This window comes from Rhodobium gokarnense (genome assembly GCF_025961475.1).
Classification (GTDB): Bacteria; Pseudomonadota; Alphaproteobacteria; order Rhizobiales; family Rhodobiaceae; genus Rhodobium; species Rhodobium gokarnense.
In genome coordinates this window covers 230687-286397 of record NZ_JAOQNS010000006.1, presented here as the reverse complement: position 1 = coordinate 286397, position 55711 = coordinate 230687, and the positions used below count along the sequence as shown (strand labels likewise).

General features: G+C 67.0%; 54 protein-coding genes and 1 riboswitch (2 of these 55 cut by a window edge). Of the genes, 14 read left to right on the top strand and 40 right to left on the bottom strand.

Features of this window, described 5'->3' with window-relative positions:
- The 3 genes from M2319_RS12875 to M2319_RS12865 all read right to left on the bottom strand — a co-directional run.
- On the bottom strand, positions 1-2044 hold the 5' portion of the coding sequence (locus M2319_RS12875) for an NADP-dependent malic enzyme (protein ID WP_264601859.1). Its footprint begins 275 nt before the window's first position; 2044 of the gene's 2319 nt are visible here — the first part of the coding sequence; it begins with the start codon at positions 2042-2044; its stop codon lies off the left edge, out of view.
- A gap of 140 nt (positions 2045-2184) precedes the next feature.
- Positions 2185-2838, bottom strand: a complete 654-nt coding sequence (locus tag M2319_RS12870) for a ceramidase (RefSeq protein WP_264601858.1) — start codon at positions 2836-2838, stop codon at positions 2185-2187.
- Between the two features lie 505 nt (positions 2839-3343).
- Positions 3344-4270: a sulfotransferase family protein gene (locus M2319_RS12865; RefSeq protein ID WP_264601857.1), complete on the bottom strand. Its 927-nt coding sequence runs from the start codon at positions 4268-4270 to the stop codon at positions 3344-3346.
- A gap of 207 nt (positions 4271-4477) precedes the next feature.
- Between M2319_RS12865 and moaB the strand changes: the two genes are divergently transcribed.
- Positions 4478-5050 (top strand): molybdenum cofactor biosynthesis protein B, encoded by a 573-nt coding sequence (moaB, locus tag M2319_RS12860; protein ID WP_264601856.1) that lies wholly within the window; start codon positions 4478-4480, stop codon positions 5048-5050.
- A gap of 7 nt (positions 5051-5057) precedes the next feature.
- On the opposite strand, the gene M2319_RS12855 is transcribed toward moaB, so the two are convergent.
- The 3 genes from M2319_RS12855 to M2319_RS12845 all read right to left on the bottom strand — a co-directional run bounded on the left by M2319_RS12855 (position 5058) and on the right by M2319_RS12845 (position 7299).
- A complete protein-coding gene (locus M2319_RS12855; protein ID WP_264601855.1) occupies positions 5058-5735 on the bottom strand; it encodes a GNAT family N-acetyltransferase in 678 nt (225 codons plus the stop codon).
- Positions 5722-6228 (bottom strand): MarR family winged helix-turn-helix transcriptional regulator, encoded by a 507-nt coding sequence (locus M2319_RS12850; protein ID WP_264601854.1) that lies wholly within the window; start codon positions 6226-6228, stop codon positions 5722-5724. The genes M2319_RS12855 and M2319_RS12850 overlap by 14 nt, the downstream gene beginning before the upstream one ends.
- 378 nt (positions 6229-6606) lie before the next feature.
- Complete coding sequence (locus tag M2319_RS12845) at positions 6607-7299, bottom strand: glycosyltransferase (protein WP_264601853.1); 693 nt, start codon at positions 7297-7299, stop codon at positions 6607-6609.
- 307 nt (positions 7300-7606) lie between these two features.
- Here M2319_RS12845 and M2319_RS12840 point away from each other — a divergent pair, with 307 nt between their 5' ends.
- Both M2319_RS12840 and M2319_RS12835 read left to right on the top strand, forming a co-directional pair.
- A complete protein-coding gene (locus tag M2319_RS12840) occupies positions 7607-8752 on the top strand; it encodes a PA0069 family radical SAM protein (protein ID WP_406682115.1) in 1146 nt (381 codons plus the stop codon).
- 49 nt (positions 8753-8801) lie between these two features.
- On the top strand, positions 8802-9455 hold the full coding sequence (locus tag M2319_RS12835) for a ribonuclease HII (RefSeq protein ID WP_264601852.1): 654 nt from the start codon (positions 8802-8804) through the stop codon (positions 9453-9455).
- A gap of 102 nt (positions 9456-9557) precedes the next feature.
- Here M2319_RS12835 and M2319_RS12830 read toward each other — a convergent pair whose 3' ends face one another.
- From M2319_RS12830 to M2319_RS12795, 8 genes are all read right to left on the bottom strand, one after another.
- Positions 9558-10037: a F0F1 ATP synthase subunit B family protein gene (locus M2319_RS12830; RefSeq protein ID WP_264601851.1), complete on the bottom strand. Its 480-nt coding sequence runs from the start codon at positions 10035-10037 to the stop codon at positions 9558-9560.
- Positions 10038-10053: 16 nt separating this feature from the next.
- A complete protein-coding gene (locus tag M2319_RS12825; protein ID WP_264601850.1) occupies positions 10054-10623 on the bottom strand; it encodes a F0F1 ATP synthase subunit B in 570 nt (189 codons plus the stop codon).
- A gap of 76 nt (positions 10624-10699) precedes the next feature.
- The gene (locus M2319_RS12820; protein WP_111436408.1) at positions 10700-10924 is read right to left on the bottom strand and encodes a F0F1 ATP synthase subunit C; all 225 of its coding nucleotides are present in this window, start codon (positions 10922-10924) and stop codon (positions 10700-10702) included.
- 79 nt (positions 10925-11003) lie between these two features.
- Entirely contained in the window at positions 11004-11753 is a 750-nt protein-coding gene (locus M2319_RS12815; protein WP_264601849.1) for a F0F1 ATP synthase subunit A, read from the bottom strand.
- Between the two features lie 23 nt (positions 11754-11776).
- On the bottom strand, positions 11777-12184 hold the full coding sequence (locus M2319_RS12810) for an AtpZ/AtpI family protein (protein WP_264601848.1): 408 nt from the start codon (positions 12182-12184) through the stop codon (positions 11777-11779).
- Positions 12185-12399: 215 nt separating this feature from the next.
- Positions 12400-15855 carry a chromosome segregation protein SMC gene (gene smc / locus M2319_RS12805; protein WP_264601847.1) on the bottom strand — a complete coding sequence of 1152 codons (3456 nt, stop codon included), beginning with the start codon at positions 15853-15855 and terminating at the stop codon, positions 12400-12402.
- A 96-nt stretch (positions 15856-15951) separates the two neighbouring features.
- The gene (locus tag M2319_RS12800) at positions 15952-16617 is read right to left on the bottom strand and encodes a DsbA family protein (protein WP_264601846.1); all 666 of its coding nucleotides are present in this window, start codon (positions 16615-16617) and stop codon (positions 15952-15954) included.
- A gap of 142 nt (positions 16618-16759) precedes the next feature.
- Positions 16760-17266, bottom strand: coding sequence for a DUF721 domain-containing protein (locus M2319_RS12795; protein WP_264601845.1), 507 nt, complete (start codon positions 17264-17266; stop codon positions 16760-16762).
- A gap of 167 nt (positions 17267-17433) precedes the next feature.
- Between M2319_RS12795 and mutY the strand changes: the two genes are divergently transcribed.
- On the top strand, positions 17434-18525 hold the full coding sequence (mutY, locus tag M2319_RS12790; RefSeq protein WP_264601844.1) for an A/G-specific adenine glycosylase: 1092 nt from the start codon (positions 17434-17436) through the stop codon (positions 18523-18525).
- Positions 18526-18534: 9 nt separating this feature from the next.
- On the opposite strand, the gene M2319_RS12785 is transcribed toward mutY, so the two are convergent.
- Positions 18535-19665 carry a site-specific DNA-methyltransferase gene (locus tag M2319_RS12785; protein WP_264601843.1) on the bottom strand — a complete coding sequence of 377 codons (1131 nt, stop codon included), beginning with the start codon at positions 19663-19665 and terminating at the stop codon, positions 18535-18537.
- Positions 19666-19889: 224 nt separating this feature from the next.
- On the opposite strand from M2319_RS12785, the gene M2319_RS12780 reads away from it, so the two are divergent.
- Together M2319_RS12780 and M2319_RS12775 are read left to right on the top strand one after the other, a co-directional pair.
- Positions 19890-21374, top strand: coding sequence for an AMP nucleosidase (locus tag M2319_RS12780; RefSeq protein WP_264601842.1), 1485 nt, complete (start codon positions 19890-19892; stop codon positions 21372-21374).
- Between the two features lie 116 nt (positions 21375-21490).
- Positions 21491-22699: an MFS transporter gene (locus tag M2319_RS12775; protein WP_264601841.1), complete on the top strand. Its 1209-nt coding sequence runs from the start codon at positions 21491-21493 to the stop codon at positions 22697-22699.
- Between the two features lie 3 nt (positions 22700-22702).
- On the opposite strand, the gene M2319_RS12770 is transcribed toward M2319_RS12775, so the two are convergent.
- The 3 genes from M2319_RS12770 to M2319_RS12760 all read right to left on the bottom strand — a co-directional run bounded on the left by M2319_RS12770 (position 22703) and on the right by M2319_RS12760 (position 24383).
- On the bottom strand, positions 22703-22969 hold the full coding sequence (locus M2319_RS12770) for a DUF2312 domain-containing protein (RefSeq protein ID WP_264601840.1): 267 nt from the start codon (positions 22967-22969) through the stop codon (positions 22703-22705).
- 123 nt (positions 22970-23092) lie between these two features.
- Positions 23093-23431 (bottom strand): DUF1244 domain-containing protein, encoded by a 339-nt coding sequence (locus M2319_RS12765; protein ID WP_264601839.1) that lies wholly within the window; start codon positions 23429-23431, stop codon positions 23093-23095.
- A 124-nt stretch (positions 23432-23555) separates the two neighbouring features.
- The gene (locus M2319_RS12760; protein ID WP_264601838.1) at positions 23556-24383 is read right to left on the bottom strand and encodes an N-formylglutamate amidohydrolase; all 828 of its coding nucleotides are present in this window, start codon (positions 24381-24383) and stop codon (positions 23556-23558) included.
- 85 nt (positions 24384-24468) lie between these two features.
- On the opposite strand from M2319_RS12760, the gene M2319_RS12755 reads away from it, so the two are divergent.
- The 3 genes from M2319_RS12755 (at position 24469) to pyk (ending at position 27518) form a co-directional block, all read left to right on the top strand.
- Positions 24469-25392: a DMT family transporter gene (locus M2319_RS12755; RefSeq protein WP_264601837.1), complete on the top strand. Its 924-nt coding sequence runs from the start codon at positions 24469-24471 to the stop codon at positions 25390-25392.
- A 237-nt stretch (positions 25393-25629) separates the two neighbouring features.
- Positions 25630-26085: a DUF1036 domain-containing protein gene (locus M2319_RS12750; protein ID WP_264601836.1), complete on the top strand. Its 456-nt coding sequence runs from the start codon at positions 25630-25632 to the stop codon at positions 26083-26085.
- The gene (gene pyk / locus M2319_RS12745) at positions 26082-27518 is read left to right on the top strand and encodes a pyruvate kinase (RefSeq protein WP_264601835.1); all 1437 of its coding nucleotides are present in this window, start codon (positions 26082-26084) and stop codon (positions 27516-27518) included. Before M2319_RS12750 ends, pyk begins: the two co-directional genes overlap by 4 nt.
- A gap of 157 nt (positions 27519-27675) precedes the next feature.
- Here the strand turns inward: pyk and M2319_RS12740 are convergent, their stop codons facing one another.
- From M2319_RS12740 to M2319_RS12695, 10 genes are all read right to left on the bottom strand, one after another.
- Positions 27676-28659, bottom strand: a complete 984-nt coding sequence (locus tag M2319_RS12740; protein ID WP_264601834.1) for an alpha/beta fold hydrolase — start codon at positions 28657-28659, stop codon at positions 27676-27678.
- On the bottom strand, positions 28656-29396 hold the full coding sequence (locus tag M2319_RS12735; protein WP_264601833.1) for a tetratricopeptide repeat protein: 741 nt from the start codon (positions 29394-29396) through the stop codon (positions 28656-28658). The genes M2319_RS12740 and M2319_RS12735 overlap by 4 nt, the downstream gene beginning before the upstream one ends.
- A 226-nt stretch (positions 29397-29622) precedes the next feature.
- On the bottom strand, positions 29623-29748 hold the full coding sequence (gene ykgO / locus M2319_RS12730; protein ID WP_111436743.1) for a type B 50S ribosomal protein L36: 126 nt from the start codon (positions 29746-29748) through the stop codon (positions 29623-29625).
- 150 nt (positions 29749-29898) lie between these two features.
- On the bottom strand, positions 29899-31206 hold the full coding sequence (locus tag M2319_RS12725; protein WP_264601832.1) for an HlyD family type I secretion periplasmic adaptor subunit: 1308 nt from the start codon (positions 31204-31206) through the stop codon (positions 29899-29901).
- A gap of 5 nt (positions 31207-31211) precedes the next feature.
- Positions 31212-32957, bottom strand: coding sequence for a type I secretion system permease/ATPase (locus M2319_RS12720; RefSeq protein WP_264601831.1), 1746 nt, complete (start codon positions 32955-32957; stop codon positions 31212-31214).
- A gap of 184 nt (positions 32958-33141) precedes the next feature.
- Positions 33142-34722, bottom strand: a complete 1581-nt coding sequence (gene gcvPB / locus M2319_RS12715; RefSeq protein ID WP_264601830.1) for an aminomethyl-transferring glycine dehydrogenase subunit GcvPB — start codon at positions 34720-34722, stop codon at positions 33142-33144.
- Positions 34719-36065 carry an aminomethyl-transferring glycine dehydrogenase subunit GcvPA gene (gcvPA, locus tag M2319_RS12710; protein WP_264601829.1) on the bottom strand — a complete coding sequence of 449 codons (1347 nt, stop codon included), beginning with the start codon at positions 36063-36065 and terminating at the stop codon, positions 34719-34721. The genes gcvPB and gcvPA overlap by 4 nt, the downstream gene beginning before the upstream one ends.
- A gap of 144 nt (positions 36066-36209) precedes the next feature.
- Complete coding sequence (gene gcvH / locus M2319_RS12705; RefSeq protein ID WP_264601828.1) at positions 36210-36581, bottom strand: glycine cleavage system protein GcvH; 372 nt, start codon at positions 36579-36581, stop codon at positions 36210-36212.
- A 46-nt stretch (positions 36582-36627) separates the two neighbouring features.
- Positions 36628-37770: a glycine cleavage system aminomethyltransferase GcvT gene (gcvT, locus tag M2319_RS12700; RefSeq protein ID WP_264601827.1), complete on the bottom strand. Its 1143-nt coding sequence runs from the start codon at positions 37768-37770 to the stop codon at positions 36628-36630.
- A gap of 152 nt (positions 37771-37922) precedes the next feature.
- Positions 37923-38024: riboswitch (glycine riboswitch) on the bottom strand.
- Between the two features lie 132 nt (positions 38025-38156).
- A complete protein-coding gene (locus M2319_RS12695) occupies positions 38157-38750 on the bottom strand; it encodes a hypothetical protein (protein WP_264601826.1) in 594 nt (197 codons plus the stop codon).
- 263 nt (positions 38751-39013) lie between these two features.
- Here M2319_RS12695 and ispH point away from each other — a divergent pair, with 263 nt between their 5' ends.
- The 3 genes from ispH to M2319_RS12680 all read left to right on the top strand — a co-directional run bounded on the left by ispH (position 39014) and on the right by M2319_RS12680 (position 41574).
- Entirely contained in the window at positions 39014-39985 is a 972-nt protein-coding gene (gene ispH, locus M2319_RS12690; RefSeq protein WP_264601825.1) for a 4-hydroxy-3-methylbut-2-enyl diphosphate reductase, read from the top strand.
- 169 nt (positions 39986-40154) lie between these two features.
- Positions 40155-40655 carry a ribonuclease HI gene (rnhA, locus tag M2319_RS12685; RefSeq protein WP_264601824.1) on the top strand — a complete coding sequence of 167 codons (501 nt, stop codon included), beginning with the start codon at positions 40155-40157 and terminating at the stop codon, positions 40653-40655.
- Positions 40645-41574 carry a diacylglycerol/lipid kinase family protein gene (locus M2319_RS12680; RefSeq protein ID WP_264601823.1) on the top strand — a complete coding sequence of 310 codons (930 nt, stop codon included), beginning with the start codon at positions 40645-40647 and terminating at the stop codon, positions 41572-41574. Before rnhA ends, M2319_RS12680 begins: the two co-directional genes overlap by 11 nt.
- A gap of 273 nt (positions 41575-41847) precedes the next feature.
- On the opposite strand, the gene M2319_RS12675 is transcribed toward M2319_RS12680, so the two are convergent.
- From M2319_RS12675 to M2319_RS12655, 5 genes are all read right to left on the bottom strand, one after another.
- Positions 41848-44658, bottom strand: a complete 2811-nt coding sequence (locus M2319_RS12675) for an EAL domain-containing protein (RefSeq protein ID WP_264601901.1) — start codon at positions 44656-44658, stop codon at positions 41848-41850.
- A 158-nt stretch (positions 44659-44816) separates the two neighbouring features.
- Complete coding sequence (locus M2319_RS12670) at positions 44817-45437, bottom strand: GNAT family N-acetyltransferase (protein ID WP_264601822.1); 621 nt, start codon at positions 45435-45437, stop codon at positions 44817-44819.
- Positions 45438-45449: 12 nt separating this feature from the next.
- Positions 45450-46736, bottom strand: coding sequence for a M16 family metallopeptidase (locus tag M2319_RS12665; RefSeq protein ID WP_264601821.1), 1287 nt, complete (start codon positions 46734-46736; stop codon positions 45450-45452).
- Between the two features lie 3 nt (positions 46737-46739).
- A complete protein-coding gene (gene thrC, locus M2319_RS12660) occupies positions 46740-48146 on the bottom strand; it encodes a threonine synthase (RefSeq protein ID WP_264601820.1) in 1407 nt (468 codons plus the stop codon).
- Positions 48147-48300: 154 nt separating this feature from the next.
- Entirely contained in the window at positions 48301-48903 is a 603-nt protein-coding gene (locus tag M2319_RS12655) for a YqgE/AlgH family protein (RefSeq protein ID WP_264601819.1), read from the bottom strand.
- 197 nt (positions 48904-49100) lie between these two features.
- Here M2319_RS12655 and M2319_RS12650 point away from each other — a divergent pair, with 197 nt between their 5' ends.
- Together M2319_RS12650 and M2319_RS12645 are read left to right on the top strand one after the other, a co-directional pair.
- Complete coding sequence (locus M2319_RS12650) at positions 49101-49961, top strand: protein-disulfide reductase DsbD domain-containing protein (protein ID WP_264601818.1); 861 nt, start codon at positions 49101-49103, stop codon at positions 49959-49961.
- Positions 49962-50088: 127 nt separating this feature from the next.
- Complete coding sequence (locus tag M2319_RS12645) at positions 50089-50574, top strand: peroxiredoxin (RefSeq protein ID WP_264601817.1); 486 nt, start codon at positions 50089-50091, stop codon at positions 50572-50574.
- A gap of 51 nt (positions 50575-50625) precedes the next feature.
- Here M2319_RS12645 and M2319_RS12640 read toward each other — a convergent pair whose 3' ends face one another.
- From M2319_RS12640 to ctaD, 7 genes are all read right to left on the bottom strand, one after another.
- The gene (locus M2319_RS12640; protein ID WP_264601816.1) at positions 50626-51402 is read right to left on the bottom strand and encodes an SURF1 family protein; all 777 of its coding nucleotides are present in this window, start codon (positions 51400-51402) and stop codon (positions 50626-50628) included.
- 5 nt (positions 51403-51407) lie between these two features.
- On the bottom strand, positions 51408-51779 hold the full coding sequence (locus tag M2319_RS12635; RefSeq protein ID WP_264601815.1) for a DUF983 domain-containing protein: 372 nt from the start codon (positions 51777-51779) through the stop codon (positions 51408-51410).
- Between the two features lie 77 nt (positions 51780-51856).
- Positions 51857-52726, bottom strand: a complete 870-nt coding sequence (locus M2319_RS12630; RefSeq protein WP_264601814.1) for a cytochrome c oxidase subunit 3 — start codon at positions 52724-52726, stop codon at positions 51857-51859.
- A gap of 58 nt (positions 52727-52784) precedes the next feature.
- Entirely contained in the window at positions 52785-53408 is a 624-nt protein-coding gene (locus tag M2319_RS12625) for a cytochrome c oxidase assembly protein (RefSeq protein ID WP_264601813.1), read from the bottom strand.
- A 30-nt stretch (positions 53409-53438) separates the two neighbouring features.
- The gene (locus M2319_RS12620) at positions 53439-53621 is read right to left on the bottom strand and encodes a hypothetical protein (protein WP_264601812.1); all 183 of its coding nucleotides are present in this window, start codon (positions 53619-53621) and stop codon (positions 53439-53441) included.
- Positions 53618-54565, bottom strand: coding sequence for a heme o synthase (locus M2319_RS12615; protein ID WP_264601811.1), 948 nt, complete (start codon positions 54563-54565; stop codon positions 53618-53620). The genes M2319_RS12620 and M2319_RS12615 overlap by 4 nt, the downstream gene beginning before the upstream one ends.
- A gap of 107 nt (positions 54566-54672) precedes the next feature.
- Positions 54673-55711, bottom strand: partial view of a cytochrome c oxidase subunit I gene (gene ctaD, locus M2319_RS12610; protein WP_264601810.1) — the 3' portion only. 557 nt of this gene lie beyond the right edge of the window; 1039 of the gene's 1596 nt are visible here — the last part of the coding sequence; the start codon falls outside the window, past its right edge — the gene reads right to left on this strand; it ends in the stop codon at positions 54673-54675.

Genomic DNA, 55711 nt, shown 5'->3' with positions numbered 1-55711 from the left:
CGCTGTCGCCGTGCATCTCGCCGTCGACCTCAAGGTCCGGCGCCATCTGCCAGAGCAGTTCCACCGCCTCGCGCATCTTCAGGGCGGAGCGGCTGGAATGGGTGCCGAAATTGGAGTGGGAGAGGAGCGCGGCCTTCGGCGCGATGCCGAAGCGGCGGATGTGGCTGGAGGCCAAGAGCGTCATCTCGGCGATCTCTTCCGGGCCCGGATCCTCGCTCACATAGGTGTCGGTGAGGAAATAGGGGCCGCGCGGCGTCAGCAGCAGCGACAGGGCGGAGAAGTCGCGCACGCCGGGTGCCACGCCGACGACGTGGCGGACGTCGCGCATGTGCCGGGCGAAGCGCCCGTCGAGGCCGCAGATCAGCGCATCGGCATCGCCGCGCCGGACGGCGAGCGCGCCGATCACCGTGGAATTGGTGCGGACCATGGTGCGGCAGGCCTCCGGCGTCATGCCGCGGCGGCCGACACAGGAGAAATAGAGGTCGACATAGTCGCGGTAGCGCGGGTCGTCCTCCGGGTTGATGATGGCCAGATCCCGGCTCGGCACGATCTTCAGGCCGAAGCGTCTGGCGCGGGTGTCGATGACCCGCGGCCGACCGATCAGGATCGGATCGGCGAGCCCGTCCTCGATCACCACCTGGGCGGCGCGCAGCACGCGCTCGTCCTCGCCGTCGGAATAGATGACGCGCTTGCGGTTCTCGCGGGCGGCCGCGATCACCGGCTTCATGACGAGGCCGGAACGGAAGACGAAGCGCACGAGGCGCTCATAGTAGTCCGTGAAATCCTCGATCGGGCGGGCCGCGACACCCGTCTCCATGGCGGCGCGCGCCACCGCCGGCGCGATCCTCAGGATCAGCCGCTGGTCGAAGGGCGACGGGATCAGGTAGGCCGGGCCGAAGGTGTTGGAAACGCCGCCATAGGCTCTGGCGGCGACGTCCGAGGGCTCCTCCTTGGCGAGGTCGGCGATCGCCCGCACGGCGGCGAGTTTCATTTCCTCGTTGATGGCCGTGGCGCCGACGTCGAGGGCGCCACGGAAGATGTAGGGGAAGCACAGAACGTTATTGACCTGGTTCGGAAAATCCGAGCGCCCCGTGCAGATGAGAGCGTCTTCGCGGACGGCGAGCGCGACCTCCGGCATGATCTCCGGCGCCGGATTGGCGAGCGCCATGATCAGTGGCGTCGGCGCCATCCTGGCGACCATTTCCGGCTTCAGGACGCCGCCGGCGGACAGGCCGAGGAAGATGTCGGCGCCGTCGATGACCTCGGCAAGGCTGCGCTTGTCGCTCTCTTGGGCGAACGCCGCCTTCCACTCGTCCATCTCCTCGGTGCGACCTTCATAGACGAGGCCCTTGATGTCGGTGACCCAGATGTTCTTGCGGTCGACGCCGAGGGCGATCAGCAGATTGAGGCAGGCGAGCGCGGCGGCGCCGGCGCCCGAGGCGACGATCTTCACCTCGGAGGCCTTCTTGCCGGAGAGTTCCAGCGCATTGAGGACGGCGGCGCCGACGATGATCGCCGTGCCGTGCTGGTCGTCGTGGAAGACCGGCACGTTCATGCGCTCGCGCAGGGCGCGCTCGATGATGAAGCACTCCGGCGCCTTGATGTCCTCAAGGTTGATGCCGCCGAAGGTCGGCTCAAGCGAGGCGACGGTGTCGCAGAAGCGGTCCGGGTCCTTTTCGTCGACCTCGATGTCGAAGACGTCGATACCGGCGAATTTCTTGAAGAGGACCGCCTTTCCTTCCATCACCGGCTTGGCCGCAAGCGGGCCGATGGAGCCGAGGCCGAGGACGGCGGTGCCGTTGGTGATGACGGCGACGAGGTTGCCGCGGGCGGTGTATTTGGAGGCGATGCCGGCGTTGGCGGCGATCGCCCGGCATGGCGCGGCGACGCCCGGCGAATAGGCGAGCGCCAGGTCGCGTTGGTTGCCCAGCGGCTTGGTCGCTGCGATCTCCAGTTTTCCGGGCCTCGGGTACTCGTGATAGAAGAGCGCCGACTCGTCGAAATCGTTGGCCTTGTCCCTGTCTTCGCCTCGGTCTCTGGTCATTCCGCACCTTTCTTAACCGAATATCGGTTACTTCCCCATATTTCCCGAAATCAATTCGATTTCAGTTTATTTTCTGTCTGACGGAACGTCGTTGAGCGGCATTTTGCGCCGTTTTTCCCGCTTTTCGATGTTTTGCAGGATCAACCTGAATTCCGTTCAAGCGCGGCGGAGGGACTCATGACGGCCCGCAGCAGGGTGTAGAGTACCATTGCGTTGAAAAGGTGCCAAAGGAAGTGCGTTCCGAGCGGAAAGGTTCCGCAAGTCGGGCCGTCGAGGATGCGGAAGGTGAGCGAGACGGCAAAGAGGCCGGCGGCGGCGAGAAGGAGCGGTCCGCCCGGCCGCCGCGCAAGCATCAGCGCGATGCCGGCACCGACCATGCCGATCAGCGGCGGCACATAGCCGGCGGAATAGCCGACGATGTCGCGGAACAGCGGCGTTGCATAGCGCGCGGCCAAGAAGAAGGCGACGGTGGCGATGAGCGAGAGCACCCAGTGCAGCCGGAACAGGCGCACCATCATCGTGAAGAAGAAGAGGTAGATGAAGGCGGTGATCGGGATGACGTCGGCGAGCCCGGCCCAGCGGGTCGCCAGCGTGTGGAACAGGAACGAGCCGATGCCGACGAGGGCGACGAGGCCGGCAAGGGCGACGACGAGCCAGTCGCTGCGCCCGCCCCTCGGCCGGTTGGCCAGCGCCCAGACGGCGACGAGGATGAAGGCAAGGTTGGTGAGCGCGTTGACCGGCTCGGCCCAAAAGCCGAAATCGGTGCGTTCGCAATAGACGTTGATCTGTTCCATGGTCCGGCAATCGCTTGTTGAGAGGGGATCGCCGGAGGCGCCCGGCGATCCTTTCTCTAACTGGCAATTGTGACGTGTTCCGCAAGGGCGGGCGGGCTTCCCAGGGGTTGGAAAACACACTCGTCATCGCGCCGGTTCGACAGCGGGGAGCGGCGCATGGCGCGAGCCTCGCAAGAACCATCACCGCAAGTGCGGCGGTCAAGGGTCGTACCCGCTCTGAGCACCCTGCTCTGGATCGCCGCGTCGCCTTCGGCTCCTCGCGATGACGCCGAAAAACCAGAGAATACCGTCATTGCGAGCGAAGCGAAGCAATCCAGGAGCGGCTGTGCCACGCGCCTCGGCATGGGGGTTCCAGACGGGCCGCCGGCTGCAGTAAAGCCTCCGGGGGAGACGGCCGGGGGCTGAGGCGTCCTCGATAGCCCGCCGACAAAACGGAGCCCTGTCCCGCAACAAAAGGGAGGGAATAGTGCGCGGCAGGAGAAAGTGTCGGCACCGCCCCCCTTCCCTATTCGACGATCAGGCGCTCCGGCGGCGGGGCGGGGTCGTAGGCGATGCGGCGCGGCTTCACGCGCCAGTGGTCCATGTCGTAGCCGAAGCGCTCCTCCAGCTCGCGGGCGTAGGGCTCGACCCACTCCTCAAGGAGCCTGGCATAGAGCTCCTCGGAGATCTCGGTCTGCCAGCTCTTCTGGCTTTCCAGGGCTTTCCGGATCGCCTCCGGACCGGCCTTGCGCCATATCTTGGAATTGCGGGGCTGGCCGCAGAAGACCAGCCGGTTCTTCGGAATGCGGTAGCGCACGCCGTCCTGAACGATCTCCATGGGCTCATCACCGGAGGCAAGGAAGCGCGGCATCACCCCGCTGTTGACCCGGTTGGAGGCCGAGACGTGGCGCGGCGTGCGGTCGGCAACGCCGAGATGGGCATAGATCTTCTGCTCAAAGGTCGGCTCGGCGGTCGCCACGTCCTTTTCGTAGAACAGCGGCAGCACGTTCTCCTTGCCGAACAGCTCGTAGACCTTGGAAAGTGCGTTGATGATGCCGCGCCTGCGGTTGGCGGTCACCTTTTGCAGCACGAAATCGAAGTCCGGCGCCTCGCGGTTGGCGCAGATGTTCTGCAGATAGCGCGAATAGAGCTGCTCGATCGGCCGGCGGAGGATGAAGATGATCTTTGCCTCGGGCCCGAGGACCGAATGGACCCGCTCGACGATCTTGGCCGAATAGATGTAGGACGGCGAGATTTCGCCGATGAAGGGCTTGTCAGTCTCCTCGAAGAAATCCAGGTACCAGTCGATGCCCTCCTCCCAATGGGAGTTGAAGAAATGCAGTTCCTTCTTGCGCGACAGCGCGATCTCGGGGTGCCCCTCGAACACCCTGTAGAACAGTGAGGTGCCGCTCTTGTCCTGGCCGAGGACGATGAAGTTCGGTTTTCTTGCCATTCAGCGTTCCTGGGTGCGCCGGGAGGCGGGCACTCCACTCGCAATTGGTCGTTGCTGTCGGACCGGGTGCTTTCCCGCGACAAAAAATGCTATCGGAGAGCAGCCAAACGCCGGGATCGGCGCCGGCCCACGATCCGCCCGGCACATGCCACAGCTCGGCGCCATCCGCAATAGCCGAGGCAAATCGGCACCAATCGGAGAACTCCCATGCACCATGACGACGACGACCGCCCGTTCATTCCCCTCAACATCGCCGTCCTGACGGTCTCCGACACGCGTACGCTCGACGACGACAGATCCGGCGATACGCTGAAGGCGCGTCTGGAAGAGGCCGGCCACGTGCTGGCCGACCGCGCGATCTCGAAAGACGACGTCGGCGCGATCCAGGAGATCGTCAAGAAGTGGATCGCCGAGGACGGCATCGACGTGGTGATTTCCACCGGCGGCACGGGCTTTACCGGCCGCGACGTGACGCCGGAGGCGATCGAGCCGCTGTTCGAAAAGCGCATGGACGGGTTCTCCGCCCTCTTCACCCAGATCAGCTACGCCAAGATCGGCACCTCGGCGATCCAGAGCCGGGCGACGGGCGGCGTTGCCAATGCGACCTACCTCTTCGTGCTTCCGGGCTCTCCCGGCGCCTGCAAGGACGCCTGGGACGGCATCCTCAAGGCGCAGCTCGACTACCGGCAGAAGCCGTGCAATTTCGTGGAAATCCTGCCGCGGCTCGACGAGCACATGCAACGCCGCAAGAACCGGCCGATGCCGGGCCGCAAGAGCTGACCGCGGCCTATTCCGCGCGCACCAGCACAGCCACGTTCATCTCGCGCCGCAGCTCGAAGCCGAGCGAGCGATAGAGCGAAATCGCCGCGTCGTTGGAGGCCCAGGCGTGGAGGAACGGGGTGCTTCCGCCGGCCGCGATGTCCTCGGCAATGGCCGCGGAAAGCCGGCGTCCGAGGCCGCGCCCCTGGAAGTCGGGATGGGTGCAGACGCCGCTCACCTCCACATGGCCGGGAAAGCGCATGCGCACCCCGGCCATCGCCGCCAGCCGGCCGCCGATCCGAATGCCGAGGAAGCGGCCCATCAGGTGGGTTCCCGCCAGGAACGGGCCCGGCTTCGTCAGCGTGGCAAGGGCCAGCATCTCGGCGGCGTCCGCCGCGCCGACGACGTCGATGCCGGTGCGGTCGGGCGGCGAGACCGGACGGGTGAGCACCATCTGCACGCCGGGAGCGGCAAGCTCTACGGCAAGGCCGTCCGGCACGACGACCTCGGGTGCCTGCAGCATGAAGACCTTCTCGCCCGGGGCGACTAGATCGGCGAGGGCTTGCAGCGCCGAGGGACTGTCATCCCGCGTGGCGGCAAAGAGATTGACGTCGGGCCGGTAGCGCCGGGCGAGATCGCCGCCTTCCGACAGGTCGGCCTGATCGGACCACAGGCTCGCGCGGACCGGGAGATCAAGATCGTCCATCGTCGCCTCCCTCGCGAAGGGCCGCGGCACGCCGTGTGAGCGGCGCCTCCTTCAAGGCATCCTCAAGGGCCGTCAGCCGGTCGAGCAGCGGTCCCTCACCCGTCGCACAGGCATCGGCGACCGCCGCCTCGATGGTCGGCCAGACGTCCTTGCGGGCCTTTTCCAGCATCCTGTTCGCCGTCGCGGTCAACCGCACCGTGCGCACGCGCCGGTCGTCGTCGTCCCTCTGGGTCTCTACCCAGCCGGCTGCCTCCAGCTTGTCGACCATGCGGGTAACGCCCGGCTGGGCGACGCCGAGCACCGCCGCGAGGACGCCGATCTTCGTCGGGCCGAGCCGCTCGAGCGCCTCCAGCAAGGGATACTGCGCCGCCGGCAGGTCGGCGCCCGTCCCCGCGACCAGCGCCTGGGTCTGCGCCTGCAGCATCTCGCCAAGCCGCTTCATGCGGCTGCCGAGCGCCAGATGGCCGAGGGTCCTGAGGATGTCTTCGGTCATGATTTTCGATTTTTTATACCCCGTTATATATCTGGTTATGTTTCTAAGGCAAGACGCGGGAAGATGCAAGGGGGCGTGGGGGGTCGATCCGTTCGACCGAGATGGTATGGGGGCGCGCAGGCGCGACGACATGGTGGCCATGCGAGGGGACAGATTGGGGGCCTTGTTTCGGCTCCCCCCTCTCCTGCGTCATTGCCGGGCTTGACCCGGCAATCCATGAGGCCTTTGATTTCAACCTCTTAGGCTAAAATATACCGCACGTCATCATGGACCACCGGGTCGAGCCCGGTGGTGACGCGGTACGGGTGGAAAGCGGAGGGCGGGAGCCGCAAGCGTGGTAGCGGTCGTCCCCTATCCGCTCGGCAGGCCGCCCCGCCCCTACGCCTGCAGCCGGGCGACCATGCGCGGGGGCACGCGGAGCATCAGGAGCGCCAGGCACAGCCCGTTGCGGACCATGCCGGGCCGGCGCTCGCCCTCGGTCGTCTTCGCCGCCGGGTTGACGGCCGCCGAGGTCAGGAAATGGAGGCGCTTCCGGCCGATGCGGCGGATGAGGTCAACGTCCTCCATCGCCGGCAGGTCCCGGTGGCCGCCGAGGTCGTCGTAGAGCCAGCGGGAGATCAGGAGGCCCTGGTTGGCATAGGCGATGCCGAAGAGGCGGCAGCGCATGCCGGCCAGCCCCTCGCGAACCCGCGATTTGCCGTCGAAGCCGTCGAGCCGGAACCGGAACACGGCCGCGTGGCGCGGATCGCCGGAGCGCTCCACCCGCTCGATGAAGCTCGCCGCCTCGGCCTCCCAGTCGGTGGCGAGCACCGTGTCGGGATTGAGGAACAGGAACCAGTCGGCGCGTTCCACCGCCTTCACGCCGGCGACCAGCCGCTTTCCGCGCCGGCGGCTACTGGCAACGAAGATGCAGCCGGTGGCTTCGGCGATGACGTCGGTCTCGTCGGTGGAGCCGCCATCGGCGATCACCACCTCCTTCAGGATGCCGGCAAGCGTCGCCGGGATCAGCGCCCCGAGGGTCGGTCCCAGCGTCCGTTCGTCGTTGAGCGTCGGAATGACGACGCTCAGCATGGCGTCCCCCGCTCCCGCCGGGCGCATGCTGTGTGGGTCCGTGTCGTTGGCATCAGCGCAAAGGTCCGTTTCTTTCCCGCAGCTTGCGGGGACTGTTTCTCGGCCCACTGCCCGTTTTATCCGCAATGCCCGGCTAAGCAAGCACCGGCTTGCCGATTTCGGTCTCCCAGAGACAAAGTTCTTGCTTTGTTCTCGTTTGTTCCTATCCTCTATGGGACCGCCTTCGACGACGGTCGGATGAGACGAGTCGCGGCAGGCGGTTCGGCGGCACGGGCAGGACCGGGCCGCGGCAACCGGGACAAAAGCCATGAACGACTTTGCCCAGATCGATCCCCGGCTCGCCCGCCCCCTTGAGGGCGCGGATGCGGGCATTGCGCCGGACCTCACCATCCGCCCGGACCGGCGGCGCGGGCGCGGCGCCCAGTCCAACCGCAGCGGGCGCTACGAGCGCGAGGAGCGCGTGCTCACCGATGACGGCTGGGAGACGCTCGACGCGTTGCCGCCGTTCCAGACCCATGTGCAGACGGAGCGGGCACGCAAGATCATCACCCGCAACGACTCGCCCGACATTTCGTTCGACCGGTCCATCAACCCCTATCGCGGCTGCGAGCACGGCTGCGCCTACTGCTTTGCCCGCCCGACCCACGCCTATATGGGCCTCTCGGCCGGGCTCGACTTCGAATCGCGGCTGTTCGCCAAGCCGAATGCGGCCGAACTCCTGGAGCGGGAGCTGGCCGCCCCCGGCTACAAGCCGAAGACGATCGCCATCGGCACCAACACCGACCCCTACCAGCCGATCGAAAAGACCTGGCGCATCATGCGCGGCATCCTGGAGGTGCTGGAGCGCACCAACCATCCGGTCGGCGTCGTCACCAAGTCGGCGATGGTGCTGCGCGACATCGATATCCTGTCCCGGATGGCGGAAAAGGGCCTTGCCAAGGTCGCGCTCTCCATCACCACGCTCGATGCGAAGATGGCGCGGACGATGGAGCCGCGGGCCTCGGCGCCCTATCGCCGGCTCGAAGCGGTAAAGGCACTCGCCGAGGCCGGCGTTCCAACGGCGGTGATGATTGCGCCCGTGATCCCGGCTCTCAACGACGACGGCATCGAGAAGATCCTCGATGCGGCGGCGGCGGCCGGGGCCCGCGAGGCGGGCTACATCCTGCTGCGGTTGCCGGCCGAGGTCAGCCCCGTCTTCCGGGAATGGCTGCTGCGCCACTATCCGGACCGCTACCGCCACGTGCTGTCAGTGCTGCGGACGATGCGCGGCGGCAAGGACTACGACGCGGAATTCGGCAAGCGCATGCGCGGCACGGGGCCCTATGCCTGGATGGTCGGACGGCGGTTCGAGCTGGCCTCCAAGCGGCTCGGCCTCAACCGGCGCAAGCTGAAGCTCAATACCGAGCTTTTTACGCCGCCCAATTCCGGCGCTGTTCAGCTCGACCTGTTCTGATCCGATGCGGACAATTGCCGGCGCCGATCCGATCGGCAATCATCGCGCCATGGCCAGCCCGATTCTCCTCGACCTCGATCTGCCGGCAGGCCCCGATTTCCGGATCGAGGAGCGGGGCCGGAAGGTCTATGGCGGCCTCGTCGCCGGCACCGACGAGGCCGGCCGCGGTCCACTCGCCGGGCCTGTCGTTGCTGCCGCCGTCATCCTCGACCCGGCGCGCGTGCCGGACGGGCTTGACGATTCCAAGAAGCTGACGGCGGCAAGGCGCGAGGCGCTCTTTGCCGAAATCTGCGAGGCGGCCACCGTCGCGGTTGCCGCCGGCTCGGTCCGGCGCATCGATGCAACGAACATTCTCGCGGCAAGCCTGTGGGCCATGGCGCGAGCCGTCGCCGCCCTGCCCCATCGGCCCAGCCTGGTGCTTGCCGACGGCTGCCACGTGCCGCCCGGCCTTTGCCAGCCCTGCGAGCCCGTTATCAAGGGCGACGCGCGATCGCTGTCGATCGCGGCGGCCTCGATCGTTGCCAAGGTGACGCGCGACCGGCTGATGGTCCGGCTCGCCGAGTGCTGCCCCGGCTACGGCTTCGAGAACCACATGGGCTACGGCACGAAGGCACATAAAGAAGCCCTCGCCGCCCTCGGGCCGAGCCCGCACCATCGGCTCAGCTTCAAGCCCTGCCGCGAGGCCGCCGAAGCGCGGCGGTGAGGCCCTCGCCGTCAATGTCCGTTCCGACAAAGGAAAAGGCCGGGCGCTGGCCCGGCCTCGATCCGACAGTTCCGGTGTGGCGCCCCGCTTCCGACGAATGCCTCAGTTGAGGTTGGCGGCGACGTCCTTGATGCTGGTTTCGATCATCTTGCTGGCGGCATCGCCGCTCACCTTTTCGGCGAGGATTTGTTCCGCCGCGGCGACCGCGACGTCGGCGGCACGCGCGCGGACGGCGGCGACCGCCTGGGCCTCGGCCTGGGTGATCTTGACCTCGGCCGCCTTGGTGCGGCGCTCGATCATTTCCTCAAGCGACTTGTTGGTGACCGCGGTCAGCCGCTCCGCCTCGGCCTTGGCCTCGGCGATGATGTCCTCGGCCTCCTGCTCGGCCTCGCGGCGCTTGCGCTGGTAGTCGGCGAGCAGCGCCTGCGCTTCCTCGCGCAGCCGGCGGGCCTCGTCGAGCTCCTTCTGGATACGCTCGGCGCGGGCGTCGAGGCTGGCGCCGATCTTGCCCGGCACCTTGACCCAGAAGATGACGATGAAGAACAGGATGAGGGCGACGAGGGCCCAGAATGTCGCGTCCATGTCTCTCCCCAGCGGCCTATTTGGCCATTCCGGCCGCCACGGCCTTGTCGAGCTCGGCCTTGGAAACCTTGGCGCCGATCAGGCTGGCGACGATCTCCTCGGCGGTTTCCGCCGCGATGCCGTCGACTTCCTTCAGGGCGGCTTCCTTGATCTCGGAAATCCGCGCGTCGGCCTCGGCCAGCTTCTGGTTCAGCTTGTCCTCGGCCGCGGTGCGCTTGGCCTCGACCTCGGCCTCGAGCTTCTCGCGATTGGTGCGGGCGATGGTGTGGGCCTTGTTGCGGGCCTCGGCCAGCGCCTGCTCGTAGGCGGCGATCGCCTCGTCGGTCTCGCGCTTCAGCCGGTCGGCCTCGGCGAGATCGCCGGCGATGCGGTCCTCACGATCCTCCAGGATGCCGGCGATGCGCGGCAGCGCCACCTTCGACATCAGGTAGTAGAAGAGGCCGAACATGATCGCCAGCCACAGGAGCTGCGACGGGAAGGTCGAGCTGTCGAACGGCGGGAAGTTGGGCTGCCCGCCATGCGCCTCGCCACCCGGCACACCGGTTTCCGTGTGGACTGTCGTTTCGGTCGTTGCTTCGCTTGCCATCAACGCCTCCGATTGACCAGCGGGCACCTAAAGAGCGCGCCGCCAGTCGTCCGTTTCTAAGCGATCGGCAACCGGATCAAGCAAAGAGCAGGATCAGAGCGACCAGCAGCGAAAAGATGCCGAGGGCTTCCGTCACGGCGAAGCCGAAGATCAGGCGGCCGAACTGGCCGTCGGCGGCCGACGGATTGCGCAGGGCGCCGGCGAGGTAGTTGCCGAAGATGGTGCCGAGGCCGATGCCGGCGCCGCCCATGCCGAGGCAGGCAATACCAGCGCCGATGTACTTTGCAGCTTCCGCTTCCATTTGAGATGCTCCTTGTTGGTCGAAACCGTTGTCGGATGTTGTCGTAAAGGGTGATGTCGGTGGTTCGGCCGTCCGCTTCCTAATGGCTCGGATGCAGCGCGTCGTTGAGATACATGCAGGTCAGAACCGCAAACACATAGGCCTGCAGGAAGGCGACCAGGAATTCCAGCGCGGTCAGCGCAACGGCCATCGCCAACGGCAGGATCGCGCCGCCGACCCCGACCGCGCCAAGGGCGCCGAGCGAGACGACGAAGCCGGCGAACACCTTCAGGGTGATGTGGCCGGCCAGCATGTTGGCGAAGAGACGGACGGAGAGGCTGATCGGCCGCGACAGGAACGAGATGATCTCGATCAGCGTGACCAGCGGCAAGAGATATACCGGCACGCCTGCGGGCACGAAGAGCTTCAAAAAGCCCATGCCGTGGTTGACGAAGCCGTAGATGACAACGGTCAGGATCACCGACATCGCCAGCGCGAAGGTGACGATGATGTGGCTGGTGACCGTGAAGAAATAGGGGAACATGCCTAAGAGGTTGGCGATCAGCACGAACATGAACAGCGAGAACACGAAGGGGAAGAACTTCATCCCGGCCGTTCCGGCGCTACTTCGCAGCATGTCGGCGACGAACTCGTAGGACATCTCCGCCATCGACTGCCAGCGGCTCGGCACCAGGCCGCGGCCGTTCGTCGACAGGATCAGGAAGCCGGCCGCCACAGCGACGGTGGCCGCCATGAAGAACGACGAGTTGGTGAAAGAGAAGTCGACGCCTCCGATCTCGATCGGAAACCATTTCTGGATATGGAACTGATGAATCGGATCGTTCGACACCGCGTCAGCCCTTCATCGCCCTGTTATTTCGACCCGCCGTCCGGCCGGTCGTTCCCTCGCGTCCCGTCTTCCTTTTTCGTTCCCGGTTCGGCCATCAGGCCCGCCGCGCGCAGGACATTGAAAATGCCCGCAGCAAAACCGAGGAGCAAGAAGACGATCAGCCCCCATGGCGAGGTTCCCAGCAGCTTGTCACCGGCCCATCCGAGGGCGGCACCGACAAGGATCCCCGCAATAAACTCCGTCGACAAGCGAAACGCCTGGGCATAGCCCTGCGCCCCCTTGTTCCTGTCGGCCGGTCCGGACGGCGGCTCGTCGCGCCGCCGCTCGTTGAGCGCGCGCCCGAGCCTGTCGAGCCTTTCCGACAGACCGGCTTCCGAACCGGACGCGGGCGTCTTGCCGTCATTTTCCGGCGATGGGCGATCTTCGGACATCACCCCCTCATCAACGTCGAATGCCGGAAAACGCGCGTATAAACCGCCGCACCCCGTGGAAGCCGGGCGCACAATAGTCAGCGCCCGCAACCGTGTCAAGAAACTCTAATATCATACCAACTCCTTGAATATATTAAATTTTTCACCGAAAAATCGGCGTCCGACATCTAGGCAATTGGTCGCGATGCAACAAAACCGGTCGGGAGCGTGCCGCTTCAACCGGCTTCGCGGTAGCGCTCGGCCGTCTCAAGGTCGACCGAGACGAGCTGGGAAACGCCGCGTTCGGCCATCGTCACCCCGAACAGGCGGTTCATGCGCGCCATGGTGATCGGGTTGTGGGTGACGATGACGAATCGGGTGTCGGTGCGCCGTGTCATCTCCGACAGGAGATCGCAGTAGCGCTCCACATTGGAGTCGTCGAGCGGGGCGTCGACCTCGTCGAGGACGCAGATCGGCGCCGGGTTGGTCAGGAACACGGCAAAGATCAGGGCGAGCGCCGTCAGCGCCTGTTCGCCACCGGAGAGCAGCGTCATGGTCTGGGGCTTCTTGCCCGGCGGGCGGGCGACGATCTCCAGGCCGGCATCGAGCGGGTCGTCCGAATCGACAAGCTGCAGTTCCGCCGTGCCGCCGCCGAAGAGGTGCGTGAACAGCTCCTTGAAGTGGCCGTTGACGGTCTCGAAGGCGGCGAGCAGGCGCTCGCGGGCCTCGCGGTTGAGCGAGAGGATGCCCTGGCGCAGCTTGCGGATCGCCTCGATGAGGTCGTCGCGTTCCGCCGTCAGCGCATCGCGCTGCTCGGCAATCGCCTCGGCCTCTTCCTCGGCCCGAAGGTTCACCGAGCCGAGCCGTTCGCGCTCCGTCTTCAGGCGCTCAAGGCGGGCCTCCACGGCATCGGGGTCGGGGGGCGCCGCACCGGGCTTCAGCTCGGCAAGCTCAGCCGCCTCGGACGCCCGGCACTGCAGGGTTTCCTCGATCCGGGTTTCGGTGTCCTTTTCGCGCTCACGTGCACCGTTCAGCCGCTCCTCAGCCCGGGCACGGGCCTCGCGGGCGCCGGACAGGGCGTCGAGCGCCTCGCGGGCGGCACGGTCGGCATCGGCCTGGCGCCGTTCGCCGAGCGCCAGCGCGTCGGCGTCCGATTTCCGTTTTTCCTCGGCGGTGCCGATGGTCGCCTGGAGCGTGAGGCGTTTTTCAGCGATCTCGCCGGGCGCGCCGCGGATCGCTTCCAGTTCGTCGGCGGCATCCTTGCGACGATCGGCCAGCACCTTTTCCTGGGCGCCGGCATTGTCGGCGCGGGTCTGCCAGCTCTGCTTCTCGCGGCCGATGGAGCCGCGCCGGGCGGCCCGCATCTCCGCCTCGCGCACGAGCGTGGTGCGTTCGGAGCGGGCCTCGGCGACGGCGCCGCGATGTTCAGCGACCTCGGCGCGCAGGCGCTGCAACTGGTCTTCCAGGCCGGCGGTGTCCGGCAGTGCGGCGCGGGACTCGGTCGCCTCAGTGCGGGCGCTTTCTGCCTCGTCCAGGCTGGAGGCGAGGCGGATGCGCGCCTCTTCCAGGGCGCTCTGGCGCGAGATGCGTTCCGTGGACGCCTTTTCCGCCCGGATCAGGGCATCGCGGGCGCGGTCGAGCCGCTGGCGGCCGGCGGAAACGGCGCCGCGCGCCTCCTTCACCGAATCGTCGGCCGTACGCCGCTCCGCCTCGCGGGCGGAAAGGGTCTCACGACAGGCATCCTGCTGGCGTTCGGCCTCGGCACGCTCGGCGGTCAGTTCCTCCAGCCGGTTCTTCTGGGCGAGCCGCTCGGCGGCGGCGCTCGGCGCATCGGCGGCGGCGACAAAACCGTCCCAGCGCCAGAGATCGCCCTCGCGGCTGACGAGCCGCTGGCCGGGCTTGAGGGATTTCTGCAGGCGCGGGCCGTCCGCCTGCTCCACGATGCCGATCTGGGCGATGCGGCGATGAAGGACGTCCGGCGCCTTGACGACGTCGGCGAGCGCACGCGCGCCCTCCGGCAGGGCCGGATCGCCCGACGCTTCCACCAGCGACCAGTGGGCCGGCGCGTCGGCATCGGCCGGGGCATCGAGATCCTCGCCCAGCGCCGCACCGAGCGCGCGTTCAAAGCCGCTCGTCACCGAGACGCTTTCAACGACCGGGCTCCATTTCGCTTCCGTCCCGCGCGCCAGAAGGCGCTTGAGAGTACCGGCCTCGACGTCGATACGGCCGAGGGTCTTTTCCGCCTCGGTGACGGCCGGGCGGGCGGCGCGCTCCGCCTCCTGGGCGGTTACGGCCCTGGCCTCGGCGGCGGCCAACAATTCCTCGGCCTCGGCAAGGGCCGCGGTTGCGGCATCGCGTTCGGCGGTCGCGGCGGAGATCGCAGTGTCCCCGGCGAGTTCCGCCGTGATCTTCTGAAGCTCCCGGTCAACGTCGGCGATCTGGCCGCCAAGGCGCTCGGCCCGGGCAGCGGCATCGCGCAAGGTCCGGTCGAGCTGATCGCGGCGCGCCTTGATGTCGGCGGCCTCGGCCGTGACACGCGACTGTTCCTTTTCCGAGGCTGCGAGCTTTTCCTCTGCCTCGGCGACGCGGCGATCGACCTCGCCGGCCCGTTCCCCGGTTGAAGCATCCTCGGCGGCGAGCGTGCGCAGCTCCTCGTCGAGCCGCTCCAGCGCCTCGGCGGTCTCGGCCTTCATCTTCTCTTCGCGCTCGGCGTCGCCGGCGAGTTGTTCCAGGCGCCGTTCCAGGTCGGCGATGCGGTCGCGCACGCGCCGGTCCTCGGCGTCGAGTTCGCCGAGGCTGAGCTTCAGGCGCTGCAGCGCGGCGCCACTCTTTGCCTCGGCGTCCCGGAGGCCCGTCAGCTCGTGGGCGGCGATCGCCTGCTCCTTCGCCGCGCCGGCCTGGACCTCGGTGCGCCGCGCCACTTCTTTGCTCGCCTCGGTCAGCGCCGCCTCGTCGGCGGCAACGGCGGCCTTTGCGGCCTGCCAGCGGATGTGCAGGAGCGCGGCCTCGGACTTGCGGATCTCGTGGGAGAGGTTGCGATAGCGGTTGGCCTGGCGGGCCTGGCGCTTCAGGCTCTCGTGCTGGGTGTCGATCTGCACCAGCACGTCTTCCAGCCGCTCGAGGTTCTGCTCGGCCCCGCGCAGGCGCAGCTCCGCCTCGTGGCGACGCGAGTGCAGGCCGGAAATGCCGGCGGCCTCTTCCAGGATGGCGCGGCGCTGGGTCGGCTTGGCGGCAATCAACTCGCCGACCTGGCCCTGACGGACGAGCGCCGGCGAGCGCGCGCCGGTCGAGGCATCGGCAAAGAGGAGCTGGACGTCGCGGGCGCGGGCGTCCTTGCCGTTGATCTTGTAGACGGACCCCGCCTCGCGCTCGATGCGCCTTGTGATTTCCACGGCGTCGGTATCGGCAAGCGTTGCCGGCAGGCGGCGCTCTGCGTTGTCGAGGATGACGACGACTTCGGCGGTGTTGCGGGCCGGCCGGCTGTGCGAGCCGGAAAAGATCACGTCGTCCATGCCGGACGCGCGCATGTTCTTGTAGGAGCTTTCGCCCATCACCCAGCGCAGGGCCTCGACAAGGTTGGACTTGCCGCAGCCATTGGGCCCGACGATGCCGGTCAGCCCATCCTCGAAATGGAACTCGACCGGCTCGACGAAGGACTTGAAGCCGAGAATGCGGAGTTTGGAGAACTTCATCGGCGCGGCCTTGAGGTCGCGCCGGCAGTCACATCACGGCCGTCACGCCTGTTGCGGACAGCGGACGCGCTCAGCCGCGCCGAACGGCGGGCGCCGTCAGCTCTTGAGAAGCGGGTCGATAAGTTCCGCCATCTCGTCAATGCTCATTGCCCCGCGGACCATCTTGCCATTGATGAAGAAAGTGGGCGTCGAACTCACGCCGAATTCGGTATGCGCACGGTTCCTCACCGCAGTTACTCCGTCGAGAACTTCCTGATTCGTCAAGCATTCGCGGAAGGAATCCTGTGTGAAACCGACCTGTTTCACGAGATCGAACAGAGCATTTGCCGGGTTCGGGCTGCCGGCCCAGACGTCGAGCTTTTCGAAAAGAAGGCCGATGACATCGAAATAGGTGCCCTCCGGCGCGCAGTTGGCGAGCGCGAAACCGGCGGTCGCCAGCGGCACGCCCTGGGGCTGGTCGAGCGGGAACTCGCGGAAGATGAAGCGGACCTTGCCGGTGTCGACGTAGCGCTTCTTCAGTTCCGGGAAGGTGTGCTCATGGAAATTGGCGCAGTGGCCGCAGGTCAGCGAGGCGTATTCGATGATCGTGACGGGCGCCGATTCCTCGCCGAGCACATGCTCGCCGAGGGGCCCCGGCACCATCAGCTTGTCGGGGCTCCCGCCGCTCTCCTGGGAAAGGGCCGGACGGACGGCGGCGCCGAACGCGGCGGCGGAAAGGGCGGCGGCACCAAGGCCGGCGAATGTGCGGCGGGACAGGGTCACGGGGAGTCCTTCCTGTTTGTCATGGAGTCGTGCGGCGCGGCGCCGGCACGGGGATTGGCGTCGTTATCATCAACTGCCACCGAACGGGGCAAATCACAATATGGCGATGAAAAACGGCGACGCGCGGGCAATGGTCAATGGATCAGCGACGACCGCGGTCGCCGAGGGTGGCGCGGCCGAGCCGGTCGAGCGCTGCGCGCAGGGCATCGTCGTCGATGCCCTCAAGGCTTTCGGCGAGGGCCGCCTCGGCATTGGCGTCGAGGGGACCGGGCGCCTTCGTCTTCGGCGCATCGCGCCTTGCGAGCGGGCGCTGGACGATGCGGACGCGGTCAACGGCGCGCCAGCCGAGGAAGCCGTTGATGCGTTCCAGGATCTGCGGCAGTTCGTGTTGCAGCAGCAGCGCCGCCGCCCCTTCGCAGCGAAGGTGCAGGGTCGCCGGCGCGTAGTCGTCCTCGTCGTGGCGCGGCCAGCTCAGCTTTTCCGGCTGGGTCACCGCGCCGTAGCGCACGCCGACGATGTCGGGCCAGTGGGTCAGGATGTCGGCGGCGGCAAAGCCGCGCTTGCGGCAGGCAGGCGCAAGCGCCCCGCCGATCAGCTCGGCAAGCGGCATGGCGCGCCCGCGGCGTTTCTTTGAAGGCTCGGAGGCCATTCTTCTGTTCGTCCCTCGCCGCACTTCGTTGCCGTCAAGACGGCGGCGGCGTCCTGCCTGGAATCCTGCGCCCGCAAGCGCCCGCCGGTCAATCGCTTCCATGCTGTCATATGCAGCGATGCGAACGCGCGGCTTGATTTTGCCAGCGGTTGCCCGATACCTGCGGCATGGACCAGACCGCCCCCGCCACCATCGACACACGCCCCTTGCTCGACTGGTACGACCGCAACGCAAGGAAGCTTCCTTGGCGCGTCGGACCAGGGGATAGAAAACTCGGCGTCGTTCCCGATCCATATCACGTGTGGCTGTCGGAAATCATGCTGCAACAGACGACGGTGGCGGCTGTTGGCCCCTATTTCCACGCTTTCCTCAGGCGCTGGCCGGAGCTTGCCGACCTCGCCGCGGCAAAGACCGACGACGTCATGGCCGCATGGGCGGGCCTCGGCTACTACAGCCGCGCGCGGAACCTGAAGAAATGCGCTGAGGTGCTGGCCGCCGAGCATGGCGGCAAGTTTCCCGAGACCGAGGCGGGGCTGCTGTCCCTCCCCGGCATCGGCCCCTATACGGCGGCAGCGATTTCCGCCATCGCCTTCGACCGGCCCGCGACCGTCGTCGACGGCAATGTGGAGCGGGTGGTGGCCCGGCTCTTTGCCATCGACACGCCGCTTCCCGACGCCAAGCCGGAGCTGAAGCGGCTTGCGGCCACCCTCACCCCGTCGACGCGCCCCGGCGACTTCGCTCAAGGCATGATGGATCTCGGCGCGACGATCTGCACGCCGACCAGGCCGGCCTGCGCGCTCTGCCCGTTCCTCGGGTCCTGCAAGGCGCAATCGGAAGACCAGCCGGATCGCTTTCCGGTGAAGGGCGCCAAGACGCCGAAACCGACGCGCAAGGGCGCGGCGTTCGTCTGCCGGCGCAAGGACGGGGCGATCCTGCTCACAAGGCGACCGCCGAAGGGACTTTTGGGGGGCATGGCCGAGGTGCCGACAACGGCATGGACGGCGGACTTCGATCCGGACGGGGCGCTCGATGCCGCGCCGTTTTCGGCCAATTGGCGACAAGCGACGGGGCCGGTGCGGCACGTCTTCACCCATTTCCGGCTGGAGCTCGACGTCTATGCGGCCGAGATCGGCAAGGCGCCTGCGCCGGACGGGCACTGGTGGGAGCCGGCGGCAACGCTCGACGAGGCGGCGCTGCCGACGGTCATGCGCAAGGTCATCGCGCATGCCTTCGAAGACGCTCTGAAGCCGAAGCGCTAGCCCGCTCGGTCAGGCGGCCATGCCGTCACGGATGATCTGGCGCAGGTCGTCGATCGGACGCCGCGCCTTGCCTTCGGCAAAATGCCAGTAGGTCCAGCCGTTGCAGGCTTCGAGCCCCTGGACATGGGCGCCGATCTTGTGGATCGAACCGGTGACACCACCCGTTTCCAGTGAGCCGTCGGCACGGACCACGGCCGTGTTCCGGCCCTTGGAACAGGTCAGCTCCGTCCCCGGCGCGATCAGCCCGGCTTCCAGCAGGCGGCCGAAGGGGATGCGCGGCTGGGCGCGCTTGCCCTTGGTGGTCTCCAGTGCCAGGTCCGGCGCCGGCTCGACCGCGTCGATGCGCTTCATGGCGGCATCGGCATAGGTACGATCTCGTTCGACGCCGACGAAGTGGCGGCCGAGACGCTTGGCGACGGCGCCGGTGGTGCCGGTGCCGAAGAAGGGGTCGAGGACGACGTCGCCGGGATTGGTGGACGACAGCAGCACCCGGTAGAGCAGCGCCTCGGGCTTCTGGGTCGGATGGACCTTCTGGCCGTCCGCGTCCTTCAACCGCTCGCCGCCGGTGCACAGCGGCAGGGTCCAGTCGGAGCGCATCTGAAGGTCGTCGTTGAACGCCTTCAGGGCTTCATAATTGAAGGTGTAGGACTTGGCCTTGCGGTCGCGGGAGGCCCAGATCATCGTCTCGTGGGCGTTGGTGAAGCGCTTGCCGCGGAAGTTCGGCATCGGGTTCGACTTCAGCCAGACGACGTCGTTGAGGACCCAGAAGCCGAGGTCCTGCAGCACCGTGCCGACCCGGAAAATGTTGTGGTAGGAGCCGATGACCCATAGAGTGCCGCTCGGCTTCAGCACCCGGCGACAGGCCAAGAGCCAGGCGCGGGTGAAGGCATCGTAGGCGGCAAAGGACTCGAACTGGTCCCAGTCGTCGTCGACGGCGTCGACCTTCGACTGGTCGGGGCGATGCAGCGCCCCTTCGAGCTGCAGATTGTAGGGAGGATCGGCGAACACCACGTCGACGGATGCCGACGGCAGCTTTTCCAGTTCGGCGACGCAGTCGCCAAGGAGGATCCGGTCGAGCCAGGCCGGCTCCTGGGAGGGACGGGGCGCCGTCGCCGGCGCCCCTTTACGCTTTACACTCATTGCGACGCACTACCTTACGCAACTATGAGCATGAGAGTGGCCCGACACGGTAAAGACCCGGTTAAAGCGCCGGGACAAATTTACTTTCTGTGTCAACGGTTTGTTTACCCTGTGGCAGAGCCATGGATGCTTCCACAGGTTGAATCTGCCGGGCGTCGAGGGCGTTTGCCGCCGGCAAAACACCGATGCGCCAAGGCGTTAGGCGAATACGAACGGATTGCATGATGGACACCGTGAATACACCAGATATCGACCTCGCACCGCAGTGCGCGCGGCGCTCCTTCGACGATCCGGCCGCCGCCGTCGACCATCTGATTGCGCTCTACGAGACCGCGACGGCCCATATCAGGGCCCGGTTCGACGCGATGCTTGCCGGCGAGGTGCTGGAGAGGCGGGTGCGTGCCTTCTATCCGGAGATCCGGTTTTCCAGCGACACCTATTCACGGGTCGATTCGCGGCTCGCCTACGGCTTCGTCCCCGGCCCCGGACACTATGCCACGACGGTGACACAGCCGGCCCTCTTTGCCACCTATCTGCACGAACAGCTCGACCACCTGATCGCCAACCACGGCACGGCGGTGCATATCGGCCCGTCGGAAACGCCGATCCCGCTCCATTTCGTCTTCGACGACGACACCCATCTCGGCGGCCATGCTCCGGACCCGGCGCAGAAGCCGCTACGCGACATCTTCGACGTGCCGGACCTTGCCGTCACCGACGACGCCATCGTCAACGGCACCCACGTCACGGCGCCGGACGCCGCCCTGCCACTTGCCCCGTTCACCGCGCCGCGGGTCGACTACTCGCTGCACCGGCTGCGCCATTACACGGCGACCAGCGCGGAGAATTTCCAGAACTTCGTGCTCTTCACCAACTACCAGTTCTACGTCGATGCCTTCTGCCGGATGGCGCGGGAGATGATGGAGACCGGGCGCGGAGGCTACGAGGCGTTCGTCGAACCCGGCAACCGGGTGACGCGCTCGGGCGGTGAAGCCGACGGCGCGCTTCCCGACCGGATGCCGCAGATGCCGGCCTATCACCTGACCCGGCCGGATCGCTCCGGCATCACGCTGATCAACATCGGCGTCGGCCCGTCCAACGCCAAGACGATCACCGACCACGTGGCGGTGCTCAGGCCGCACGCCTGGCTGATGCTCGGCCATTGCGCGGGGCTCAGGAATACCCAGAAGCTCGGCGACTATGTGCTCGCCCACGGCTATGTGCGCGAGGACCACGTGCTCGATGCGGACCTGCCGACCTGGGTGCCGATCCCGCCGCTCGCCGAGATCCAGGTGGCGCTGGAACAGGCGGTGGCGGAGATCACCGGGCTTTCGGCCTGGGAGCTGAAGCGGGTGATGCGCACCGGCACGGTCGCCACCATCGACAACCGCAACTGGGAACTGCGCGACCACCGCGAGCCGGTGCAGCGCTTCTCCCAGTCCCGCGCCATCGCGCTCGACATGGAATCGGCGACGATCGCCGCCAACGGGTTCCGGTTCCGGGTGCCCTACGGAACGCTTTTGTGCGTCTCAGACAAGCCGCTGCATGGCGAACTGAAGCTGCCCGGCATGGCCAACGCCTTTTATGACCGGCAGATCGGCCAGCACCTGGAGATCGGCATCAGGGCACTGGAGAAGCTTCGCGAGATGCCTCCGGAACAGCTCCATTCGCGCAAGCTCCGCAGCTTTTCCGAAACCGCCTTCCAGTAGCGGCCGGCCCGGGCTCACTCCGATTGACGTACTGTTTTCGCCTCGGTCCCTAGTCGGCGGGTGTGCTGCGGTGTATTTGAGGCGTTTCCGCCCTTGCGATTGCGACATCCCTCAGAATGACCGCCGAGCCTCAAACGACCTCCTGGAGCCGCGTCACCGCCGTCTTTCTCGTCGGCGTCTCGGCCGCGTTCCTGATCGGCAAGGTGCCGGCGGCGCTGCCGCTGCTCAGGGCCGAACTCGGCCTCAGCCTGTTCCAGGCCGGGCTGGTGGTCTCCATGTTCACCATCGTGACGGCCGTCACGGGCATCCTCTTCGGTGCCTTTGCCGATCGTTTCGGGCACCTTCGGATCGCCGCGGTCGGCCTCTGCTTTGCCGGCGTCTCCAGCGCCCTCGGCTCGCTCGCCAACTCCGCCGTGCCGCTGATCGCCAGCCGCGCCGGGGAAGGCATCGGCTTCGTGCTGGTCTCGGTTTCCCTGCCGCCGCTGCTCTCCCGGCTGGCGCGACCGGAGGATCGGCCGAAGGCATTCGGCCTATGGGGGGCGTTCGTTCCCGGCGGCGCGGCCTCCATGCTGCTCATCAGCGGCGCCCTCCTCGACGATGTGGGCTGGCGCGGCATGTGGATTGCGATCGCGGTCAGCTACGTGTTCTTCGCGGGCCTGATGGTCTGGGCAACGAAACCCGTTGCAGCGCGCCCCGAGACAGCGCGGACCACATCGACGGGAGGGTCGTTCCTTGAGGTTCTGAAGGTGCCGGGGCCGGCGCTGCTTGCCGGCATCTTCGGCTGCTATTCCAGCCTCTATCTGGTGGTCACCGCCTTCGTGCCGCTGATCCTCGTCGAACAGGCCGGCTGGTCGCTGCCGGCCGCCGCCACCGCGGGCGCCGCCGTGATGGCCGCCAATGCGGGCGGCAACCTTGCCTCCGGCTTCCTGCTGTCGAGCGGATTCAAGCGGGCGCAGGTCATCCAGGCGACGGCGCTGACCATGGCCTGCGGCGGATCACTGGTCTTTCTCGATCCCCTGCCGATCTGGCTTAGGATCGCCGGTGGCGTCTTGTTTTCCGGCGTCGGCGGCGCCATTCCCGGCTCGCTGTTTTCCGCCGTCGCCGTGCACGCGCCGACGCCCGGCCACGCTTCGACCGTCAACGGCTTCATGTTCCAGGGGGTATCGATCGGCCAGTTCGTCGGCCCGGCGATCACCACATGGATCGTCGGGCTCGTCGGCACCTGGACCGGCGCGCTGATCTACGTCTGGCCGGTCGCGCTTCTGTGCATCTTCCTTGCCGCGCTTCTCGGTCGCGTCGAAACGCGGCGGCTGGAAGGAATCTAGGCGCTACTCTTCGATGTCGCCGCTGGGCGCCATGCCAAGGGCGTGCATGTAGAGGTCGAGGAGGGCTTCCTGCTCCTGGCGCTCCGCCGTGTCCTGCTTGCGCAGCTTCAGCACCTGGCGCATCACCTTGGTGTCGAAACCGGTCGCCTTGGCCTCGCCGAAGACGTCCTTGATGTCGTCGGAAATCGCCTTTTTCTCTTCTTCCAGGCGCTCGATCCGCTCAACGAACGAACGAAGCTGGCCGGCCGCAACGCCACCGGGTTCCGCCATAGTCCTGCCTCCTCAAATCACCGCGTCCAAACAAATCCCGTCCCCGCGAAGGCGGGGCCGCAGGCATGCATCAAGCCGCGACGGCGGTCAAGACGGTTCCGCCGCACGGCCGGCATGCCGGCCTTATTCCTTGTGGTCTTCCTTGGCATCGGGCCGGCTCTTTTCGTAGGCAGCCATCTGGGCGGGCGTCGCGTCAGCCTGGTAGCGCGCCTTCCAGTCGTCATAGGGCATTCCGTAGACGATCTCGCGCGCATCGCCTTTTTCAAGGTCAATGCCCTTTTCGGCGGCCGCATCCTGGTACCAGTTGGACAGGCAATTGCGGCAGAAGCCGGAAAGGTTCATCAGGTCGATGTTCTGCACGTCCGTGCGGCCGCGCAGATGCTCCACCAGCCGGCGGAACACGGCAGCCTCGATCTCGGTGCGCTCTTTCTCGTCGATGCCGGCGGACGGATCGTTCGCCATCTTTTTCTCCCCTTATGTATTTGCGTTCAGGCGCCACGCAGGCTTTACGCCGCATGGGCGGCGGCGCCCGTTCGGGCTTGCGACGCCTGACGGCGTCGGTGGTCCATACTATCTGGTTCAGAGGTCAGCCGCAGCGCGAGCCGAAATGGCGGATCTCGTTGAGATCCGGAATCTCCAGGATCTCGGTCAGGATCGGCTCCAGCCGGTCGGTCCATTCGCCGACGCCCTCGTCGTCGGCGATGAGGTCCTGGCGGACCTCAAGCAGCGCGTGGGCGATGCCCCGGCGCGTGCCGTGGCGATAGAGCGTGTCGTTCTTCAGGGCACCGGTATAGGGCTCGTTGTCGCCGACGACCAGGTGCGGGTCGGCGCGGAGCTTGTCGATCAGCGGCACGGCGAAGCGCGGGTCGTTGTCCCAAAGGATGCCGGCATGCCAGGGCCGCGGCCAGCCGCGCCAGACCGGCGTGTAGGAGTGGACCGAGAACACGGCCGGCGGCCGGCCGCGCTCGACCCCGGCGTCGATCGCCGCATTGATGGCGTCGTGATAGGGCCGGTAGTAGCGCGTGAGGCGGCGCTGTTTTTCCGCCGCGTCCGCCCGCGCATTGCCGGGGATGATGGCGCCGTCGGAGAGCCGCATCAAAAGCGTCGGGTCGTCCTCGCCGCGATTGGGATCGATCAGCAGCCGGGAAAAGGTCGTCAGCAGCGCCGGCACGCCGAGGCGGGCGGCGAGCGCGCGGGTCAGCGCCCCGGCGCCGATGTCGTAGCCGATATGGCGGGCGAGATCCTCGGGTCCGAGGCCCAGCGATCCGTATTCCGGCGGCAGCGCGTTGGCGGCGTGGTCGCAGATGATCAGGAGGCCGCGGTCAAGGTCGCCGGCGATCCGTTCGATCGGATCGAATCCGGCCTGTTCGGGCGTCGCGACCGCCGCGGCGTCTTCGTGGTAGGTTTCAAGCATGCGTAAATAATAGTGACCTTGTCGGGAACTTGCCATACGAGGGACCGGCGTTTCTTGCAGACCTCCATCCCGGTTTTCGCCGCCCATGAGCCCGCCCTCCTCGCCCGTCCCGAGCCCGCCGCCGGCGCCCGCCCCGTCCTTCGCGGTGGCGTTTACGGCCCTCGTTGCCGGCGCAGTGGCGATGGGCGTGTCGCCGGTGTTCGTGCGCTTTGCCGAGGTCGGGCCGTTCACCAGCGCCTTCTGGCGCGTGGCGCTGTCGCTGCCGTTCCTCTATCTCTGGGCCCGGCTTGAGGCCGACCGGCAGCGCCGGCGCACGGGAACAACCGCCGAGGCAACGCCGTGGACGCGGGCGCAGGTGCTCGCCGGCCTCTTCTTCACCGGCGATCTCATCTTCTGGCACCTTTCGATCCTCAACACGACGATCGCCAACGCCACGTTCCTGGCCACCATGGCGCCGGTCTGGGTGGTGCTCGGCTCGGGCCTGTTCATCGGGGAGGCCGTCAGCCGCGCCTCGCTCGCCGGCCTTGCGCTCTGCCTTGCCGGTGCCGGAACGCTGGTCGGCTCCTCCTACAGCTTTGCGCCCGACCGGCTGACCGGCGATCTCTTCGGCATCTGCACCTCGCTCTTTTTCGGGCTCTATTTCCTGGCCGTCCGGGCCGCGCGGCGGACAGCGCCGACCGGCGTCATCATGTTCCGCTCGTCGATCGTCACCGCGCTCTGCCTCTTCGGCTTTGCCGCCGCGATGGAGGGAAGCTTCCTGCCGGAGACCGTCATCGGGCTGTCGGCGCTGCTGGCGCTGGCGCTCCTTGCCCATGTCGGCGGCCAGGGACTGCTCGCCTATGCGCTCGGGCATCTTTCGGCCGTCTTCTCCTCCCTCGTCATCTTCATGGAGGCGATGACGGCGGCGGTCGTCGGCTGGATCGTGCTGTCGGAAGCGCTCGGCCCACTGCAGATCGCCGGCGGGGCAGCCATCGTCGCCGGCATCTGGGTGGCGCGGCCGCGCGACTAACGCACGGAAAACAGCAGCTTCGCCACGAAAATGACGTTTTCACCCAATTGAAGCTGAGGGTCGCAGGCCCATGCGCGCCAGGGCCCCGCGGGCAGCGTCGACATGCAGCGTTTCGTTGACAATGCCGGGCTGGCGTCGCATTAGAGCAGTTCCCGACCGATCGGATTGAGACCGGACCTTCGATACGGAACCGGTAGACATCTCAAGATCTTCGCCGCCACGGATTGTTGTCGCCCCATGGCACCACTCAGTCAACTGACCCGGACAGCCCTGATCGCCGTGACGATTCTGGCCGGAACGGTCCTGACCGGAACAGTACCGGCGCTCGCCGACTTCCGCATGTGCAACCGCACAGGCGGCATGGTCGGGGTGGCCATCGGATACCGTGATGCCAAGAGCTGGGTTACCGAGGGTTGGTGGAACCTTCCACCGGATCAATGCGAGACTCTGATCCCGGGGCCGCTGAATTCGCGGTTCTATTACATTTACGCAATAGACTACGATCAGGGCGGCGAATGGAGCGGCAAGGCATTCATGTGTACGCGTGAGAAGAAATTCACCATCAACGGCATCGAGGAGTGCGTGGCGCGCGGCTTCGAGCGCACCGGGTTTTTCGAAATCGACACCGGCGAACAGCGCACCTGGACGGTCCAGTTGACGGAACCGACCCAGGCAGGCACGGTCAGCCGATGACCCGCGCACGCAACGTCAAGATCCTCGCCACCCTCGGCCCGGCCTCCAACACCCGCGAAAAGATCGCCGAACTGTGCCGCGCCGGCGCCGACGTCTTCCGCATCAATATGAGCCATTCGAGCCATGAGATGCTGAACAACTACGTGGCGATGATTCGCGACGTGGAGGCCGATGTCGGCCACCCGATCGGCATCCTGGTCGACCTGCAGGGCCCGAAGCTGCGCGTCGCCACCTTCGCGGACGATGCCGTAGAGCTGGAAGACGGCGCCACCTTCGTGCTCGATTCCGATCCGACGCCCGGCGACGTCCATCGCGTGCACCTGCCCCACCCTGAGATCCTGAGCGCCCTGAAGCCCGGCGACCGGCTGCTGCTCGACGACGGCCGGCTGAAGCTCGTCGTGGAAGACTGCGACGCCACCTCCTGCACGACGAAGGTCGTCAACGGCGGCAAGCTCTCCAACCGCAAGGGCGTCAGCGTTCCCGACACGACCATCGATTTCGGCGCCCTCACCCCGAAGGACCGGGCCGACCTCGACGCCGCCGTCGCGGCCAATGTCGACTGGATCGCCCTTTCCTTCGTGCAGCGCGCCGAGGATATCGCGGAGCTGCGCAAGCTGGTGCGCGGGCGCGCCGGCTGCCTTTCCAAGATCGAAAAGCCCCAGGCGCTGGAAGCCCTCAACGAGATCATCGAACTCTCCGACGCCCTGATGGTGGCGCGCGGCGACCTCGGCGTGGAAATGCCGCTGGAACAGGTCCCGGGCCTGCAGAAGCGGATCACCCGCGCCTGCCGGCGCGCCGGCAAGCCCGTCGTCGTCGCCACCCAGATGCTGGAATCGATGATTTCCTCGCCGGTGCCAACCCGCGCGGAAGTCTCCGACGTCGCCACCGCCGTCTTCGAGGGCGCCGACGCGGTCATGCTGTCGGCCGAATCGGCCGCCGGCGACTTTCCGGTCGAGGCCGTCTCGACGATGAACAAGATCGCCGAGGAAGTGGAGCAGGACCCGGTCTATCCGGACCTCCTGCGCGGCCAGCGCACCGAGCCGGAGGCGACCGGCGCCGACGCGATCGCCGCCGCCGCCCGCCAGATCGCCGAAACGCTGCGGCTCTCCTCCGTCGTCTGCTATACCTCGTCGGGCGCCACGGCGCTGCGCGTGGCGCGCGAGCGCCCGTCCAACCCGATCATCGCGCTTTCTCCTGTCGTGGAGACCGCGCGCCGGCTCGCCCTCATCTGGGGCCTTCGCTGCGTCGTCAGCGAGGACGCCCAGCACGAGGCGGACATGGTCGACAAGGCCTCGCGCATCTCCTTCCGCATGGGCCTTGCCCGCCCCGGCCAGCGCATCATCATCGTTGCCGGCGTTCCCTTCGGCACGCCCGGCTCGACCAACATGCTGCGCATCGCCTTCGTCGGCTCGGACGGCAGCAGCGGGATTTAACGCTTTTTTCGGGCGATAACCCCATCAGGCGTCATTGCGAGTGAGCGAAGCGAGCGCGGCAATCCAGGGGCCGCACGCTCCGAGCCAGCGGCCCCTGGATTGCTTCGCTGCGCTCGCAATGACAGCTTGTTCTGCCCCCTCAAAACCGCTTCCCGTTTCAGGCAACCGTCTCCGCCGGTTCCTCGCCCCGTGCAGCCACCTCGTCGATGGCGGCAACGACCGTGTCGGTGCGGGTGTGGTGGGGCATGTGGCCGGCGTCCGCAACGCGGATGAGCCGCGCGCCGGCGATGTCCCGTTCCAGGCCCACCGAATGGATGTGCGTGTAGACGATCCTGTCCGCATCGTCGGCGATGATCGCGGTCGGCGCTGAAATTTCCCGATAGCGCGGCGACAGCGCCGTGACATGGCCGATGAGACCGGCGATGTCCTCGGCATTGGCGCGGAAGGTGGCAGGCCGCAGCGACAGGTCGATATGGGCGTCCTCGGCATAGTCGTCCGGCGGCTCGGCCGGGGAAAAGACGCTGCGGATGCCGCGGTCGCGGGCCAGCTTGGCGATCGGCAACACCAGCACCTCGCAGAAGATGCGGCCGATGACAGGCATCGCGGCGAGCCGGTAGTACCAGGTGACGCCGCCTTCCCAGGGATGGGTGGCGGGCGCCAGGAAAACGAGGCCGGCGGTCTTTTCAGGGTGATGGACGGCGAAGGCCGCGGCGACCGAGCCGCCCCAGGAATGGCCGAGGACGATGGCGCGCCCGATCCCGAGCTCCGACATCAGCCCGGCGATCCGCCCGGCCTGGGCCGTGGGAGCCGCATCGCCGCGCCCTGCCCGCGCGCTCCAGCCGTGGCCCGGCCGGTCGACCAGGAGGAGGCGATAGCGGCCCTGAAGCCGCGCCCGCAAGGCCAGCATCGGATCGCGGAGATTGCCGCTGGCGCCATGGATCAGCACCAGCACCGGCGCGTCCGGCCGGTCCGCCGGAACGTCGACGAAATGCACCGCGGTGCCGTCGACCGCGCGGCGGGTGCCCGTCGGCGGATAGATGCCGTCGATGGTGATGGCGCGCAGCCGCGAATAGACGGCGAGCGCGAGGGCGACGACCAGCAGCGACAAGAGCACGTCGGCGCCGAAACCGGGTGTCGTCAAATCTGCCGGCCTTCCGCCTTTTCGGAGAGTTCCTTGATTTCCTTCAGCGCCTGCTCGTTGCGGGGGTAGATCTCGATCAGCCGCTTGTAGGCATCGAGCGCGCGCTCCTCGTTGTCGAGGTTTTCCAGGATCACGGCAAGGCCGTTGATGGCGCCGAAATGGCGCGGCTCCATCTCAAGGGTGCGGTGGATGTCGGCGAGCGACCTTGCGTAGTCGCGGCGCAGGAAATGGACGGTCGCGCGCTTGTTCCAGCCTTCCACGAAATCCGGTTTCAGGCGGACGACCGCATCGAGCAGGTCGAGAGCGAGCGCGTAATCCTTGGCGTGGACGGAGACCAGCGCCCGTGCCATCAGAAGGTCGATGGTCGCGCTGCCGGACTGCAGCATCGTCTCGGCGATGCGCGCCGCCGTCTTCTTGGCGTCCTCGTCGCTCCTGGCCGCTTTCAGATCGGCGAAGAGGGCATCCAGCCGTTCGGCCCGCGTCTTGGGGGCGGGAGCCGATTCTTCGGCAGCCTCCTCGTCGACGGGCGCACCGGGCAGCACCTCGCCGCCGCCGTCCGGCATGCGCTCCGGCAACGGCACGGCACCGAAGGTCTCCGGATCGGGCTCCTCGGTGTCCATGTCGGGGGCGGTTTCCGTCTCCGCGGCATAGGCGGCACTGAGGGCGCCGGCACCAAAGGCGAGCGTGAGCGCCAGGAATGCGGCGGCAAGGCGTTTTGTCGTCGGGATCGTACTCATGAAAGAGAGGATAGTCCCGGCGCGGCCCACGTCAATTTGCGTCACGCAAACTTGTTGGATGGGGCTTTGGTTTACGGTTGCGCGCCGCCGCGCGAGCTTTGCAGTGCAGGAACCGCAAACGGTCCAACAAAAAAAGCACCGCGCGAGGCACGGTGCTTTTCCAACGCCGAAAACCGCGCCCGTTAAAAACGGGCGGCGGCCAGATCTCAAGAAGCGGTCAGCGGGCTCAGCCCTGGCGGGCCTTGAAGCGCGGGTTCTTCTTGTTGATGATGTAGATGCGGCCGCGGCGGCGAACCATGCGGTTGTCGCGGTGGCGGGTCGCAAGCGATTTCAGCGAATTCTTGATCTTCATTGTTCTGTCCTCGTCGGCGATGTCGGTCGCGACTGAAAACCAAAAAAAGCGCGCCGAACGCGCGCCCATGTCTCGGGCCGGAAAATAAGGGCGCTCCGGCGCCTTTGTCAACCGCCCCGGCGGCGGCAAAACGGCCCTTGCCCGCCTTTTCTACTGCTCGCGGAAGGTCCGGCGGAACTGGTCTGCCAGCGGCTTCACCAGATAGCTGATGACGCGGCGGTCGCCGGTGGTGATGAAGACCTCCGCCGGCATGCCGGGCACCAGGACGAGTTCACCGAGCCGGGCCAGCTCATCGTCGGCGATGTCGAGCCGGACGGTGTAGTAGGAGGTGTTGGTCGCCTGGTCGAAGGAGAGATCCGGCGAGATCGTCTTGACCTTGCCGGAAAGCTGCGGCGTGGTGCGCTGGTTGAAGGCGGAGAACGTCACCCGCGCCGGCTGGCCGGCCTGGAGCTGGTCGATGTCGACCGGCGAGATCCGCGCATCGACGACGAGGCTGTCAGCGATCGGAATGATCTTCACGAATGTCTCGCCGGGCTGGATGACGCCGCCGACCGTGTGCACCTTCAGTTCGTGGACGATGCCGGAGACCGGCGCGCGGATGTCGGAGCGGTTGAGCTGGTCCTGGGCGGCGACGCGGCGCTCGCGCAGCTCCGCCACCTTGGCCTGCACGTCCTGCAGTTCCTTCAGCACCGATTCGCGGAAGTCGCGCTCCACCTGCAGGAGCTTGAGCTGGGTCTCGGAAATCTGGCCCTTGGTGACGGCGATCTGCGAGCCGAAGGCGCGCTCCTCGCCGACGAGCCGGGCGGCGTCGCGCTTCAGCGCGTTGATGCGCGTGACCGGCACGTGGCCCTTCTTGTGCAGCTCTTCCAGGCCCTCAAGCTCCTTCTCGATGAGCTCGATCTCCTCGCGTTTGGAACGGCGCTGGGCTTCCAGGCCGACGATCTGGTCGTTGAGCTGGACGATCTTTTCCCGGTTCTGGGCAAGCTGGCCCTCGACGGCCGATTTGCGCGCGATGAAGAACGTCGTCTCGCCCTCCACCGCCTTGACCGCGTCGGGCTTGACGCCCGCGCCGAGGAGGTGGTCCGGGAAATCGATGCTGTCGCGCTGGTCGCGTTCGGCTTCGAGCCGCGCCATGCGGGCCTCGTAGTCGACGAGCTGGGCGGCGATGATCTCCAGATTGGCGCGCAGCAGCGTCTCGTCGAGCCGGACGAGCAGGTCGCCGGCCTTCACCCGGTCGCCGTTCTTGACGCGGATCTCGCCGACGATGCCGCCCTCGCGGTGCTGCACCTCCTTGGCGCTGCCTTCCACGACGACCATGCCCGAGGCGACGACGGCGCTGGAAATATGGGCGAAGGCCGCCCAGCCGCCGATGCCGCCGGCAAGCAGCGCAACGGCGACGAAGCCGGCGACGAGATACCGTCCGATGGTCTGGCTGACGGGTTTTTCAGGCTTTGCCATGGCCGCTACCCGCTGCCTTTCTGGCTGGTCTCGGCGCCCTGTACCGGCTGGGCGCCGACCTGGGGCCGCTGTTTCATGATCTTGGCAAGGATCTCGTCGCGCGGACCGATCGCCGACTGCTGGCCCTCCTCCACGACCAGCAGGCGGTCGACGGCAACGACCGCACCGGCCCGGTGGGCGACGATGACGACGATGCCGCCCCTTTCCTTGACCGTGCGGATGGCGTGGGTGAGCGCCGCCTCGCCGTCGCCGTCGAGATTGGAGTTGGGCTCGTCGAGGACGATGAGGAACGGGTCGCGGTAGAGCGTGCGGGCGAGCGCCAGGCGCTGGCGCTGGCCGGCCGAGAGCACCGCGGCCCCCTCGCCCACTTCGGTGTCGTAGCCTTCCGGCAGCCGCACCACGAGGTCATGCAGCCCGGCAAGGCGCGAGGCGGCGATCACCGCCTCGGACGTGCGCTCCGGATCGAAGCGCGAGATGTTGTCGGCAACGGTGCCGGAAAAGAGCTCCACGTCCTGGGGCAGATAGCCGATATAGCGGCCGATGTCGTCCTCGCGCCACTGGTCGAAGGGCGCGCCGTCGAGGCGGACCGAGCCTCTGGCCGCCGGCCAGACGCCGACGAGGGCGCGGGCAAGGGTCGACTTGCCGCTGCCGGAGGGGCCGATGACGCCGAGCGCCGTGCCGGCGGTGAGCTCGAAGCCGACATTGGCGACGGTCGGCTTCTGGGCGCCGGGCGGGACGACGGCGAGGTTTTCCACGGTCAGCCGCTCGCGCGGCGGCTCCAGGCGCGTGCGCTCCTGGTCGGGCAGGATCGTCAGGGTCTGCTTCAGGCGGCGGAAGGCCTGGCGTCCCTGGATCAGGCCGCGCCAGTTGGTCACCGCCTGTTCGATCGGCTGCAGCGCCCGCGTCATGATGATGGAGGCGGCGATCATGGTGCCCGGCGAAATCTCGTTGAGGATCGCCAGCCAGGCGCCGACGGCAAGGATCAGCGACTGCAGGAACAGGCGGAACACCTTGGTGATGACGGAATAGCCGGAGGTGCGGTCGACGGCGTTGGAATAGGCCCGGACATAGCCATCATTGACCTCGCCCCAGACCTTGGCGAGCGCGCCGCGCATGCCCATGCCGCGCACGACCTCGGCGTTGCGCCGGCCGGCCTCGGCAAAGGTCAGGCGCCTGCCGGTCATCTTGTTGGCCTCGGCGAGCGCCTTGCGGGTCGAGAAATCGGTGGCAAGCGCGATCACGAACAGGAACAGCGCGCCGCCGACGGCGACAAGGCCGAGGACCGGATGGAAGATGAAGATCAGGGACAGGTAGACCGGCATCCACGGCATGTCGAACAGCGCCGTGATCGCCGGACCGGAGAAGAACTGGCGGACCTGGTCGATGTCGCGGATCGGCTGCACCACCTCGCCGCGCGGGCCGGCGATCAGCGGCGCCTCGATATAGGTCTCGAAGGCCGTCGGCCCGGCCTCCTCGTCGAAGCGGTGGCCGATGCGCACCAGCACGCGCTGGCGGATGAACTCCAGGATACCAAGGAAGCCGTAGAGCGTGACGACGAGGACGGAGAAGGCGAGCAGCGTCGGAATGCTGTGGCTGGTCAGCACGCGATCGTAGATCTGCAGCATGAACAGCGGGCCGGTCAGCATCAGAATGTTGATGACCATGGAAAAGATGCCGACCCCGACCAGCGCCTTGCGCGAGGTCGCGACGATCCGCTCGATCAGCTTGCTTTCGGCCTTCCTGGAATCCATTCGCCGTCCCAATGCCGTAACCGGCCGGTGCGCGCACCCCGGCGCGACATCGTTCCTAAATAGAAGGCGGGCCGCAATTGCGCAACGCCCGGCCCGCCGGCGTTTCCAATCCGGTAAGCATAGGGGGCGTTGCGTTTAGAAAGCGTGACGACGCCGCACGGCACCCCGCGGCGTCAATCTTGGCCTATTCGGCGGCGTCCGCCGCCTGCGGTTCGGGCGGCGTCCATTTCAGCACCGGATGGCGGGCGGCGGCCGTCTCGTCGAGGCGCCGGCGCGGCGCGTACCAGGGCGCACCCTTGAAGCGGTCGACCTCGCCGCGTTTTGCCCGCATGACGAGGTCGCGGAGCGTCGCGACGAAGAGATCGAGGCTGGCCTTGGATTCCGATTCGGTCGGCTCGATCAGCATGGCGCCGTGGACGACCAGCGGGAAATACATGGTCATCGGATGGAAGCCCTCGTCGATCATCGCCTTGGCGAAATCGAGGGTGGAGACGCCTGTGTCGTCGAGGAACGAATCGTCGAACAGCACCTCGTGCATGTAGGGCCGCTCGCCGAAGGGCAGGCTCATGACGTCCTGCAGGCCGGCGCGCACATAGTTGGCGTTGAGGACGGCGTCCTCGGACGCCTGCCGCAGGCCGTCGGCGCCATGCGAGAGCATGTAGGTCATGGCGCGCACGAACATGCCCATCTGGCCGTGGAAGGCCGTCATGCGGCCGAAGGGTTTTTGGCCGTCCGCCTCGGCGTCGCCGAGCGTCTCAATGAGCTCAGGGCCGTCTGCGGTCATCTTCACATAGGGCAATGGGGCGAAGGCCGAGAGCCGCTCCGACAGCACCACCGGGCCGGCGCCGGGGCCGCCGCCGCCATGGGGCGTGGAAAACGTCTTGTGCAGGTTGATGTGCATGCAGTCGACGCCGAGGTCGCCCGGCCGGGCCTTGCCGAGGATGGCGTTGAGGTTGGCGCCGTCGCAGTAGAAATAGGCGCCGGCCTCGTGGACCGCTTTCGCGATCTCGACGATGTCGCGCTCGAACAGCCCGCAGGTGTTGGGGTTGGTCAGCATGATGCCGGCGACGTCGTCCGACAGGCGCTCGATGACGGCGGCGGGATCGACCGTACCGTCCTTGCGGGCGGGGATGGCGACAACCTTGTAGCCGAGGAGTGCCGCTGTCGCCGGGTTGGTGCCATGGGCGGATTCCGGGACCAGCACGATGGAGCGGTCCTCGCCATGGGCGGCGTGGGCGGCCTTGATCGCCATCATGCCGCAGAGTTCGCCATGGGCGCCGGCCTTCGGGCTCATGGCGACGGCTTCCATGCCGGTCGACACGCAGAGCCAGCGGGCGCATTCGGCGATCAGCTTCAGCGCGCCCGGGACGGTGGAGACCGGCTGCAAGGGATGGACGTCGGCAAAGCCCGGCAGCCGCGCCATCTTCTCGTTGAGGCGCGGATTGTGCTTCATGGTGCAGGAGCCGAGCGGATAGAGCCCCATGTCGATGGCGTAGTTCTTCTGGGAAAGCCGCACGTAGTGGCGCATGGCCTCCGGCTCGGCGAGACCCGGAAGGTCGAGCGGCTCGCTGCGCTCCAGGCCGCCGAGGCGGGACGTCACGGCGCTGTCAGGCTCGGGCAGGTCGACACCGGTCGCCTCAGCGGTGCCGACGTCGAAGATGACCGGCTCCTCGATGCGGAGCGCGCGGTTGCCGGTGAAGGTGTCCGGCATCGTGCTTTCGACCTCGCCCGGCGCGGTGGGGCGGCCTTCGCGGTTCATGGTCATGCCAGCACCTCCGTCAGGGCTTCCGCATAGGCTTGGCGGTCGTCGTCGGAATTGATCTCCGTCGCTGCGACGACGATGAGGTTTGCGAGGTCGTCGTCATCGGGTTCCAACCGCGAGACCGGCACGCCGCCGAGGACGTCCTTTTCTGCCAGCGCCTCGATCACATCGGATGCCGGTTTCGGCGTGCGGATGGTGAATTCGTTGAAGAAGCTCTCGTTGAGCACCTCGACGCCCGGGACACCGGCAAGCGCGTCGGCGAGCTTGACCGCGCTCTGGTGGTTGAGCATCGCCAGCCTCTTCAGGCCCGCAGCACCCAGCAGCGTCATGTGGATGGTGAAGGCGAGCGCGCAGAGGCCGGAGTTGGTGCAGATATTGGAGGTCGCCTTTTCCCGCCGGATGTGCTGCTCGCGGGTCGACAGCGTCAGCACGTAGCCGCGACGGCCCTCGGCGTCCGTCGTCAGGCCGGCAAGCCGGCCCGGCATCTGGCGCACGAAGTTCTGGCGGGTGGCGAAGAGGCCGACATAGGGGCCGCCGAAATTGAGGGAATTGCCGATCGACTGCCCCTCGGCGACGACGATGTCGGCGCCCATGGCGCCCGGCGGCTGCAAGGCGCCGAGCGAGACGATTTCGGTGACGACGGCGATCAGCAGCGCCTTGTGCGCATGGGCCTTTTCGGCGATGGCCGTCAGGTCCGTGAGCTGGCCGTAGAAGGACGGGGTCTGGACGACGACGCAGGAGGTGTCGTTGTCGATTTCGTCGAGGATCGCCTCCGTGCCGGCGGGATCGGGAGCGAGGCAGACGAGGTCGTCGCCGGCCATGTCGGAGAGGTTCCTGACCACCTCGCGATATTGCGGATGGAGGCCGCCGGAGAGCACCGCCTTCTTGCGCCGGGTCAGCCTGTGCGCCATCAGCACCGCCTCGGCCGTCGCCGTCGAGCCGTCATACATGGAGGCGTTGGCCACATCCATGCCGGTAAGCCCCGCGACCTGGGTCTGGAACTCGAACAGGGTCTGCAGCGTGCCCTGGCTGATTTCCGGCTGGTAGGGGGTGTAGGCGGTCAGGAACTCGGAGCGCTGGATGAGATGGTCGACGGTCGCCGGCACGTGGTGGCGATAGGCGCCGGCGCCGACGAAGAAGGGCACGGAGCCGGCAGCGACGTTCTTCGCCGCCATCTTCGACATCTGCCGCTCCACGGACATCTCGCCGGCCGCCTTTGGCAGGTCGACGAGGTCCTTGAGGCGAACGTCCTCGGGGATATCGACGAACAGGTCGTCAATGGCGGCAACGCCGATGCGCTGGAGCATGTCGGCGCGGTCGGTGTCGGTCAAAGGCAGGTAGCGCATGGGAGGGTCGCTCGCTTGCGTGTCGGGTTCGGGTCGGCCGCCTCATGGATTGCCGCGTCGGCCTTGCGGCCTCCTCGCAATGACGGTCACACTGGCGTCATTGCGAGCGGAGCGAAGCAATCCAGGAGCGGCGCCCGCCACCCCTCAAAGGTCGGCGATGTGGGCCTTGTAGGCCTCAGAATCCATCAGGCCGTCGAGCTCGCCGGTGTCCGAGAGCTTGACCTTGAAGAACCAGGCGCCGGTCTCGGCCTCGGCGTTGACCTTTTCCGGCGCGTCGGTGAGGGCCTCGTTGACCTCCACGACCTCGCCGGAGATCGGCGCGTAGACCTCGCTGGCGGCCTTCACCGATTCCACGACGGCCGCGTCGCCGCCCTTTGACAGCGCCTTGCCGACATCGGGCAGCTCGACGAAGACGACGTCGCCGAGCTGGTTTTGGGCATAGTCGGTGATGCCAACCGTGCCGACGTCGCCGTCGAGTGAAATCCATTCATGGTCCTTGGTGAAATAGACGGTCATCGGTTCGTCCTCGTCAGGTGATCTTGTCTGGTTCGTTGGGAGGTCATTATTTGGGCTTGCGGTAATAGCGCTGGGGCACGAAGGGCATGTCGACGACCTTCGCCTTCAGCGCCCGGCCGCGCACCATCAGGTCCAGCTCGGTGCCTGTGGCGGCGCAGTCCGCTGCGACATAGCCCATGGCGATCGGCGCGCCGACGGTGGGACCGAAGCCGCCGGAGGTAACGCGGCCGACGGCCTTTCCGTCCTTGACGATCTCGGCGCCCTCGCGGGCCGGCGCGCGGCCTTCCAGCGCGAGGCCGACACGTTTTTCCGCCGGGCCGCTCTCCATCTCGGCGAGGATTTTTTCTGCACCCGGAAAGCCACCTTCCTCGCGGCGGCGCTTGGAAATCGCAAAGAGGAGATCGGCCGCGACCGGCGTCGTCTCCTTGTCGATGTCGTGGCCGTGCAGGCAGAGGCCGGCTTCGAGGCGCAGGGAATCGCGGGCGCCGAGGCCAACGGGCTTCACCTCGTCCTCGACGACGAGCGCATCCCAGACGGCAACCGCCCTGTTGGCGGCAACGGAAATCTCGAAGCCGTCCTCGCCGGTGTAGCCGGAGCGGCCGATATGGCAGTCGATGCCGTCGAACGCCGCACTGTTTGCTGCCATGAACGAAAGGTCGCCACACTTATCGCAGTGCCGCGCCATGACCTCGGCCGCCTTCGGGCCCTGGATGGCGATCAGCGCCCGGTCCTCGGAGACCTGGAGTGAGACGTCCGGCGGCAGGGCGGCGCGAATGACGGCGTAGTCGGCGTCCTTATTGGCGGCGTTGACGACCAGATAGAGCCGGCCGTCATCGGCCGGATCGGCCGAGCGCGTGACCATCAGGTCGTCGAGGATGCCGCCGGCGTCGTTGAGCAGGAGCGTGTAGCGGATGCGGCCGGGCTTCAGGCCGGCGATGTCGCCGGGGACGAGTTTTTCAAGCGCGGCGGCCGCCGTCGCGTGGTCCGGGCCGGCAAGGAACGCCTGGCCCATATGGGAGACGTCGAAAAGGCCGGCATTCTCGCGCGTCCAGGTGTGCTCGGCCAGGATGCCCTCATACTGCACCGGCATCTCGTAGCCGGCGAAGGGCACCAGGCGCGCGCCGAGGGCGGCATGACGGGCGTGAAGCGGCGTCTGCTTCAGGTCGGGATCGGATGTGGTATCGGCCATTCTGGTCCTCGGGCAAGGGGTCAGCGGCGAAAGTCCGGCGATGCCGGAAATTTCGCGCCTCCTCTGTCCCGAGACCTGAGAGATTTCCCGGCGGCAAGCCGCCGGTTACTCCTTCGGTGAGCCCGTTGCCGGGCCGCTTTCCAGAGTGTCGCTGGGCTTGCGCGGTCCCTTTGCCTGAGAGTTTCCGAGGCAGTTGCTCCTTCGGCGCCGGCCGCGGCCCTGACGGGTCCGCCGGTCTCTCCCGCACACGCTTGCGCGCCCGGTTGCCCGGACGCCGGCCGACTCGCGACGCTCGTCAGCCGATCGCATTCTTGTGGCGCAATGTCGCGGAGTCAATGGCCCAGAAATGTCAGACCCGCAGCCGCGACACCAGCGACCGTTCGAGGCTATTTCTTGCTGCTGTCGAAGCCGACATAGATGCGGAAGCGTTCCGTCGTGTCGACGACGACTTCCTCGTCGATGAACGCCCAGGGCACCGACCCCTGGCCCTCCGGCATCTGGACGACGACGTCGTGCAGCTTGGTGTAGAGGACCTGCTGCTCCTTTTCCTCCAGCTTCGGGATCAGCGCGACGACCCTGAGCGGCAGGTGGACAGTGCCGGCGCCGCCCTTCGGCCCGGTGATGACGCGGCCGGAGACGCCGACACGCATCCTCAGCACGCCCGTGGAGCGATTGCATTCGCGGGCCGTGTCGGTCAGCGTGCCCTGGTAGCGGATCTCGCCCTTGTCGGCGCCGCGCCCGCCCGTGGTCACCAGATAGGTCTGGGTGCCGGCGCGGATCGTCACCTTCGGGCAGTAGCCCTGCGGCGTGGTGATTTCCTTGTCGACCTCCTGGGCCGGCTCGCTCGAGCCGCGGATCAGCTTGCCGTAGAAGGTATCGGCCGGGGCGACCCCCTCGTCGGACGAACAGCCGGCGACCAGCGCCAGGCCGAGGGCGCAGGCGGCCACGGCAACTCCCCTGAACGCAAAGGCGCGTTTCATGGTCAAACTCCACTACCCTTTTCCAGGACGCCGGTGACGGCGCCCCGCCGGCCCCGCCGGCAAGAATTCCAACGCGTCTCTATAGCAAGGACGAAAGCGCTTGGCGACGGGGGAGCGATTAAGATGCAATCGAGTCGATTCCGAGGCACCTTGCGATAGGGAGTTTTCCGCCCTGACCAGAGGCCGCGCGGCCGCGCCCCTTGACACCGGCGCCCCCCGCCCCTCAATACCTCAGTGATCCTTCACCACCAGGCGGCAGGACGATGACAGCAGCAGCGCCGAAACAGCCCCTCACCCTGAAGCTCTGCGCGCCGCGCGGCTTCTGTGCCGGTGTTTCGCGGGCGATCCAGATCGTCGAAGAAGCGCTCGCGCGCTACGGCGCGCCGGTCTATGTGCGCCACGAGATCGTCCACAACAAGTATGTGGTCGACAGCCTGAAGGCGAAGGGCGCGATCTTTGTCGACGAATTGGACGAGATCCCCGAGACCGATGCGCCGGTGATCTTTTCCGCCCATGGCGTGCCGAAGAAGGTGCCGGAGGCGGCCGCCTCGCGCGGCCTCTTCTTCCTCGACGCCACCTGCCCGCTGGTCTCCAAGGTGCACAAGGAGACCATCCTGCACCACCGGCGCGGCAAGGAGGTGGTGCTGATCGGCCATCGCGGCCATCCGGAAGTGGTCGGCACCATGGGCCAGGTGCCGGACGGCGCGGTGCATCTGGTGGAGACGGTGGAGGACGCCCGGACATTCGAGCCGAAGTCGCCCGAGGCGCTCGCCTTCACCACCCAGACAACGCTCTCCGTCGACGACACGGCCGAAATCATCGCCGCCCTGACGGAGCGCTTTCCGAGCATCACCGCCCCGCACCGGGAAGACATCTGCTACGCCACGACCAACCGCCAGGCCGCCGTCAAGGCGGTGGCGCCGACCGTCGATGCGATGGTGGTGGTCGGCGCGCCGAATTCCTCCAACACCCAGCGCCTGCGCGAGGTCGCGGAGCGCCTCGGCTGCAAGCGCTCGGTCCTCGTCCAGCGCGCCGAAGATGTGAATGCGGAGAGCTTCCGCGAGTTTGCATCGGTCGGCATTTCCGCCGGGGCCTCGGCGCCGGAGGTGCTGGTGGAGGAAATCATCGACGCCTTTGCCAGGGAATTCGACGTCACCGTGGAGACCGTGGTGACGGCGGAGGAATCGATGGTCTTCGGGCTGCCGCGGGAGCTGCGCGAAGGCGTCGAGGCCTGACAACGGACTGAAAGATCGGGTTCGCCAACACCGAACAAGGAAAGCCGGTCGGCCCATCGACCGCAAGGGGACACTTCTTTGGACAACGCCTCGACACGGGTTCCGGCATCCGGTTCCGCCGTTCTTTGCCATGCGCCCTTTGGCGCGCGCGCCGCAGCGGGTAAACTCCATGGGCGGTGAGGCATCGGCGGACAAGACGTCCGGCGTCGTCATCTACACCGACGGGGCGTGCTCGGGAAATCCGGGGCCCGGCGGCTGGGGCGCGCTTTTGAGCTGGAACGGACGCGAGCGGGAATTGAACGGCGGGGCGGCGGAGACTACCAACAACCGGATGGAGCTGATGGCGGCGATCGAGGCGCTCGACGCGCTGACGCGGCCGTGCCACGTCGACCTCTATACGGACTCCGAATATGTCCGCAACGGCATCATGTCCTGGCTGCACAACTGGAAAAAGAACGGCTGGCGCACCGCCTCCAAGAAGCCGGTAAAGAATGCCGATCTCTGGCAGCGGCTCGACGAGGCGCGCCGGCGCCACGACGTCACCTGGCACTGGGTCAAGGGCCACGCCGGCACGGAAGGCAACGAGCGGGCCGACGAACTCGCCCGGGCCGGCATCGCCGGCCTCGACCTTTCCGGTGATCAAGCCCGGGAGGACGGCGATGCAGCGTAGCGCCGCGCTGCGGGCAGACGTCGCCGACGGGCCGCTGGCGCCGCCACGGCGGCGGATCCTTCTGATGGCCAACCCGACGGCCGGCGGCTTCCGGGCCAAGGTGCTGGAAGCGGTCGCGGCGGGCCTGGAGGCGGCGGGTGCGGAGGTCGAGGTGCGGCTGACCAAGCGCGCCGGCGAGATCCGCGAGGTCTGTGCCGACGTGACGCTTGCCGCCGATACCGTCGTCATCGGCGGCGGCGACGGCTCGCTCAACGAGGCGCTGCGCGGGCTGCAGACCTGCCCGGTGCGCCCGAAGCTCGCCATCATCCCCTTCGGCACGGCGAACGTGCTCGCCCACGAGCTCGGGCTACCGTTCAAGGCCGAGAAGATCATCCGGATGATCGCGGCAGGCCGCAGCAAGCCGCTCTATTACGGCCTCGCCAACGGCGTTCCCTTCGTCCTGATGGCGTCGATGGGGTTCGACGCCGATGTCGTCCACCACGTGCCGCTCGACCTGAAGCGCCGGTTCGGCAAGCTCGCCTATGTGTGGTCGGCGTTGAAGCGCTCCCTCAAGCGGCGGCCGGGGCCGCTGACGGTCACGGTCGGCTCGGAGGCGCCGCGCACGTGCCGGCTCGCGGTGCTGACGAACTCGGAGCGCTATGGCGGCACGTTCCGGCTCTGCCCGGCCGCGCACGCGACCCAGCCGGGGCTCCACCTCGTCATGCTGACCTCCGACGGGCCACTGGCGCTGATGCGCTTCGGCCTGGCGCTGGTCATGAACCGCATCGCCCATGCGCACGGCGTCATCACCGTGCCGGTCGAGACGGTGACGGTGACCTCGGAGGAGCCCATCGCCTGCCAGATCGACGGCGACCCCTTCGGGGCGACGCCCGTGACGGTCACGGCGGCGCACGATCCGGCGCGGATTATTGTGGCTTGAGTCTTGATTTGGACGGGCACTGACCGGACTGCTCCGGCGGCCCGATAGGCGCTGCGCTCAGCAGCCTCCGCGCGCCTTGCACCGAAGGTCGTCAATGCCCTTGTTGGAGTGCGCACTCAAGCGCCCAACTGGATTGCTTCGCTGCGCTCGCAATGACGGCGAGTGGGATTTCTTAAAACATATCAATGTCATTGCGAGGAGGCCGACAGGCCGACGCGGCAATCCATTGGGCGTTTCGATACGGGAGGGCGCCGGCGGGCGCGGCGCGAAAACTCAATGATGCCTGATGGCGCCCTGGGCTTCGAGGAGCTTGCGGGCGTCGGCCGCGGTCATCGGCTGGCCGTAGAGGAAGCCCTGCACGTATTCGCAGCCGAGCTGCAGCAGTTCCAGGGCGTCGGATTCGGTCTCCGCGCCTTCGGCGACGACCTGCATGCCGAGGTCGTGGGCGAGACCGACGATGGATCTCAGGATCACCGGGCGTGAGCTGCGGCCGTTGGCGCGCACGAAGGACTGGTCGACCTTGATGGTGTCGAAGGGGAAGCGCTGCAGGTAGCTGAGCGAGGAATAGCCGGTGCCGAAATCGTCGAGGGACAGGCCGGCGCCGAGTTCGCGCAGGCGCTCCAGCACCTTGGAGGCGAATTCCGGGTTCTCCATCACCAGCGATTCCGTCACCTCCAGCTTCAGCGTGCCGCGGACGACATCGGAGCGGGCGATCACCGCCTTGACGTCGTTGACGAGGTCGTGGCGCAGCAACTGCCGGCTGGAGACGTTGACGCTGGCAAAGATCGGGAACGAGCTGGTGACCTGGTTCTGCCAGGCCGCGAGCTGGCGCGCGGCGCGCTCCAGGACGAACATGCCGAGCTCGTTGATGAGGCCGGTGCGCTCCGCAATCGGGATGAACTCGCCGGCATTGAGCCGGCCGCGGCGCGGATGCTCCCAGCGCACCAGGGCCTCGAAGCCGGCAATCGTCTTGTCGTCGAGGCGCACGATCGGCTGGTAGAGGACCTTGATCTCCTCGCGCTCCAGGGCGCGGCGCAGCTCCGCCTCCATCTCCACGAGGTCGGTGCGGTGCTGGCGCAGCGCCGGGCGGAACGCCTCGATGCGATCGCCGCCGCGGCCCTTGGCGGCGTACATGGCGATCTCGGCGTCCTTGACCATCTCCTCCTTGTCGAGCTGCTTGGCATCGAAGGTGGCGATACCGATGGAGACGGTCAGGAAGATCTCACGGTCGCCGAAAGTGATCGGCGCGCGCACCGTACGGCGGATGGAGTCGGCAAAGGCCGCGACCTTGTCCGGCTCCTGCTCCGACATCAGGATGATGGCGAATTCGTCGCCGCCGACCCGGGCGAGCGTGTCCTCAGGCTTCAGCAGGCGGCCGAGGCGGCGGGCCATGGTCAGAAGGATGGAATCGCCGACGGACAGGCCCAGATTGTCGTTGACCTGCTTGAAGCGGTCGATGTCGAGCAGGAACACCGCCGGCTTGCGGCCGTCCTCGTTGGTGGCGCGGGTGAGCGTGCGATCGAGGCGGTCGAGGAACAGCTCGCGGTTCGGCAGGCCCGTGAGATTGTCGTGCACCGCGTCGTGCAGCAGCCGCTCCTCGGTGGTCTTGACGTCGGTGACGTCGAGCATGGTGCCAACGCAGCGGATGACCTCGCCGTCCGAGCCGAGGATCGGCCGGGCGCGCAGGTGGAACCAGCGGAAATGGCCGTCCTGGCCGCGCAGGCGGAAGAACTGGGACATGCGGCCGCGGCGCTGGTCGACGACGGCATCGAGCGTTGCCCGGAAGCCGTCGCGGTCCTGGGGGTGGAGGACGTCGAGCCAGTCTCGCGCCGGTCCATCGAGCGCGCCGCGCTTCAGGCCGAGGAGTTCGTCGGCCTCGGCGCTGGTGAAGATGCGGTCGCGCGGCACGTCCCAGTCCCAGATGATGTCGCCGGCGCCGGTGATCGCCAGCGCCCGCCGTTCGGCGTCGCTGAACAGCCCTTCGGCGACGGCGCCGCCGGCAAAGGCATGCTGCATCACCGTGAAGCCGAGCAAGAGCACGAAGAGGACGAGGCCGCCGGCAAGCGCCGGCTGCACGAAGTCGTTGGCAAGGTTGCCGGTCACGGTCAGCGCCGATCCGAACAGCCAGACCAGAAGCAGGAACCAGGTCGGGATCAGCATGATCGCCCGGTCGTAGTGCTGGTAGGCGAGCCAGAGGACGAGCGCGAAGCCGAAGATGCCGAGGAGGCCGAGCATGATGCGGGCGATGCCGGCGGCGAGCGACGGGTTGGCGACGGCGACGCCGAGGAGCGCGCCGAGCAACAGCAGGAACACCAGCGCCACGTGGCTGTAGCGGATGTGCCATCGGTTGAGGTTGAGATAGGCGTAGAGGAAGATCACCAGCGAAGCGGCGAACACCACCTCCGCGCCGGCCCGGTATATCTGGTCGTTGCCGGGCTCCAGCCTCAGGAGCCGGTTGAGGAAGCCGAAATCGATACAGAGATAGCCGAGGACGGCCCAGGCGAGCGTTGCCGTCGCCGGGAACATGATGGTGCCCTTGACGACGAAGAGGATCGTCAGGAACAGCGCCAGCAGGCCGGAAATGCCCAGCACGATGCCCTTGAACAGCGTGTAGGAGTTGATCGAATCCTTGTAGGCGTTCGGCTGCCACAGATAGAGCTGCGGCAGGTTCGGCGTGCTCAGCTCGGCAACGAAAGTGATCACCGCCCCCGGATCGAGGGTGATGAAGAAGACGTCGGCTTCCTGGCTCGGCTGGCGCTCCGGGGCAAAGCCCTGGCTCGGCGTGATCGAGGCGATGCGCGAGGCACCGAGGTCGGGCTTGATGAGGCCGGAGCCGACGAGCCGGAAATGCGGCGCCACCAGCAGCCGGTCGATCTGCTCGTCGCCCGGATTGGTGAGCGCAAAGACCGCCCAGTCGGAGTTCTCGCCGGAGCGCGAGGTCACCTCGATGCGCCTCACGATGCCGTCGGGGCCAGGCGCGGTGGAGACCTGCAGGCGGTCGCCGACATTGGTGTGGAGTTCGATGGAGCGGGTGAGATCCAGCGCATCGACGTCGAGCGGCACGACGATCGCTTCCACGGCCATCGCCCCCCGCTGCGCGGCAAGCGCAAGGAAGAGGACGAGAAGCCAAAACCGAAGGATCAAGCCGATGGCACGCAAATAACGGTCTCCGGAGCGGACGCCAGGACAGTGGCGAAGGAGTATCGATTGCGTGCCTGCTTCACAAGGATTCTTTGTCGTTTTCAAGACGCCGGGGCGGCGCCGTCCCCGGTCAGGCCGAGGTGATCCTCCAGGACGCGTGCAAACAGCAGGTGGTCCTGCCACCGCCCGTTGATGCACAGGTAGTTGCGCGCATAGCCCTCACGGATGAAGCCGGTTTTCTCAAGCAGCTTGATCGAGGCGATGTTGTGGGACAGGCAGGCCGCCTCGATGCGATGCAGCTTCAGGGTCTCAAAGACGAAGGGCAAGACCGCGCGCACCCCCTTGGTCATGTGGCCGCGGTCGGCGTGGGGAGCGCCCATCCAGTAGCCGAGGGTGCAGGCCTGGGCGACGCCGCGCCGCACGTGTGTGAGCGTCAGGCCGCCGAGAAGGGTGTTGTCGCCGGCGCGGAAGAGGAAGAACGGGTAGCCGAGATCTTCCCGGATTTCGCGCTGGTAGCGCTTGAGGCGGCGGCGGAAGGCCTGGCGGGTCAGATCGTCGCTCGGCCAGATCGGCTCCCAGGGCGCCAGGAACGAACGGCTCTCGGCGCGCAGTTCCGACCATTCGCGGAAGTCGTTCATGGTCGGCGTTCGAAGGAAGACGCCGTCGCCCTTGACGGTCGGACCGGTGTCGAGCGACCCAACGGAGGGCAGGAACGCCACCATCGCCCCCTCGTCTCAGGCGCCGACCGCCATCGACGTCGGCCCGGCGAAGCGGCGGGCGATGTCGTCGATGCCGCAGATGCCGGCGTCCGGGCCGACGGTGGCAAGGGTCGGGCGCGAGCCAGAAAAGACGTCGGCCGCGATACGGCGGATGTCAGCGGCCGAGACGCTCTCGATCCGCTCCACGATCTCCTCCGTCGTCAGCGGACGGCCGAAGATCAGCATCTGGCGGGCGAGCTGGTTGGCGCGGGCCGCCGGGCTTTCCATCGCCATCAGCAGCGAGGCGCGCATCTGGGCGCGGGCGCGGGCGAGTTCTGCCTCCTCCGCATCGTCGACGACGCGCTCCAGCTCGTCGAGCATCACCGGCATCAGTTGGGCGATGTCGTCCTCGCCGGTGGCGGCGTGGATGCCGAAGAGCCCGGTGTCGCTGAACGCCCAGTGGAAGGAATAGATCGAGTAGCAGAGGCCGCGGTGCTCGCGCACCTCCTGGAACAGGCGCGAGGACATGCCGCCGCCAAGCAGGCCGGCGAGAAGCTGGGCGCCGAAATAATCCGGCGAGGTCACCGGCAGGCCCTCGAAGCCGAGGACGATCTGGGTCTCCATCAGCTTGCGCCCTTCACGCACCTCACCGCCGACATAGCGGCCCGGCTCCATCGCCGGGGCGTCCTTGGTGGAGAGCGCCGTGAAACGCTCCTCGGCAAGACGCACCAGCTTGTCGTGGTCGAGGGACCCGGCAGCGGCGAGCACGGTGGCGGGCGCCCGGTAATGGGTCGACAGGTAATTGCGCAGATCGATGGGGCCGAAGCCGCGGACCGTGTCCTTGGTGCCGAGGATCGGCCGGCCCATCGGCTGGTCCGGCCAGGCCGCCTCCTGGAAGAGGTCGAAGACGTAGTCGTCCGGCGTGTCGTTGGCTGCGCCGATCTCCTGCAGGATGACGTGCTGCTCGCGGCGCAGTTCCTCCGGATCGAAGGCCGGCTCGACCAGGATGTCCGAGAGGATGTCGAGGGCGAGGTCGACGTCCGGCTCCAGGATGCGGGCGTAGAAGGACGTGTTCTCCACCGAGGTCGAGGCGTTCAATTCGCCGCCGACGGCCTCGATCTCCTCGGCGATCTGGCGCGCGGAGCGGCGCTTCGTGCCCTTGAAGGCCATATGCTCCAGGAGGTGGGAAATGCCGTTCAGCTCCGCCGTCTCGGAGCGCGAGCCGGCGCCGACCCAAACGCCGAGGGCGGCGCTTTCGAGCTGCTTCATGTTGTGGGAGATGACGGTGAGGCCGCTCTCAAGCGGCGTGATGCGTACACTCATTCCTTATGCCTCCGCCGCCACCGCTTTCGCGTGGGTGAGGACGAAGTCCTTGATTGTGTCGAGATCATTGGCGAGCGGCGTGAAGCGCTCCTCGCGCTCCATCAGGTCGGCAAGGCGCTCCGGCAGGGCCGGGCGCTCGCCTGAGGCCGCCTCCACGGCGTCCGGGAATTTCGCCGGATGGGCAGTGGCGAGGGTCACGGTGACGCCGTCTTCAGGGCCGAGCCGTTCGGCGACGCTGACGCCGACGGCGGAGTGGGGGTCGAGCAGGTAGCCGGTCCCGGCGCGCACGCGCCGGATGGTGTCGGCCGTCTCGCCCTCGTCGGTGCGCCCGGCGGCGAAGTGGCGGGAGATATCCTGAAGCGCGTCCGGCTCGATGGTGAAGGCGCCGGACTGGGAAAGGCCGGCCATCATGCGCGAGATCGCGGCGGCGTCGCGGCCATGGGCCTCGAACAGGAGCCGCTCGAAATTCGACGAGACCTGGATGTCCATGGACGGGGACGCCGTCGGCACGACGCCGCGCACCTCGTAGCGGCCGGTCTCAAGCGCCCGGTAGAGGATATCGTTGATGTTGGTGGCAACGATCAGCTTGTCGACCGGAAGGCCCATCCGCATCGCCGCATAGCCGGCGAGGATGTCGCCGAAATTGCCGGTCGGCACGGAGAAGGCGACCTTTCGGGCCGGGGCGCCGAGGGCGACCCCGGCGGTGAAGTAGTAGACGATCTGGGCGACGATGCGGGCCCAGTTGATGGAATTGACGCCGGAAAGGCCGACCCTGTCGCGGAAGGCGAAGTCGTTGAACATCGCCTTCAGGTGCGCCTGACAGTCGTCGAAATTGCCCTTCACGGCGATCGCATGGACGTTGGCGTCGGCGACCGTCGTCATCTGGCGCTGCTGCACCGGCGAGACCCGGCCCTCCGGGAAGAGGATGAAGATGTCCACATTGTCCCGGCCGCGGAACGCCTCGATGGCGGCACCGCCGGTATCCCCCGAGGTGGCGCCGACGATGGTCGCCTTGCGGCCGCGTTCGGCCAGCACATGGTCCATCAGCCGCGCCAGGAGCTGCATGGCGACGTCCTTGAAGGCGAGCGTCGGGCCGTGGAAGAGCTCCAGGACGAACTGGCGGGGGGAAAGCTGGACAAGGGGCGCGACGGCGGTGTGGTCGAAGGTGGCGTAGGCCTCCTCGATCATCGCTTTGAGGTCCGCATCATCGATGTCGCCGTCGACGAAGGGGTGGATGACCCGGTAGGCGACCTCGGCATAGGGTTTGCCGGCAAGGCCGGCGATCTCGGCCTCGCTGAGGCGCGGCCACGTCTCGGGCAGGTAGAGGCCGCCGTCGCGGGCAAGGCCCGCCAGCAGGACGTCGTTGAAGCCGAGTGCGGGCGCTTCCCCGCGTGTGCTCAGATAGCGCAAAAAAGGGCGCTCCTTGTCGATTTATCGATGGCGAGACGCTTGTTGGCCAACGAAAGGAAACTAACGTCCGGGGGGCGTCCCGGCAAGGCGGAGGCGCGGCGGGATGCAGCGGCAGCGCCGGCCGGCCGGCGCGGTGGCTGTGGAACGAGGAAGGTCAGGCGTGGCCGGACTCGGCCGACAGCATCGCCGGTTCGATGCCGATATTGCGCAGGGCGTGGTTATATTTGGCATCGAGGTCGGCGCCGAACAGAAGGTCGGCGTCGGCCGGGCCGTGCAGCCAGCCATTGGCCTGGATCTCGGCCTCGAGCTGGCCCGGCGCCCAGCCGGAATAGCCGAGCGCCAGAATGGCCTTTTGCGGCCCCTCACCGTCCGCGATCGCCTTCAGGATGTCGAGGGTGGCGGTCAGGCAGACGTCGTCATTGATCGGCAGGGTCGAGTTGGCGAGGTAGAAGTCGGCGGAATGGAGGACGAAGCCCCTGCCCGTCTCGACCGGCCCGCCGCGGTGGACGATCATGTTCGGGCCGTCGATGGCGATATGCGCGGCCTCTGTCTCGTCGATGATGTCGAGCTGGACCAGGAGGTCCTCGAAGCTCACCTGGTCGGCGACCTGGTTCAGCACGATGCCCATGGCCCCGTCCTCGGAATGGGCACAGATATAGATCACGCTGCGGGCAAAGCGCTGGTCCTCCATGCCGGGCATGGCGATCAGAACCTTGCCGTCCAGATATCCCTTGTCCGACTGAGCAGACTGTCCCATGAGTTGCGGTGGCGCTCCCGTCCGGCCGTTGCAGATCATTCGCCCCTAACCTAGTGCACTTCATTTCCATATTGAAGCCGTCGGACGCAGACGGGCGGTTCCGGCGCGATCGGGCGGGCTTGCGAGGCGCCATCGATCACGCACATATGATGCATCGCGACAAGACAGCGCCCCGTTCCGGCGATATGACGATTGCCATGACACACACGGCTGCGACCATGAAAAGATTGACGTTTTTCTCTTCCGTCCTCGGCGCGCTCGTTGCTGTGGGCATGACCGCCAGCGGCGCCCATGCCGCGGCCTCGTCCTGGGCCGAGGCCCATGGCGGGCGCCTTCGCGTCATCGTGCCGGGCGGCCAGGCCGGCGCCGACGGCAGCCTGCGGGCCGGAATCGAGATCGAGATGAAGCCGGGCTGGAAAACCTACTGGCGCCAGCCGGGCGATGCCGGCATCCCGCCGCAGTTCGACGTCGCCGATTCGGTCAACCTTGCCGCGTTCAAGGTTGACTTCCCGGTGCCGAAGCGCTTCGACGAGGCGGGCTCGACGATGATCGGCTACAAGAACACGGTGGTCTTTCCGGTGACGGTGACGCCGAAGGATCCGTCGCAGCCGACCCTTCTCGACCTGGAGGTCGACTACGGGCTTTGCGAGGCGATCTGCGTGCCGGCGCGGGCCGAAATCCGCATGGACCTTTCAAGGGCCGACGACACCGACATGGCGGCGAGCCTGCTTCTTGCCCGCTATGACGCCAAGGTGCCGCGGCATAAGCCGGCGGATGCGGAAAACGGGCTCCGGGTCGCGACCGTGGAGCGCGACGACGAGGCGATCCTGGTCTCGGCCGAACTGGTCGATCCCGATGCGCCGTTCGACCTTTTCGTCGAAGGCCCGGCCGACTGGTTCCTGCCGGCGGCAAAGCCGACGGGCCGCGACGGGGCGACGGCGCGCTGGCGCGTGCCGCTGGAATGGCTGCCGAAGACGGCGGAACTTTCCGGCGCCGAACTGCGTCTTACCCTCGTCAACGGCAATCAGGCGGCCGAGCAGGTCTGGACCCTCAAATAGCCGGACGGCGTTGCCGCCGACACGGATTGGGCAGCCCGGCAACCTCGACCGCCGCCGCCACTGACCTATCTGACCTGCAACGGCCGTTCGGCCTGAAATCATCCATAACGAAAAGGGGGCGATACCCATGAGCATCTCTGTTGGCGACAAACTTCCCGCGGCGACCTTCAAGGTCATGACGGCGGACGGGCCGGCCGACCTCAAGTCCGAGGACATCTTTCCCGGCAAGAAGGTGGTCCTGTTCGCGGTGCCCGGCGCGTTCACGCCGACCTGCCACCGCAACCACATGCCCGGCTTCCTGGAGAACTACGAGACGATCGTCGCCAATGGCGTCGACACCGTCGCCTGCGTTGCCGTCAACGACGTCTTCGTCATGGACGCCTGGGGCAAGGCCACCGGCGCCGACGGCAAGATCCTGATGCTGTCCGACGGCAATGCCGATTTCGCCAAGGCCATCGGCATGGACATCGACGGCTCCGGTGCCGGCCTCGGCACGCGCTCCATGCGCTATTCGATGGTTGTCGACGACGGTACCGTCCGGGCCCTCAACGTCGAGGACGCGCCGGGCGAGGTGAACGTTTCGGGCGCCGCCGCGCTCATCGAAACGCTCTGAGCGAAAGAAATCTCACGACAATCGGACGGGCGGCCATTGCGCCGCCCGTTTTCATTTGGAGACGGACGGCTCGGCACCCTCCGGCCGCCGCCGCAGCCGCGTCCAGGCAAAGGCGGCAAAGACGCCGACAAGTGTGAGCGCCAGGCCGTACCAGGTCACCGCATATTGCAGATGGTTGTTGGGAAGGGTGACGCGGGTGACGCCGCCGCGCGGCCAGCTGCCGGGGACATCCATCTCGCGCACCTCGACGAAGAACGGCACCAAGCCGGAATCGCCGGCGATCCCCGCCTGTTTCGCCATCGTCGCAAAATCCCGCCAGTAGAAGACGTTGCCGCTAACATCGTTGTCGGGCACGAAATAGTTCGGCTTTTCGGCGAGCGGCGTGCGGGCAAGGCCGACGAAGGCGACCGGGCCTTCGACCTCACCTTCTGCGCGGGTCTCCGGTTCCTTTTTGTCGTAAGGGACGAAGCCGCGATTGACGAGGACGGTGTGGCCGTCATCGGTCACCAGAGGCGTATAGACGTTCCAGCCGACCTCGCCCTTGTCGGTGCTGTTGACGTGGAATTCGTGGGAATGGTCGAAGGTGCCCGCCACCCGCACCGGCTGGTAGGCGATGTCGCCGGTCTTTTTCCACGCCGCCAATGCCGTTTCCAGGGAGACAGGCTCGCTAACGACCCGCGTGTGGATGGTGGCAATCAGGTCTTCTTTCCAGGCGAGCCGCCGGACCTGCCAATTGCCGAGGGAGATGAGGATCACAAGGCCGATGAGGGTGAAGACCGCCGGCACGACAAGACCGCGCCAGGCGGGCCTTTCTGCTTTGTCCGCCATCGCCGTCAGCCGAGTTCGCCCTGGCGCGCCTTGTGGTGGTACTGGAGCGCGATGAAGATGCCCTTCAGCGGCCGGAGACAGCCAAGGCCGAGGATCACCGTCAGCGGCAGCCACAGCACCATGTGTAGCCAGATCGGCGGCCGGTAGGCGACCTCCACGGCAAGCGCCAGGCCGACGACGATGAAGCCGACGATGAAGCTCGCAAAGACCGCGGGCGCGTCGGCGGAATCGACGAAGTCATAGCTGAGGCCGCAGGACGGGCAGCTCTCGTGGATTTCCAGAAAGCCGTCGAACATGGAGGCCGAGGCGCAGCGCGGGCAGCGGCCGCGCAGGCCCGTGGCGACCGGCGGCTGGGCCGGATAGGTCTCGTCGCTCATGCCGCCGTGCCTCCTTTACGAAATAGACGGGGCGGACCGCGCGAACGGCCCGCCCCTTGAATGCTTGCCCTGCGCGGTCAGTGGGCCGGCGTGCCGGCGCCCCAGACATAGATGCAGATGAACAGGAACAGCCAGACGACGTCAACGAAATGCCAGTACCAGGCCGCCGCCTCGAAGCCGAAATGGGCCTCCGGCGTGAAATGCCCCTTCAGCGCCCGGATCAGGCAGACGGTGAGGAAGATGGTGCCGACGATGACGTGGAAGCCATGGAAGCCGGTCGCCATGAAGAAGGTCGCACCGTAGATGTTGCCGGAGAAGTCGAAGGCGGCGTGGGCATACTCATAGGCCTGGACACAGGAGAACAGCAGGCCGAGCAGAACGGTGCTGAGCAGGCCGAGCTTCAGGCCCTTGCGGTCGTTGTGGAGCAGCGCGTGGTGGGCCCACGTCACCGTCGTTCCCGACAGCAGGAGGATGATGGTGTTGAAGAGCGGCAGGTGCCAGGGATCGAAGGTGTGGATGCCCTCCGGCGGCCAGGTGCCGCCCGTCAGCTCGGTGCGCGAATACTGGATCGCCTCGCCGGGGAACAAGGCCGCATCGAAATAGGCCCAGAACCAGGCGAGGAAGAACATCACCTCCGAGGCGATGAACAGGATCATGCCGTAGCGCAGGTGAAGCTGGACCACCGGCGTGTGGTCGCCCGCGCGCCCCTCGCGGACCGTGTCCCGCCACCAGCCGAACATGGTGTAGAGGATGATCGAGAGGCCGATGGCGAAGATGCCCCAACCGGTGAGGTCGGCGCCGAACAGCACCAGTTCCTCGCCGAGGTTCCACTTCATCATCGCGATCGCGCCGACGGCCATCACGAAGGCGCCGACGGCACCGGTGAACGGCCACGGGCTCGGATCGACGAGGTGGTAGTCGTGGTTCTTGGTATGGGCCTCTGCCATTGGTTGTTCCCCGAGTGTGTCTCTCAAGCGGCGCCCGCCTTAAAGGCCGCCGCCGTGATCAAAGTCGTTTGTTGTTGTCGTCCGGCGTCGCCGCATCGGCGCGCTCCGCGCTTGTCGCCTCTTCGGGCGGATCGTCCGGAAACATGGTGTAGGAGAGCGTGATCGTCTTCAGGTAATCGAGGTTCTCGTCCTCCGCGATCGCCGGATCGATGAAGAAGGTGATCCCCATGTCGGCAGTCTCGCCCGGCTGCAGATGCTGCTCGGTGAAGCAGAAGCAGTCGATCTTGGAGAAATAGACGCCGGCCTCGAAGGGCGTGACGTTGAAGGTCGCGGTGCCGTAGGTGACGCTGTCGGCGTTGCTGTGGGCCTTGTAGGACGTGGTGCGCACGGCGCCGACCTTGAGCTTCACGGTGCGCTCGTTCGGCGTCATCTTCCATTTGAGGCCGGAGGCGACGTTGGCATCGAAGCGCACGGTGATCTCGCGGTCGATCGGCACGGCGGGCGCGGCGGCGGCACGCTGGGTGGTGCCGCCATAGCCGGTGACCTGGCAGAAGATCTGGTAGAGCGGCACGGCGGCATAGGCGGCGCCAACCATGGCGACGACGAAGGCGACGCAGGCAACCGCGATGACCGCATTGTTGCGGCCTGCCCGCTCTCCCGTCGTGTCGTTGCGTTCCGTCATGTGCGTCCGTCGATGCCTTGTTGCAATGCCCTAGAGCGGCCGTTCCAGGACGCCCGGTCCGAGCTTGATGATGGTCACGGCGTAGAACACCGCCACCAGGGCGGCGAGCGCCAGGCCAATGGCGATGGAGCGCGCGCGGCGCCGCTTCTTCTGTTCTTCCGTCAGTCTGATGCCGTCTTCGGTCATGGGGCTCTCTGCGATTTCGAGGGTCATGACGCCACCATAAGCCTGACAATGTGCTCGCCGGCAAGGACGGCGAACAGGAGGAACAGGTAGAGGATGGAATAGGTGAAGACGCGCACGGCGTTGCGGCGCTCGTTCTCCTCGTCGGTCCTCAGCAGTTGCCAGGCCCGATAGACGAAGATGCCGCCGAGGACGGCCGCGGCAACGCCATAGGCGATGCCCGACGGGCCGACGACGACGGGCAGGAACCCGGAGAGCGCCAGCGCCACCACGTAATAGAAGATCTGGCGCCGGGTCGCCGGATTGCCGGCAACGACGGGCAGCATGGGCACGCCGGCACGCGCATATTCCTCCGCCTTGAACAGCGACAGGGCCCAGAAATGCGGCGGCGTCCACAGGAAGATGATGAGAAAGAGGACGAAGCTCTGAAGCGACACCGAGCCGGTCATCACCGCCCAGCCGATCATCGGCGGCAGCGCGCCGGCGGCCCCGCCGATGACGATGTTCTGGGATGTCCAGCGCTTCAGCCACATGGTGTAGACGACGGCGTAGAAGAAGATCGTGAAGGCAAGGAGCCCGGCGGCGAACCAGCCGGCGACGAGGCCGAGGACGCTGACCGAGCCGAGCGCCAGCGTCATGCCGAAGGCGAGCGCGGCATCGGGCGTCACCCGGCCGGACGGCACCGGCCGCTTGGCGGTGCGCGACATCACGGCATCGATATCGGCGTCGAACCACATGTTGAGGGCGCCCGAGGCGCCGGCGCCGACGCCGATGCAGACAAGGGCGATGAAGCCGAGCACCGGGTGGATGGCGACGGGGGCGATGATCATGCCGACGAGGGCGGTGAAGACGACAAGCGACATGACGCGCAGCTTCATGAGCTGGACGTAGTCGCCGACGGTCGCCATCTCGCCGATCAGCTCGTTCGACCAGTCGTGCTCCTCAATGAGCTCGGTGCGTTCGGTCAGGGCCATAAGCTATTCAAATCCGTTGTTTTCTATCGGTCCGGCGAAAGCGGGGAACGGGCCGGCGCGGGCGGCTTCCCATCGGGATCGCCCGCGCCGGATGTCTCTGGTGCCGCCTATTTGATGCGCGGCAGGGTCTCGAACTGGTGGAACGGCGGCGGCGAGGACAGGGTCCACTCCAGCGTCGTCGCGCCCTCGCCCCAGGGATTGTTGCCGGCCGGCACCTTCTTGGAGAACGCCATGAAGACGCCGAACAGGAAGACGATGACGCCGGCAAAGGAGACATAGGCGCCCATGGAGGAGACGAAGTTCCAGCCGGCATAGGCGTCCGGATAGTCGACGTAGCGCCGCGGCATGCCCTGCAGGCCGAGGAAATGCTGCGGGAAGAAGATCAGGTTGACGCCGACGAAGGTCAGCCAGAAATGCAGCTTGCCGATGGTCTCGTTGTACATGTAGCCGAACATCTTCGGGAACCAGTAGTACCAGCCGGCGAAGATGCCGAAGGTCGCGCCCATGGACATGGTGTAGTGGAAGTGGGCGACCACGTAGTAGGTGTCGTGCATCGACCGGTCGAGGCCGGCATTGGCGAGCTGGACGCCGGTGACGCCACCGATGGTGAACAGGAAGATCATGCCGATCGCCCACAGCATGGGCGTCCTGAGCGAGATCGACCCGCCCCACATGGTGGCGATCCAGGAGAACACCTTGATGCCCGTCGGCACCGCGATGACCATCGTCGCGAAGACGAAATAGGCCTGGGTGTCGACGTCGAGACCGACCGTGTACATGTGGTGGGCCCAGACGATGAAGCCGACGACGCCGATGGCGACCATGGCATAGGCCATGCCGATATAGCCGAAGATGGGCTTGCGCGAGAAGGTCGAGATGATGTGGCTGATCAGGCCGAAGGCCGGCAGGATCAGGATGTAGACCTCCGGGTGGCCGAAGAACCAGAACAGGTGCTGGAACAGGATCGGGTCGCCGCCACCGGCGGCATCGAAGAAGGCGGTGCCGAAGTTGCGGTCGGTGAGGAGCATGGTGATGGCGCCGGCCAGCACCGGCAGGGCCAGCAGGAGCAGGAACGCGGTCACCAGCACGGACCAGGCAAACAGCGGCATCTTGTGCAGCGTCATGCCGGGCGCGCGCATGTTGAAG

Coding starts and splice junctions, on each gene's coding strand:
- mutY (WP_264601844.1), top strand. CDS start 17,434: ATGGACCAGACCGCCCCCGCCACCATCGACACACGCCCCTTGCTCGAC.
- M2319_RS12695 (WP_264601826.1), bottom strand. CDS start 38,750: ATGAAACGCGCCTTTGCGTTCAGGGGAGTTGCCGTGGCCGCCTGCGCC.
- M2319_RS12845 (WP_264601853.1), bottom strand. CDS start 7,299: ATGCTGAGCGTCGTCATTCCGACGCTCAACGACGAACGGACGCTGGGA.
- M2319_RS12855 (WP_264601855.1), bottom strand. CDS start 5,735: ATGGACGATCTTGATCTCCCGGTCCGCGCGAGCCTGTGGTCCGATCAG.
- gcvH (WP_264601828.1), bottom strand. CDS start 36,581: ATGACCGTCTATTTCACCAAGGACCATGAATGGATTTCACTCGACGGC.
- M2319_RS12795 (WP_264601845.1), bottom strand. CDS start 17,266: ATGGCCTCCGAGCCTTCAAAGAAACGCCGCGGGCGCGCCATGCCGCTT.
- M2319_RS12810 (WP_264601848.1), bottom strand. CDS start 12,184: ATGTCCGAAGATCGCCCATCGCCGGAAAATGACGGCAAGACGCCCGCG.
- M2319_RS12755 (WP_264601837.1), top strand. CDS start 24,469: ATGAGCCCGCCCTCCTCGCCCGTCCCGAGCCCGCCGCCGGCGCCCGCC.
- M2319_RS12640 (WP_264601816.1), bottom strand. CDS start 51,402: ATGGCGGACAAAGCAGAAAGGCCCGCCTGGCGCGGTCTTGTCGTGCCG.
- M2319_RS12760 (WP_264601838.1), bottom strand. CDS start 24,383: ATGCTTGAAACCTACCACGAAGACGCCGCGGCGGTCGCGACGCCCGAA.
- M2319_RS12770 (WP_264601840.1), bottom strand. CDS start 22,969: ATGGCGGAACCCGGTGGCGTTGCGGCCGGCCAGCTTCGTTCGTTCGTT.
- gcvPA (WP_264601829.1), bottom strand. CDS start 36,065: ATGCGCTACCTGCCTTTGACCGACACCGACCGCGCCGACATGCTCCAG.
- gcvT (WP_264601827.1), bottom strand. CDS start 37,770: ATGGCCGATACCACATCCGATCCCGACCTGAAGCAGACGCCGCTTCAC.
- M2319_RS12625 (WP_264601813.1), bottom strand. CDS start 53,408: ATGACGGAACGCAACGACACGACGGGAGAGCGGGCAGGCCGCAACAAT.
- M2319_RS12765 (WP_264601839.1), bottom strand. CDS start 23,431: ATGGCGAACGATCCGTCCGCCGGCATCGACGAGAAAGAGCGCACCGAG.
- M2319_RS12725 (WP_264601832.1), bottom strand. CDS start 31,206: ATGGCAAAGCCTGAAAAACCCGTCAGCCAGACCATCGGACGGTATCTC.
- M2319_RS12825 (WP_264601850.1), bottom strand. CDS start 10,623: ATGGCAAGCGAAGCAACGACCGAAACGACAGTCCACACGGAAACCGGT.
- M2319_RS12750 (WP_264601836.1), top strand. CDS start 25,630: ATGGCACCACTCAGTCAACTGACCCGGACAGCCCTGATCGCCGTGACG.
- M2319_RS12830 (WP_264601851.1), bottom strand. CDS start 10,037: ATGGACGCGACATTCTGGGCCCTCGTCGCCCTCATCCTGTTCTTCATC.
- M2319_RS12675 (WP_264601901.1), bottom strand. CDS start 44,658: ATGGCCGTGGAAGCGATCGTCGTGCCGCTCGACGTCGATGCGCTGGAT.
- moaB (WP_264601856.1), top strand. CDS start 4,478: ATGCACCATGACGACGACGACCGCCCGTTCATTCCCCTCAACATCGCC.
- M2319_RS12865 (WP_264601857.1), bottom strand. CDS start 4,270: ATGGCAAGAAAACCGAACTTCATCGTCCTCGGCCAGGACAAGAGCGGC.
- ispH (WP_264601825.1), top strand. CDS start 39,014: ATGACAGCAGCAGCGCCGAAACAGCCCCTCACCCTGAAGCTCTGCGCG.
- pyk (WP_264601835.1), top strand. CDS start 26,082: ATGACCCGCGCACGCAACGTCAAGATCCTCGCCACCCTCGGCCCGGCC.
- M2319_RS12645 (WP_264601817.1), top strand. CDS start 50,089: ATGAGCATCTCTGTTGGCGACAAACTTCCCGCGGCGACCTTCAAGGTC.
- M2319_RS12735 (WP_264601833.1), bottom strand. CDS start 29,396: ATGAGTACGATCCCGACGACAAAACGCCTTGCCGCCGCATTCCTGGCG.
- M2319_RS12720 (WP_264601831.1), bottom strand. CDS start 32,957: ATGGATTCCAGGAAGGCCGAAAGCAAGCTGATCGAGCGGATCGTCGCG.
- M2319_RS12835 (WP_264601852.1), top strand. CDS start 8,802: ATGGCCAGCCCGATTCTCCTCGACCTCGATCTGCCGGCAGGCCCCGAT.
- M2319_RS12670 (WP_264601822.1), bottom strand. CDS start 45,437: ATGGTGGCGTTCCTGCCCTCCGTTGGGTCGCTCGACACCGGTCCGACC.
- smc (WP_264601847.1), bottom strand. CDS start 15,855: ATGAAGTTCTCCAAACTCCGCATTCTCGGCTTCAAGTCCTTCGTCGAG.
- M2319_RS12785 (WP_264601843.1), bottom strand. CDS start 19,665: ATGAGTGTAAAGCGTAAAGGGGCGCCGGCGACGGCGCCCCGTCCCTCC.
- M2319_RS12615 (WP_264601811.1), bottom strand. CDS start 54,565: ATGGCCCTGACCGAACGCACCGAGCTCATTGAGGAGCACGACTGGTCG.
- rnhA (WP_264601824.1), top strand. CDS start 40,155: ATGGGCGGTGAGGCATCGGCGGACAAGACGTCCGGCGTCGTCATCTAC.
- M2319_RS12820 (WP_111436408.1), bottom strand. CDS start 10,924: ATGGAAGCGGAAGCTGCAAAGTACATCGGCGCTGGTATTGCCTGCCTC.
- M2319_RS12655 (WP_264601819.1), bottom strand. CDS start 48,903: ATGGGACAGTCTGCTCAGTCGGACAAGGGATATCTGGACGGCAAGGTT.
- M2319_RS12650 (WP_264601818.1), top strand. CDS start 49,101: ATGACACACACGGCTGCGACCATGAAAAGATTGACGTTTTTCTCTTCC.
- M2319_RS12680 (WP_264601823.1), top strand. CDS start 40,645: ATGCAGCGTAGCGCCGCGCTGCGGGCAGACGTCGCCGACGGGCCGCTG.
- gcvPB (WP_264601830.1), bottom strand. CDS start 34,722: ATGACCATGAACCGCGAAGGCCGCCCCACCGCGCCGGGCGAGGTCGAA.
- M2319_RS12850 (WP_264601854.1), bottom strand. CDS start 6,228: ATGACCGAAGACATCCTCAGGACCCTCGGCCATCTGGCGCTCGGCAGC.
- M2319_RS12780 (WP_264601842.1), top strand. CDS start 19,890: ATGGACACCGTGAATACACCAGATATCGACCTCGCACCGCAGTGCGCG.
- M2319_RS12870 (WP_264601858.1), bottom strand. CDS start 2,838: ATGGAACAGATCAACGTCTATTGCGAACGCACCGATTTCGGCTTTTGG.
- M2319_RS12620 (WP_264601812.1), bottom strand. CDS start 53,621: ATGACCCTCGAAATCGCAGAGAGCCCCATGACCGAAGACGGCATCAGA.
- M2319_RS12630 (WP_264601814.1), bottom strand. CDS start 52,726: ATGGCAGAGGCCCATACCAAGAACCACGACTACCACCTCGTCGATCCG.
- M2319_RS12775 (WP_264601841.1), top strand. CDS start 21,491: ATGACCGCCGAGCCTCAAACGACCTCCTGGAGCCGCGTCACCGCCGTC.
- M2319_RS12840 (WP_406682115.1), top strand. CDS start 7,607: ATGAACGACTTTGCCCAGATCGATCCCCGGCTCGCCCGCCCCCTTGAG.
- ykgO (WP_111436743.1), bottom strand. CDS start 29,748: ATGAAGATCAAGAATTCGCTGAAATCGCTTGCGACCCGCCACCGCGAC.
- M2319_RS12665 (WP_264601821.1), bottom strand. CDS start 46,736: ATGAGTGTACGCATCACGCCGCTTGAGAGCGGCCTCACCGTCATCTCC.
- M2319_RS12635 (WP_264601815.1), bottom strand. CDS start 51,779: ATGAGCGACGAGACCTATCCGGCCCAGCCGCCGGTCGCCACGGGCCTG.